We start from the raw sequence: 46,211 nt of genomic DNA on the forward strand, positions 1-46,211 counted from the left end.
GCAACCACATTACAGTTAAGCGCTATCTGTTGCCCAAGGCAGTATGAGCAGCGGTTAACTTATGCGATACTAGCTCAGTTGGTAGAGCGCAACCTTGCCAAGGTTGAGGTCATCGGTTCGAACCCGATGTATCGCTCCAGCTTTCTTCTAAAAAAGCTAATAAGTACTTTAAACCTCTGTGTTTAAAGGCGACCACAAAGGTCACGCTCTTTCTTTAATGCTGCGAAGCATAATCCCCCCAAAAAAGCAAATAATCCTCCATCATGGTGGATATTTTTTTGTCTTAAATTTTTCTTAGCAACTGGAATGCTAGTAAATATCAGGTCTTTGAAGCAGACACTTGAGGTTTTTCACATCTATAAACAGACTTATCCACAAAATGTTAGGTGTGGATAACTTGGTTGATAAAGTTGTTTCAGGCTTAATTCTTTACCTATCCCTAAAAGATCTTTCTTGTTTTCAATATATTAGATGAATTGCAGCGTTCGTAACTTGTTGTTTTTTATCAAGTTGGATGCCTATCTTGGATTTAATAAAAGATCGTTAACTTGTTGTTTTTTGATCTTAATCATTTATCGGTACTGTGTTTAACTTTGCTCGGGTGTCGGAAGTTTACGAGAGTTCTGAATTTTTTCCACATTGTTAGAATTGAGAACAAGGTCAAACATTGTTCTAAAATTATGTGTAACGAGTTGTCTTAAATGTTGGACTGTTAGTGGGGGCTCGCTTGCCATATATTGGTATATAAAGCGTTAAGCGTCTCTTGGTAGTCCTTTCTCTACTATACGTATCAGTCTGTGCTTTTTGGTGGAGATTTTGCTGTTACTTTTTTGCACACAGCTATTTTTCTGCGTAGAGCTATCTTCTTGCACACTGCTAGCTTTGGGTAACTGCTGTAGTTGTTTATTCAAAGCCCACTCAATATGCACATCAAGCATTTCGTTTTTGCCTTGATGAGACTCCAGGGTTTCAATAATGCGTTGTTGAAATGGTGCATTGCCCATCGCAACAAAGATATTGCGTAACCACTGGGTGTGGCCGATACGTCTGATTGCTGAGCCTTCCATTTTCTTTAGGAAGGTTGCTTCGTCCCAACTTGAAAGTGAAACCAGATCGGCTTCTTGGAAATCTTCTCTGCGGTGAAAGTCTGTTTGCTCTGTGAGTTCGGCATGACGATTCCACGGGCAAACTAACTGACAATCATCGCAACCGTAGATACGGTTACCAATGGCATCTCTATACTCTTCAGGGATCACACCATCATATTCAATGGTTAAGTACGAAATACATTTGCGCGCATCAACCACGCCATCAGCAATAATGGCACCCGTTGGGCAAGAAGTGATACATGCGGTGCATTTGCCGCACTCATCAACACTGGGTTCATCCGTGGGAAGAGGGATGTTAACCAACAGCTCCCCTAGAAAGAACCAAGAGCCAGCGTCTTTATCAAGAATTAATGAGTGTTTACCTGTCCAGCCCAACCCTGCTTTTTGAGCGAGTGGTCTTTCCAAAATGGGCGCTGAATCGACGAAAGGGCGTGAGTCTAAACCCTCGACCTCTTTTTCAATTCTTTGTCCTAGCTTTTTCAACTGGTTACGGAACAATTTGTGATAGTCGCGGCCTAAAGAATAGCGGCTGATGTAGCCTTGAGTGGTATCGCTTAGGTTAGAGGCGAACTGAGCTTCTGGTGGTAGGTAGTTCATTCGAGCGCTGATCACTCGAATTGTGCCTGGGTGAAGTTCATCAGGACGTGCACGCATCATCCCATGTCGAGCCATCCAATCCATTTCGCCGTGGTTGCCTGCATCTAGCCATGCTTGAAGAGGGGCTTCGTGTTCACTTAAATCAACATCGCAGATGCCAACTTTTTGAAAGCCCAGCTCTTTTCCCCAGATTTTAATTTTTTCAGCAAGATGGTCTAGATTCATGGCTTATTTCTTATTTTCTCTGTTTTACAATTAGAGATAAGGCTAATTAAAATTAGGTTCGGCAAAAATGGGGGCGGATCTTAACGGATCTTAGTGGTGTTGACCAGAACAGACGCGTTTTGATCAGTATTTTTCATAGAACTTACACTTGAGTGCTTGTCTCCCAAAAGCATCACGGTTTACTATTCTTGTTCTTTTGATTTTTATATAGTCAACGATCGATTTTTAGAGAACGTATTCATGAGCACTAAACAATTTACTTTGAAAGATGAACAAGCAACGATTCAACTAGGAACGGAGCTTTCTAATCTTTGCTCACAGCAGACAACGATTTATCTGCATGGTGATCTTGGCGCAGGTAAAACGACGTTTAGTCGCGGCTTTGTAAAAGCACTTGGTCATCAAGGAAATGTAAAAAGCCCAACGTATACTCTAGTTGAACCTTATCAACTTGCAGATTGGCAGGTGTATCATTTTGATCTTTACCGCCTAGCCGATCCTGAAGAACTCGAGTTTATGGGAATTCGTGACTATTTTACGCCGGATGCTATCTGTTTGGTTGAGTGGCCTGAGAAAGGTTATGGGATGCTACCAGAAGCCGATTTGGATATTGATATTCGTTACCAAGACGATCACCGTGTTGTTTCTTTAACCGCTAATAGTGAATACGGACAGCGCTTACTTAGTCAGTTGGAGTTATGTTGATTTCTAAACGCCTTATTTCAACAGTGGCCATGATGGCTGCTGTTTTTTCTATACTGTTTTCTTCACTTGTTTCTGCAAACTCACTGAAAAGTTTAAGGGTTTGGCCTTCTCCAGAAGAAACTCGTGTGGTTATCGACTTAAAATCAGAAGCGGACTTTAGCTATTTCACCCTGAGTAGCCCGAGTCGCTTAGTGGTTGATTTAAAAAATACCAGTCTTGCGACTAAGTTACCGGTCGAGGTGAAAGACAGCCCTGTTCTATCTAAGATTCGTAAGAGCTCACCGCCAGACAAAAACACCTATCGCTTGGTTTTTGAGTTAAAGAAGTCGTCTAAAGCAGAATTATTCAAACTGAGCCCGACCCCAGGTGGTCAGTATGGACACCGTTTGGTGATCGACTTACCTCATGGTGCGGCAAGTAAAGCGACATCGACACCGAGTAAGCCAACGGTAAGTAAGAACATTAATCAGGTTAAGCGCCAGAAAGATATTCTAATTGTGATTGATCCTGGCCACGGTGGTGAAGACCCAGGTTCGATTGGTCCTACGCGTAAATACGAAAAAGACGCGACTCTGAGTATTTCTAAGAAGTTAGCAGCTCAACTGAATGCGGTCCCGGGGATCAAAACTCGTATGACTCGTAATGCTGATTACTTTGTGAACCTGAATCGACGTGTTGCGATTGCTCGAGAGAATGAAGCTCACCTGTTGATCTCTATTCACGCCGACGCCTTTACGACGCCTCAACCAAGAGGTGGTTCAGTGTTTGTATTGAACACTCGACGCGCAAATACAGAGATCTCTCGTTGGATTGAGAATAAAGAGAAACAGTCTGAATTGCTTGGTGGTAGCGGTGCAGCGTTCACAAGCAATATTGATGATAAGAACGTAAACCAAACCCTGCTTGATTTGCAGTTTAGCCACTCTCAAAAAGAGGGCTACAAACTGGCAACGGCAATTCTGTCTGAAATGGGTAAGGTTGCGAAACTGCACAATAGCAAGCCGATTAACACCAGCTTAGCCGTATTACGTTCACCACAGATCCCATCAGTACTGGTAGAGACAGGTTTTATTTCGAATCCGACGGAAGAGAAGCTTCTTTTCCAACGTTCGCACCAAGATAAATTGGCACGAGCAGTGACTAAAGCGGTGGTTAAGTATTTGAAGGCTAACCCGCCTGAAGGGATTATCTTGTCTAACGCAACGTCATCAACGGGCAGCGTGAGCCAACATAAAGTCTCTCGTGGTGAGTCTTTGTCTGTGATTGCGAGCAAGTATGGTACGTCGACACAGACGTTGATGAAGTTCAACAATCTGAAATCGAGCAGCCTAGCAATTGGTCAAGTACTTAAGATTCCAGGCAGTGCTTCAACTTCATCATCAAGCAGTGCGGTTCAAACTAAGACCATCACTCACACGGTTAAGTCTGGAGAGTACCTAGGTAAGATCGCCAGCCGCTATAAAGTGTCGGTGGCTGATATTAAACGTGAGAACCGTTTGAAATCAGAGACGGTGAGAGTAGGCCAAAAGTTACGTATTACGGTTGAAGTTAAAGATGTTCCTCTGCGCAAACACAAAGTTGCAAGAGGTGATTACCTTGGCAAGATAGCTTCGAAATACGGCGTGAGCGTCAACAGCATTCGCCAAGCGAATAAGTTAAAATCTGACAGCCTGGCTATCGGCCAAGTGTTGATTATTCCTCACAAGTAGTCTTGGGAATGCTAAACAGCTTCAGGTATATCAATGATAAAAAATAAGAACTAGTGCAAACGTAGCAGCGTTTCCATCAATGGCAGTAAGGTAGCTATAAATATGACGATCAAAATACTGCCAGCTCGGTTAGCTAACCAAATCGCAGCGGGTGAGGTGGTAGAAAGACCCGCTTCTGTTGTAAAAGAGTTGGTTGAGAACAGTTTGGATTCTGGTGCGACACGTATCGATATTGATATCGAGAAAGGTGGCGCCAAGATGATCCGCGTTCGTGACAATGGTAAAGGCATCGTAAAAGATGAGCTTGCCTTGGCACTGAGTCGTCATGCTACCTCCAAAATCCACACTCTTGATGACCTAGAGGCGATCGTCAGCCTCGGTTTCCGTGGTGAAGCGCTGGCGAGTATTAGCTCGGTTGCGCGCTTGACCATGACTTCACGCCCTGCCACTCAAGATCAAGCTTGGGCAGCACACAGTGAAGGTCGTGATATGCAGGTAAAACTGCAGCCAGCAGCACACCCAATTGGTACTTCGGTTGAGGTGTTGGATCTGTTCTTCAATACGCCAGCACGCCGCAAATTCTTACGCACCGAGAAGACTGAATTCACCCATATTGATGAGTTGCTTAAACGCATCGCATTGAGTCGTTTTGATGTGACGATCAACCTTCGTCATAACGGCAAGATGATTCGTCAGTACCGCGCTGCAAAAACACAAGTTCAAGCAGAAAAGCGCATCGCTGCGGTATGTGGCAATCCTTTTGTTCGTCATATGCTTAAGATCGAACTTGAGCATCAAGGCCTAAAACTTCATGGCTGGATCACCACGCCAGAAGGAGCAAGACAACAAAGCGACCTGCAATACTGCTATGTGAATGGTCGTATGATGCGTGACAAGCTGATCAATCATGCGATTCGTCAAAGCTACGAAACCAGCCTGCGTCCAGACCAATTCGCGACGTATGTGTTGTTCATTGAACTCGACCCACATCAGGTGGACGTGAATGTCCACCCTGCAAAACATGAAGTGCGTTTTCATCAAGCGCGCCTTGTGCATGACTTTATTTACCAAGCATTGAGTGATGGTTTAGCACAGAGCAAGCAGATCGATGCTGCACCAATCAATCAGTCGGCTTTTCATCAGTCAGAAGTGATTCATCATCAGCAAGATAGTACGAGCTCTGCAGTTGATGGTGTTGCAAGTTTCGCTGAGCCAGAAAGCGTAATGCCTAGCAGTTCGGATCAAACCCAAGTTTCGGATAGGGTGCGACACGCTATTGAGCAAACGCCTGCCTACCCGAGAAAAGCAGAATCAGAGCACGCTTTTGATAAGCCTCAACACAGCGTTAATGATGGTGGGCGACACTATGTTTCATCAATTAGCCCAAGCTCATCAACCAGTCCAAGTTCATTAGCTGGCCGAAGCTCGGCTACTAGTGACAGCAGTTTTACCGGTTCCTCTCGCCAAGAGTGGATAGAGTCTCGACCTGTTCCGAGAAAAGAGAAAGAGCCACACCAACATCATGGTGAACCCGCGCCATCTAAGCGAGAAGTGAAAGCCTATAAAGAGCTTCTGAAAACGCCAGATTTTGATGAGCAAGTTGTACAGCCTTCACTTTCTCAAGAGCATGCGGCACCAGTAGAAACCAGAGACAACTTAGAAAATAAAGAAAATAAAGAAGCTAAGCCTGCTCAACAGAATCCTGTTCATTTAAAGCCAAGAGCACCTGTAACGGACTTGGGCAAAGCGGTCTCGATTGTGGAACGTCAGTATCTGGTAATGGGCAATAAGAACGGCAGTGTGCTGGTTTCCTTGGCTAAGGCTGAGTTATTGCGTGTTGTTGGTCAGCTTGATACTCGAGGTGGTGCGTTAAAAAGCCAACCACTATTGGTGCCTTTATCGATTAAGCTGGGTAGTGAACTTGTCGAAGTTGCTAAGGCGCTGAGTCAAACTCTGGCATTACTGGGGATTGAGCTTAAGGCGCGAAACAGCGAGGCGGTAATGGTGATGGGCGTGCCTTCTCCTTTAAGGCAGCAAAACTTACAAATTTTGATCCCAGATCTGTTATCTTACGCGGCTTCATTAAACGCTCAGATTGTTGATAAACACTCGGCTAATGTTTCTAACGACCTATTGCCATCATTGGTCAACTGGATCGGGATTCAAACCGCACAAGTAAAAAGCGACTACACTTTATCTGAAGCGGTTCAACTAGTTGGGGAACTAGAACAACTTTGGCATGGTCTACTTCCATTAGATGATCCAGAGTTTGTTAATCCTATCGACTTTTCAGCGACTATAGCCGCGTTTACGGTTTAATTTTTTCGCGACGACCTTTGTCTTTTTAGCTGAATACGTCGCGACACAAAGCCCTTTGCTAAAAAGCGCTAAAACAGAGAAGCAAATACAAAATATCATGACTGAAAAATTACCTTTAGCGTTGTTTTTAATGGGCCCAACGGCGTCAGGAAAAACAGATTTAGCTATCCGCTTACGTCAGAAATACCCTGTAGAGATCATCAGCGTCGATTCGGCATTGATCTACAAAGACATGGATATTGGTACCGCTAAACCGGATGCGGAAGAGCTTGAGCTCGCGCCTCATCGCTTGATTGATATTTTGGATCCAAGCGAAGCGTATTCTGCGGCAGATTTTCGTCGTGATGCGATCAATGAAATGAATAAGATTGTAGCGGAAGGCAAAATCCCGCTACTTGTTGGTGGCACAATGCTGTACTACAAAGCATTGTTGGAAGGTTTATCGCCATTACCAGCAGCGGATCAAGAGATTCGTAAGAAGATTGAAGCGGAATCTATTGAACAGGGTTGGCAGGCATTGCACGATCAATTAAGAGAGATAGATCCCGTATCCGCTGAAAGAATACACCCAAATGATCCACAAAGGCTTTCAAGGGCATTGGAAGTTTACCGAATTTCGGGTAAAACATTAACAGAGCTAACTCAAACGAAAGGCGATAGCCTGCCATTTCGTGTAAAACAATTTGCAATAGCTCCCAAGGAAAGGACTGAACTCCATCGCCGCATTGAGCTGCGTTTCGAGAAGATGATAGAAGCTGGGTTTGAAGATGAAATGAAGGCGTTGTACGCCAGAGAAGATCTTCACCCTGAACTGCCATCGATCCGATGCGTTGGTTATAGGCAGATGTGGGATTATTTAGACGGTAATTGTGATTTAGACGAAGCGGTTTTCCGTGGTGTCTGTGCAACCCGTCAGTTGGCCAAGCGACAAATCACCTGGTTGCGCAGTTGGGATGATTTAACTTGGTTAGATAGCGAAAACATTGATCAAGCGTTAGAAACTCTTTCAGATGCAATAGCATCTGATTAGTATTGCTGTGTATAATGTGATCGCTTTTGCGTGAATATACTCTGGAAAGGATCCGTTATTGAGGCTTTTAAAAATCACAGCCTTTCAATAACAACGGAGTTTTTTTATTCATTTAGCTCAGATGCAAAGGCCGCACCTTTTTGTGCACCACTAGCTAAATAATTACAACAAAATACAAATAAGGAAAATAAAATGGCTAAGGGGCAATCGCTACAAGACCCATTCCTAAATGCACTCCGTCGTGAGCGCATTCCAGTCTCTATCTATCTTGTTAACGGCATTAAGCTGCAAGGTCAGATCGAGTCTTTCGATCAATTCGTGATCTTATTGAAGAACACAGTAAACCAAATGGTTTACAAGCATGCGATTTCTACTGTGGTACCTGCTCGCGCAGTTAGTCACCACAGCGGCGAGCAACGCACGCCATCTGATCGTCCAGAGAAGACTGAAGATTAATCGTTCAATTTGTACAGCTTGCGCTGTAATAAGGAGTTGGTTGCTTGTTTGACCGTTATGAATCCGGCGAGCGAGCCGTACTTGTTCATATCAACTTCACGCAAGAGGGAGAATGGGAAGATCTAAGCGAATGTGAAATGCTGGTCTCCTCAGCGGGGGTAGAAACGCTACAAGTGATTACTGGTAGCCGACAATCCCCACTCCCTAAATACTACGTTGGAGAAGGTAAAGCCCTAGAAATCGCACAAGCTGTTCAGCTGACCGGTGCTGAAATTGTGATTTTTAACCACTCCCTCTCTCCTGCCCAAGAGCGCAACCTCGAGCAATTGTGTAAATGTCGTGTGATTGATCGCACGGGTTTGATCTTAGATATTTTTGCACAACGTGCGCGAACTCATGAAGGTAAGCTACAAGTTGAGCTCGCTCAGCTTCGTCATATCTCTACTCGACTGATTCGTGGTTGGACTCACCTTGAAAGGCAGAAAGGTGGTATTGGTCTTCGTGGTCCAGGTGAAACTCAACTGGAAACCGATCGACGTTTGTTGCGTGACCGTATAAAGGCAATACTACGTCGTTTAGCGAAAGTCGCTAAGCAGCGTGAACAAGGACGACGTGCTCGTAATCGAGCTGAAATCCCAACAATTTCTTTGGTTGGTTATACCAACGCAGGGAAATCAACACTTTTCAATCGCATCACAAGTGCTGGTGTTTATGCGGCAGACCAACTGTTTGCAACCCTAGACCCAACACTACGTAAGATTGATTTGGCAGATGTCGGGCCTGCAATTCTCGCAGATACCGTAGGTTTTATCCGTCATCTACCACACGACTTGGTCGCTGCGTTCAAGGCAACATTACAAGAGACGCAGGAAGCTGACATTTTGTTACATGTTGTTGATGCCAGTGATGACCGTTTTCGTGAGAACATTCAGGCTGTTCATGAAGTATTAGAAGAAATCGATGCTCATGAAGTGCCAACCCTTGTAGTCATGAACAAAATTGACTGCATGGAAGACCAAAAACCTCGAATTGAAAGAGACGAAGAGGGCGCACCTCGCGCTGTTTGGGTTTCTGCAATGGAAGGAGAAGGTATTGAACTGCTGTTTGAAGCTTTAACTGAGCGTTTAGCTAGCCAGATGGTTCAATTCCGGTTGTGTATTCCACATCAACATCAGGGCCGTATTCGCAGCTTATTCTTCGAGATGAAATGTATTCAACAGGAAGAGTATGATGAAAATGGTAACTTGTTGATAGATATCCGAATGCAACAAATAGATTGGTCTAAACTTGAAAAAAGAGAAGGGGCGCTCTTAGGTGACTTTATCGTTACCAAAGAGACTGCTACAGTATAACGTCATATCAAATGATGGAGCTTTCTAATGGCGTGGAATGAGCCTGGAAATAACAACAACGGCGATAATAACGGCCGCGATAATGACCCTTGGGGTAATAAAAATAATCGCGGCGGCCGAGATCAAGGACCGCCAGATCTAGACGAAGTGTTTAATAAACTAAGTCAAAAGTTAGGTGGCAAGTTTGGTAAAAAGGGTGGCAACGGTAACGGGCCATCTATTGGTGGTGGCGGTGCAATTGGCTTTGGTGTCATTGCCGTTATTGCTATTGCTATCTGGTTCTTCGCTGGTTTCTACACCGTTGGCGAAGCAGAAAGAGCAGTAGTACTTCGACTGGGTCAGTTCGACCGTATCGAAGAACCTGGTCTTAACTGGCACCCACGCTTCATCGATGAAATCAGTGATGAGCAACTAGTAAACGTTCAAGCGATTCGTTCTCTACGTGCTGCTGGCACGATGCTAACGAAAGATGAAAACGTTGTGACCGTTGAAATGGGTGTTCAATACCGTGTTTCTGACCCATACAAGTACTTGTATCGTGTAACGAATGCAGACGACAGTTTACGTCAAGCAACCGATTCCGCGCTTCGTGCGGTAATTGGTGACTCACTAATGGATAGTATCCTGACAAGTGGTCGTCAGCAGATTCGTCAAAGCACTCAAGAAACGTTGAACCGTATTATTGATAGCTACGATATGGGTATTCTGATTGTTGATGTGAACTTCCAGTCAGCACGTCCACCTGAGCAAGTGAAAGATGCATTTGATGATGCTATCGCGGCTCGTGAGGATGAAGAGCGTTTCGAGCGTGAAGCTGAAGCTTACCGAAATGACATTCTTCCAAAAGCAACAGGTCGTGCTGAGCGTTTGAAGAAAGAAGCGGTGGGTTACTCAGAGCGCACAGTTAATGGTGCTCTAGGTCAAGTTGCTCAATTCGAGAAACTGCTACCTGAATACCAAGCTGCTCCTGAAGTAACACGTAACCGTATGTACCTAGATACAATGGAAAAAGTGTACTCAAGCACATCGAAAGTCCTGATTGATTCTGAATCAAGCGGTAACTTGCTATACCTACCAATTGATAAGCTAGGCGCACAAGGTGGTTCTCAGTCGGGCTCTCGCCCTGCAAAAGCATCATCAACTTACGATCAAATTGAGTTAGAAACTCAAGCGGATCCAAAGCCTAGCACTCAAACTCGTTCAGACAGTTCACGCCAAGGGAGATACTAATAATGCGTAAATTAATGATCCCTGTATTAGTTGTGACGATTGCCCTTCTATTGATGTCAGTGTTTGTGATTCAAGAAGGTGAGCGTGGCATGGTAATTCGTTTTGGTCGAGTTCTCGATGACAACGGCGTATCACGAATCTATGAACCAGGTCTGCACTTTAAACTACCGATGTTTGATCGCGTAAAAGTACTTGATGCTCGTATTCAAACGATGGATGGCCGTTCTGACCGTTTCGTAACATCAGAGAAAAAAGACGTTCTAATTGATACTTACGCAAAATGGCGTATTGCTGATTTTGGACGTTTCTATCTGAGTACCGGTGGCGGTAATATCATGACGGCAGAAGCACTTCTTGAGCGTAAAGTGACAGATGTTCTTCGTTCTGAAATTGGTTCTCGTGAAATTAAGCAGATCGTGTCAGGCCCTCGCAACAAGGACATCCTGCCAGACTCTGCTGATAGCGAAGTCGTCACAACGGTAGCGGCTGCAGAAGCACTAGAAGTTGATGGCGAACGCGATAAGATCATGGAAAACGTTTTGTCTGGAACGGCAGAAAGTGCGATGGCTGATTTAGGTGTTGAAGTTGTTGATTTTCGTATGAAGAAGATTAACCTTCCTGACGAAATCAGTGAATCTATCTACCGCCGTATGCGTGCAGAACGTGAATCGGTTGCTCGTAGACACCGTTCTCAAGGTCGTGAGAAAGCGGAAGTTATCCGTGCTCAAGCTGAGCTAGAAGTGGCAACAGTTCTTGCTGAAGCTGACCGTACAGCTCGAATCACTCGTGGTGATGCGGATGCAGAAGCAGCGAAGATCTACTCTGATGCGTTCAGCAAAGATCCTGAGTTCTACGGCTTCATGCGTTCATTGCAAGCTTATGAGACATCATTTAGCGATAAGAGCGACATTCTAGTACTGGATCCGAAGACTGACTTCTTCCAATACATGAATCAAGCAAGCGGCGCTCCAGCAAAATAAGCTGATGCGTTAGCGAATGCTTAGCTTAATAAGCAAAATACGTTAAAACTTAAAAGGCTCCCATTGTGGGAGCCTTTTTGTTTTCTATGACTTCTTTCAGGAGGAGACATGTTTGTGGATTCACTATTGGGGCACGAGGGAAGGCGCTTAACAGCGTTCTACTTATAGAAACCTAGCGGTAGGTCATGAAAGCGATAACCGCTCCAGCCACCACAAGACAGCCTCCAATGCGGCGCAGTTGCGTGTCTGGTTGCTCGCTCAGTTGCGCGACCATGTTTCTCCAGCCATTGGGTGCAATCAAGGGGCCGAGCCCTTCCACAATAAGTACGAGCCCAATAGCGAGCCAAATTGATTGAGACATGGTTCTGCCTTTTGTCTGTAAAAAAGCAATGATATCAGTATCTTTACACATCTGCCCCCAGTTATGGCTGGTTTATTTTTGTACAGCGTTAACGTTTATGAACAAAAAGTGACTGCAAGAAGTGTGATTCAGTGCTAGAATCCATTTTTAATTAGCAACAGAAATTGGAAAGATGGGAAATAACGTAGTCGTTCTAGGCACCCAATGGGGTGATGAAGGTAAAGGTAAAATCGTTGACCTTTTAACTGAAGATGCAAAATACGTGGTTCGCTACCAAGGCGGTCACAATGCAGGTCACACACTTGTAATTGACGGTGAAAAAACCGTTCTTCACTTAATTCCATCAGGCATCCTACGTAATAACGTTAAATGTGTTATTGGTAACGGTGTAGTATTATCGCCTGACGCACTTCTAAAAGAAATGAAGCCTCTTGAAGATCGCGGTATTCCAGTACGTGAACGTCTTTTCATCTCTGAAGCTTGTCCTCTAATTCTTCCGTACCACATTGCAATCGACAACGCGCGTGAAATCGCTCGTGGCGCTAAAGCTATCGGTACAACGGGTCGTGGTATCGGTCCTGCTTACGAAGATAAAGTTGCTCGTCGCGGTCTACGCGTTGGCGACCTTTTCGATAAAGAAGCATTTGCTGAGAAGCTAAAAGAAGTGATGGAATTCCACAACTTCCAACTAGAGCACTTCTACAAAGCTGAAACAGTAAGCTACGAAGAAGTTCTTGAGCAAGCGATGAGCTACGCAGACATGTTAACTGCGATGGTTATCGACGTAACTGACGAACTAGACGCAGCACGTAAGCGCGGCGACAAGATCATGTTCGAAGGTGCTCAAGGTACGCTACTAGATATCGACCACGGTACTTACCCATACGTGACGTCTTCTAACACGACTGCTGGTGGTGTTGCTGCAGGTTCTGGTTTCGGTCCTCGTCACATCGGTTACATCCTTGGTATTACTAAGGCTTACTGTACTCGTGTTGGTTCAGGTCCATTCCCTACTGAGCTATACGATGGCCTTGAGAAGCAAGACCCAGTTGGTAAACACCTAGGCGATGTTGGTCACGAGTTTGGCGCAACAACTGGTCGTCTACGTCGTACTGGTTGGTTTGATGCTGTTGCTATGCGTCGTGCAATCCAAATCAACTCTCTATCTGGTATGTGTCTAACTAAACTAGACGTTCTAGATGGCCTAGAAGAACTAAAAATTTGTACTGGTTACAAGATGAAAGATGGTTCTATCCTAGAAGTTTCTCCAATGGCTGCTGAGTCATTCGAAGAAGCGACGCCAATCTACGAAACAATGCCTGGTTGGTCTGAAAACACATTTGGTGCTAAATCTATCGACGCGCTTCCACAAGCTGCTCTAGATTACATCAAGCGTATCGAAGACCTAACTGGCGTTCCAATTGATATCGTATCAACTGGCCCAGATCGTAACGAAACTATCATCAAGGTTCACCCATACGGCGCATAATGCCTGCTGAGTGATTACCAGGCACGAACAGTGCTTTGATAATAAAATAGTTTTCTAAAAGCCGACTTTATTAAGTCGGCTTTTTAATACCTGCAATTTAGCCGTTCACTCTTTGATGGTGATCTTTTAAGCGTCATCAGGCAAAATATTGCCCATTAGCGGCAAGTTTTGTCTAAAGCCGTCGGGGTTATTGCCGATACAGATATCATGGAAAGTGAAGTTCACCCTGTTTTGTGCGTGTAGAAATCCTCTGCACCCCTCAATAGATAACTTTAGCGACAGATAATAGAGTGCAGGTATGAAGCTACGAATTGTGGCAGCTTCATTAATAATGGCGCTGAGCTCACCCTTGAGTCATGCTAATTTGGCTGATGTGGGAGAGCCCGTTCCAATATATACAGAAGCTGAACTGATTAATTTAATCGAAAATAATCAACATCTAGAGCGAGTGAAAGCTGATAAGTGCCAGTTAGTTGAAGATATCGTTGCTCGTGCAACGCGTATTAGCTTGCCTTCTTATGAGTTTTTATACGGTGATATGTTGGCTTGGGGTGTGTGTGTTCCACAAGATGTAGAGCTTGGCCTTTACTATATGGAAAACGCGGCACATCAAGGTTTACCCGCTGCATTAGAGCAGTTAGGTCGTTATTACTCTCGTGGTACTTTGGTACAACAAGATCAAGAGCGTGCGATTCCGTATCTACGTGAAGCAGCCTCGATGGGTAACTTAAGTGCGAGCATTCACTTAGCGGAACTCTTGTTACGTGACTACGGTAGCCCATTGGATTATGAAGATGCTTACCGTTGGTTGTATAATTCGGTAACCGCAGACCAAAGACAACACAGACGTATCACTGTGCTTCGTAGCGGCCTGGAACAGAGAATGCCAGACAATATTATTGCTCGAGCAAAACGTCGAGACGTGTTCTGGTAATACCGAGCAAGAAGCCTGTAATGATCCCTGCACTCATTGTTACAGGAAACAAGACTTAAAAAGCCCCGCCTAATTTAGTTAGTGCGGGGCTTTTTACGTTTAGGAGGTCATGCTATTCGATTGCGAGTTTATTGAACAACCTCACCAGACTCAATTACCGTTTCACGAACAACCTTAGTGAAATCGAGTGCTTCTTGGCGGATCTTATCTTCGTCTACCGTTAGCATGTCGCGATCTTGCATGATGATCTTGCCATCAACGATGGAATGACGAACATTGCCTGAGTTAGCTGAGTACACCAGTGCTGAGTATGGGTTGTAGACCGGAACCATGTTTGGCGCCTTAGTATCGATCACTATGATGTCAGCCAGTTTGCCTGCTTCAAGAGAGCCGATCTTATCTTCCATGTGCAGCGCTTTTGCTGCGCCCATGGTCGCCATGTCGATCACTTTGATCGGCGGCATCGCAGCACGATCTTTGTTAACTAACTTGTGAACCTTAGCGACTTGGTTGAACTCATCAATGGTGCTCAGTGTGTTACCAGACATTGGGCCATCAGTACCTAAACCGATACGCACGTTCTCGTCATACATCTTAAGGGCAGGTGATACACCTTTTGCTGACTTGATGTTAGCACTCATGTTATGAGCTACACCCATATCCGATTTCTTCACCAGTTCGATATCATGATCGTCAACAAGGATCATGTGTGCACCCACCAAGTTCTTGTTGAGTGCGCCAATGCTGTCCATGTATTGAACCGGGGACAATCCATCAGAACGCTCTGCGATTTTCTCTTCTTCACGGTGTGATTCTGCAAGGTGAATCATTACTGGAACATCTAACTCTAGGGAGAGCTTAGATATTTTCTGCAGGATCTCTGTGGTGTTGGTGTAAGGCGCATGCGGTGCAAACGCTGGTGTGATTCGCGGGTGATCTTTGTATTCTTCAATGAAGTTCAACGCGTACTTAATGCCTTCTTCGGCGTTGGCCGCATCGGCTACAGGGAACTTAATCACCGTTTCACCTAGGATGGCACGCATACCGATCTTATCGACGGTTTTTGCGACTTCATCTTCGAAGTAGTACATGTCGGCGTAAGTGGTCACACCGCCTTTCACCATTTCAACGTTACCTAGGTTGGCACCAATGCGTACCATGTCTCGCGATACTAGCTTCTTCTCTAGCGGAAAGATGTAACGGTGCAGGCGATCTGGCACATCATCGGCTAACGAACGGAAAACTGTCATTGATACATGAGTATGGGTATTGATGAGACCTGGCATAACGATATCGCCATCAACGTCTAACACTTGCTTAGCTTGGTACTGCTTCTCTAGTGAAGCATCACCAACCGCAATGATTTTGTTGTCTTTGACCACAACAGTACCGCTTTCATAAACCGTTTTGTCTTGGTTCATGGTTAGAACCATCGCATCGGTAATCATCAGGTCAGCCTTTTCCATTGCCGAACTTGCGAATGGGAACAGCGCTAGGCTCGCCATAGCTGAAGCCAATAAAGTGCGTTTTAGTTTCATATCATACCCAGAACAGGAGTTGGTAAAGTGCGTGGATAATAGTGTATTTCATTCATGGCGCAAACGTTTGTTTTATCGTTTGCTTGAAATTTTGATGATAATCCACGTCTATGAAGCGATGTTTCACAAAGTGAAGATATGTATCAATCTGAGGTTATTTGAGTGTTTTCTAAAGCATATCTGTAGCTTACCCCTAGCATCAGATATACTAGGGGTATATACCTTCCTTGCTTAAGCAGGCCCGCCTATGTCAAAAAACACACCAACGTCAGAAAATACGACAGCGACAACCACTGTTGATCCTTTTGCCGACCGAGAGTCGAAAAATTACGATAACCCAGTACCAAGCCGAGAGTTCATTATTTCGTTTCTAACAGACGCGAATATTCCGATGAACCGCAACGATCTATTCGAAGCTTTGGGTCTTGCTGGAGAGGAACAATATGAAGGGCTGCGTCGTCGTTTGCGTGCAATGGAGCGTGATGGACAGCTTATCTTTACTCGTCGTCAGTGCTACGCATTGCCTGAGAAGATGGAACTGATCAAAGGCTATGTGATTGGTCATAAAGACGGTCATGGTTGGGTTCGCCCAGACGGCAGTGTGGGTAAAGACAATGATATCGTGCTGCCGCATCATCAGATGAAAACCATCATGCACGGTGATTACGTATTGGTTCAGCCTACTGACAACAGTAAACGTGGTCGTCGTGAAGGTCGTTTGGTTCGTGTTCTTGAAGAGCGCAAAACGCCACTTGTTGGTCGCTTCTTCCTAGAATATGGCCATTCTTACGTGGTTGCTGATGATTCGCGTATTAGTCACGACATCCAGATCCCTACTGAGCATAAAGGCGGTGCTCGAATGGGTAATGTGGTTGTGATTGAAATTACGGATCGTGGTGGTCGTTCTCGTAACATGATGGGTAAAGTGACCGAAGTTCTTGGTGAAAACATGGCGCCGGGTATGGAAACGCAGATCGCGATCCGTACTCACCAGATCCCACAAGAGTGGCCTGAAGCGGTAGATAAGCAAATCGAAAACCTAGGTGAGCATGTTCCTGAAGAAGCAAAAGAAGGACGTGTAGACCTGCGTAAACTGCCATTGGTTACCATTGATGGTGAAGATGCGCGTGACTTCGATGATGCGGTTTACTGTGAAGCGAAGAAAGGCGGCGGCTGGCGTCTATGGGTAGCGATTGCTGACGTAAGTTACTACGTTCGCCCAGATACAGCGCTAGACAAAGAAGCGATTAACCGTGGTAACTCGGTATACTTCCCGTCACAAGTCGTGCCAATGCTGCCAGAAGTGCTTTCAAATGGTTTGTGTTCATTGAACCCTCAGGTAGACCGTTTATGTATGGTGTGTGAGATGACTATCTCAGACAAAGGTAAACTGTCAGGCTACAAGCACTACGAAGCGGTAATGAATTCTCATGCTCGTCTTACTTATAACAAAGTAGGCGCGATCTTAGATGGCAATGAAGAATTACGTGAGCGTTACGAACCTGAAGTACCACATCTTGAAGAGCTTCATAAGATGTATAAGGTGCTTAAGAAAACGCGTGACGAACGTGGTGCGATTGAATTTGAAACGGTAGAAACTAAGTTTATCTTCAATGCGGATCGTAAGATCGACCGTATTGAGCCAGTAATTCGTAACGATGCACACAAGATCATCGAAGAGTGTATGATTCTTGCGAATATCGCATCGGCATCTTACGTAGAAAAAGCGAAAGAGCCTGCGCTGTACCGTGTTCACGAAACTCCGGGCGAAGAGCGCTTAATGGGCTTCAAGAGCTTTTTAAGTGAATTAGGTTTAACACTGGAAGGTGGTCTGTCGCCATCACCAGTAGACTATGCACAACTGATGCAACAGATTAATGAACGTGAAGATCGTGAATTAATCCAAACTATGCTGCTACGCTCAATGAAGCAAGCGGTATACAACGCGGATAACGCGGGTCACTTTGGTTTAGCTCTTAAACGCTATGCTCACTTTACCTCGCCAATTCGTCGTTACCCAGATTTGCTATTGCACCGTGCGATTAAGTACCTTATTGCGAAAGAAGAAGGTCGTAACAGCGAACGTTGGACGCCAACTGGTGGTTACCACTACACTTTCGATGATATGGACTTCTACGGCGAGCAGTGTTCAATGACTGAACGTCGTGCTGATGACGCAACGCGTGAAGTAAACGACTGGTTGAAGTGTGAATACATGCAAGACCATGTCGGTGAGGTGATGGATGGTGTGATTGCCAACGTGACTGGTTTTGGCTTCTTTGTTCGTCTAACTGAACTGCACATTGATGGCTTGGTGCACATCTCAGCGCTAGCGAATGATTACTACCAATTTGATGCTGTTGGTCAGCGTCTAGTGGGTGAAAGCTCAGGTAATATCTACCGCTTGGGTGATTCGGTTAAAGTGAAGGTTTCTGCGGTTAATTTAGAAACTCGCCAAATCGACTTTGACTTAGAAGACACTGATCGTCAGCCGCGTGGCAAAGGCAAAACAGCCAAGAAGCGTGCAGCCGAAGCGATGAAAAAGGCGAAAAGCAAGAAGCGCTCAGCAGTGAAGAGTAATAAGCCAGGTGTATCAGCGAAGCCTATGGTTGAGCCAACTAAGCGACCTGACGGAAGCAGCGAAGGCCCTGCTAAGAAGAAAAAGCCAGCGAATAAAACCGGTGCTGCTAAAGCTCGCGCTAAGAAAAAGCGTGCTGCAAGCCGTAAGCCAAAGGCTGATAACTCTTAAGACTGATAGATCTTAAGGCTAAATAAGGCGCTCTGCTAATCAGGTTTAGCGCCTAACTGATTTAATTTAATGCGAGAGTATCAGGCGTAAGACGCTACTCTCGAAATGAACAACACAGAGAGGGATGCATCGGCATTGATGTCATTCTTCTCTGAGCAATAAGAGTAACTTGAGACAATGAGTAACGAATTTATTTACGGTATTCACGCGGTGAAAGCCGTACTAGAAAAAGATCCTGCACGTTTTATCGAAGCGTATGTATTGAAAGGTCGCCAAGACGAGCGTCTTCTTCCATTACTGAACCAACTGCAACAGTTTGGTGTGTCGATTCAACAGATGGGTCGTAAGCCGTTGGATGAAAAAGCACAAGGTGCGAATCACCAAGGTCTTATTGCTAAGGTGAAGCCTGCTAAGCAGCTTAATGAAACTCACCTAGACGATATCCTAGCGCAGCACGAACAGCCTTTGCTGTTAGTTCTAGACGGCGTAACAGACCCTCATAACCTAGGCGCTTGTCTACGTAACGCGGATGCCGCAGGTGTCGCTGCTGTTATCGTACCTAAAGATCGCTCTTCGCCGTTAACAGCAACGGTAAGCAAGGTTGCATGTGGCGCAGCTGAAACGGTTCCTCTCGTGCGCGTAACCAACCTAGCTCGCACAATGCGTGCACTGCAAGAGCAGGGCGTATGGTTTGTGGGTACGGCAGGTGAAGCAACGCATGATATCTATCAAGCGAAGCTAACGGGTCCTCTTGCGGTAGTTATGGGTGCAGAAGGTGACGGTATGCGTCGTTTAACTCGTGAAACTTGCGATGATCTGATTAAGATTCCAATGGCAGGTAGCGTATCGAGCTTAAATGTTTCTGTGGCGTCGGGTATTTGCCTGTTCGAAGCGGTAAGACAGCGTTTAGCTCAGTAATGCGTTAACGCTGCTTTAAGTCTATGAATTTATTAGCGCTCACCACTTGCTGGTGGGCGTTTCTTTTTAGGCTGTTATAGCAAAATCCATCGGTTTGTCGGATGGCTAGATGGCGACAGAAAAACTGTTTCATTATTCACCAAATAGCGCTTGCCAATACCGGGTTCTTTCTATAACATTTGCCGTCCTTAAAACTCGGTCATTTATCTTTAGTTCCTTGCTTCCTCTGGACGACCGGGCCACTCGTGGAAGCTAATAATCCGTAAGGAGCAACCAAATGCGTCATTACGAAATCGTATTCATGGTTCACCCTGATCAAAGCGAGCAAGTTGCTGGCATGATCGAGCGTTACACTGGTTCTATCACTGAAGCTGGCGGTACTATCCACCGTCTAGAAGACTGGGGTCGTCGTCAAATGGCTTACCCAATCAACAAGCTTCACAAAGCTCACTACGTTCTTATGAACGTTGAAGCTGGTCAAGAAGTGATTGACGAGCTAGAAACTGCTTTCCGTTTCAACGATGCAGTTCTACGTAACATGATCATGCGCACTAAAGGCGCTGTGACTGAGCAATCTATTATGCTTAAGCAAAAAGAAGAGCGTGCAGAGCGTGCTCCTCGTCGCGAAGAGCGTACAGAAGCTAAACCAGAAGCAGCTGCTGAGTAATTCTTTTTTGGCTTAACGCCTTAAAAAATTCTCAACTTGTTTTAGGTCATTGATAGTTATTTCGATAATTGTGAAAGACCGCTTTACTAAATTTAAGATCAGGAGATAGCCCATGGCTCGTTTCTTCCGTCGTCGTAAATTCTGCCGTTTCACTGCAGAAGGCGTACAAGAGATTGACTACAAAGACGTAGCAACTCTTAAAAACTACATCACTGAAGCTGGTAAAATCGTACCTAGCCGTATCACTGGTACAAGCGCTAAGTACCAGCGTCAACTAGCTCGCGCTATCAAGCGTTCTCGTTACCTAGCTCTACTACCGTACACTGACAAGCATCAGTAATCGGTAATAGTTAATAATAGTTTAAGAGGACTAAGATAATGCAAGTTATTCTACTTGATAAGATCGGTAACCTAGGTGGCCTTGGCGACCAAGTAAACGTTAAATCTGGTTACGCTCGTAACTTCCTTATCCCACAGGGTAAAGCAGTTATGGCAACTAAAGACAACGTTGCTATGTTCGAAACTCGTCGTGCTGAACTAGAAGCTAAAGTTGCTGAGCAACTAGCTGCTGCTGAAGCTCGTGCAGAGAGCGTTAACACTCTAGAAGGCGTTACAATCGCTTCTAAAGCTGGTGACGAAGGTAAACTATTCGGTTCTATCGGTACTCGTGACATCGCTGACGCTATTACAGCGGCAGGTGTTGCAGTAGCTAAGAGCGAAGTACGCCTACCTGAAGGCGCTCTACGTAACATCGGCGAATTCGAAGTAAGCATCCAACTTCACTCTGAAGTTTTTGCTACTGCGAAAATCGCTATCGTTGCAGCTGAGTAATTTCAGTACCAAGACGAATTCTTTCTTTTGAAAGTTTTAAAACACCAGCTTCCGCTGGTGTTTTTTTATGTCTGGAATATAGGAAAGTACAAGGAAGGGCTACAGTAGGTAAAAAGCTTACGGTGATCCATAAGCTGTTATTGCTGAACAAGTTGTTCTCAAGGTTAGAGGTGGCCTAAGATTAGAACTGGAAGAGCAAGTTGATCGATAGAACAGAGTCTTGTTTGCTTAAGCCTTCAGGCACTTTATCGTGGTACTGGCGAGAGTGAGCGATCTTCAGCGCGATATTGTCAGTAATATCGTTGATGGCTTCTAACTCAGTATCAAACTTTAGGTTACTGTGACCAGAGACAAGCGTCACGTCTGCCTTGAGCAGCAAATTCTTCAACACCTGCCATGACGTATTCACGTTGCCACGGAAAATTGCCTCTTCAACAATCTCTGGGAAGATGATGTCATCATCATCAATCTCATCAAGGTTCGGTTCTTGGTAACGAAAACCTGGTCCCACTTCGACTTCCAACACAAACTCTTCGGTATTCGAAAACTGGTAACCCAGACCACTCGAAATTGTGTAGTCCTTAAAGTAAGCACTGTATCTCGAGTCGACTCCTTTGAAACTGCCGTAAAGGTAGGTTTTAGGGCTTAACTTGTAGTCACTCTGAGCTGAGTAAGTCGATTGCCTTTTATCTTCTTCGCCATCTTTGTAGAGGTTGTAGTATTTCCATTCACCACTGGTTCTATGACGGCCAGCCGTGTACTCACCGTTAAGGCGTGCGTTAAGCGCTCGTGAATCAGAGTTACCAGTATGCGACTGATATCCAAATTCGACTTCCGTTTTTAGCGGGCTCGGCAGTTCTGTATCACTTGTATCACTCGGTGCGATATCCAACTCTTTTTCTTCAGGTGTCGGTGCAACGACGATCGGCTCAGCAGTAGGTTCTGAAACTACTATAGAGTCGAGGATTGCATCAACAGAGTCTTTAGCATCATCAGCTAAGGCCATCGGAGCGCTCAGGAGACCAGTGCTTAGAAGACCAGTGCTCAGAGCCAATAATTTGGACACGCATACCTCTAGTTATACAGTGAGTGAATGGCAGGATCGTAATGCTACCCTTGGTTAATTCCGTCAGCAATAGGTAAATTCTTCCTGAAGAATAAAACAAACTCATAGGATCGGATTACAAACGGATGTTCTTGGGTATAATGAACGATCATTATTAGTTATTGAGTGTAGTCATAGTGGATACCAAAAGTCAGAAATCAGCCAACGATCAGGTGGACGCCATCAAGGTCCCGCCACATTCATTAGAAGCTGAGCAATCTGTTATTGGCGGTTTGTTATTAGATAACGAACGCTGGGATACAGTTGCCGAAAAGGTTGTGGCCAAAGACTTTTATAGCCGTCCTCACCGTCTGATCTTTGAAGCGGTAAAGGATATCCTTGAAGAAAGTTCTCCTCTGGATCTTATTACACTCTCTGAACATTTAGAGCTGCGTGAGCAACTTGAAGAAGTGGGTGGCTTTGCTTACCTTGCTGACTTAGCGAAAAACACACCAAGTGCCGCAAACATCAATGCGTATGCGGATATCGTAGCGCAACGTGCACTTGTTCGTAGCCTGATTGGTGTCGCGAATGAGATTGCTGATTCTGGTTATGACCCTCAAGGTCGTACATCGGAAGAGCTGGTTGATCTTGCTGAAAGTAAAGTCTTCGCGATTGCCGAAGGCCGTGCAAGTGAAAACGAAGGTCCACAAAACGTTGATAGCATTCTAGAGAAGACGCTAGAACGTATCGAGATCCTATACAAAACGCCGCAAGATGGTGTGACAGGTGTCGATACTGGCTTCAACGACCTCAACAAGAAAACAGCAGGTCTACAAGGCTCTGACTTAATTATTGTTGCTGCTCGTCCATCGATGGGTAAAACCACATTTGCGATGAACTTGTGTGAAAACGCGGCGATGAAGCAAGACAAACCGGTTTTAATCTTCTCGCTAGAGATGCCAGCCGAACAGCTGATGATGCGTATGCTTGCGTCACTTTCTCGCGTAGACCAAACCAAGATTCGTACTGGTCAGCTAGATGATGAAGATTGGGCTCGTATCTCGTCGAGTATGGGTATTCTGATGGATAAGAAGAATATGTATATCGATGACAGCTCGGGTCTAACGCCAACAGAAGTGCGTTCTCGTGCTCGACGTATCGCTCGTGAACACGATGGTATCTCTATGATCATGATAGATTACCTTCAATTAATGCGTGTACCTTCGTTATCTGATAACCGTACTCTTGAAATCGCCGAGATTTCTCGCTCATTGAAAGCGTTAGCAAAAGAGCTCAACGTTCCGGTTGTGGCACTTTCTCAGCTTAACCGTTCCCTAGAGCAACGTGCTGATAAGCGCCCAGTAAACTCGGATTTGCGTGAATCAGGTTCGATTGAGCAAGATGCCGATTTGATCATGTTCATCTATCGTGATGAGGTTTATAACCCAGATAGTTCCTTGAAAGGCATTGCTGAGATCATCCTTGGTAAGCAACGTAACGGTCCGATCGGTTCTGTTCGTCTTACGTTCCAAGGCCAACACTCCCGATTTGATAACTATGCAGGCCCTGCATTTGATGATGAGTAATCGCTAATGACTTACATGAAAGCGGCGACGGCGAGCATTGACTTAAACGCGCTCGAACATAACCTGAACCAGATAAAGTCGAAGGCTCCTCAGTGCAAGGTCATGTCTGTTGTGAAAGCCAATGGCTACGGACACGGCTTACTGCATATAGCCAAGCATTCAAAAAGCTCTGATGCTTTTGGTGTGGCGCGTATTGAAGAAGCGTTACAACTTCGTGCTGGTGGCATTGTTAAACCTATTTTGTTGCTGGAAGGATTTTACTCTTCGTGCGATTTGCCAATCTTGGTGACCAATAACATTCAAACGGTGGTGCATTGTGAAGAGCAATTAAGCGCGCTAGAGAATACGGATTTGGAAACACCCGTTGTGGTATGGCTAAAAGTCGACAGTGGTATGCACCGATTAGGTGTTCGCCCTGAGCAATACCAAAACTTTGTTGAGCGTTTGCATCAATGTGCGAATGTTGCCAAACCTCTACGTTACATGAGCCACTTCGGTTGTGCTGATGAACTGGATAGAGCAACCACCGTTGAACAGACAGAGCTTTTCTTGTCGCTTACTGAAGGTTGTGAAGGGGAGCGTTCACTTGCTGCCTCTGCGGGTTTACTCGCTTGGCCAGACAGCCACCTTGATTGGGTTCGTCCGGGAATCATATCTTACGGTGTCTCTCCGTTTGTTGATAAATCAGCGCAAGAGCTTGGATTTTTGCCTGTGATGACCCTGACCTCACACCTAATTGCCGTTCGCGATGTGAAAGCCGGTGAAAGTGTGGGTTATGGCGGAAACTGGACCAGTGAACGTGATACCAAGGTTGGTGTTATCGCGATTGGTTACGGTGATGGTTATCCTCGTACTGCACCTAACGGTACTCCAGTGTTCGTTAACGGTCGAAAAGTACCGATCGCAGGACGTGTGTCAATGGACATGCTAACGGTTGATCTAGGCCCTGATGCGGCAGATAAAGTGGGTGATGAAGCGACTCTGTGGGGTAAAGATTTACCTTCAGAAGAAGTGGCTGAACATATCGGCACTATCGCTTACGAGTTAGTCACTAAGCTGACTTCGCGTGTTGCGATGGAATATGTGAAGTAATCATGGATCTTGATAAGTAAATTATGTTCAAGCGAACGACTCGAAGCTGGCTAATGTCTGCAATGACATTACTCGGTGTCAGCTTTTCTTCTTCCGCTGTGAGTGAAGAAAAAGATTCAGCCTTTGTTCCTTTCTACTTCAGCACCGAAACCATGGGTAACACCTTTGGGGTTGCGGGTGTCGCAAAGGGTGTTTGGCAACCTCAAGCCGCTCTGTTTGGTATGGCACTCTATTCAGACAAAGACAGTTACGTCGGTTTTCTATCGGCTTTTAACTATGCCTTGTCTGAGAACGTATTGTTTAGCACTCAGATGTATCAAGCGCGCTTCAACGACAACCCGTATTACATTGGTTCTCAAGGCGATAATGATTCATCTATCGATGACAAAACCATTGCTGATGGCTTAGAGCAAAACTATCAGTTTGAGTTTAAGTATTTGCTACCTTGGGGCAACGTTGCAGAACACGGTTTACTCGGTGCTTTTCAGCCAATCAAAGATGTGAGCTTTGCTTCGCCAATCGAATCGGGTGTCAGTTCGATTCTATTTACGCCTTTTTATACTGCTCGTGAGTTGGAAGGTTTAAATAATACCGAGGAGGCAACAGGCTTTAGTTTGGCGTTTGATTGGGATAACCGTGATAGCACACGCAACCCGACCAGAGGTTCTCACACTAACCTTGAGTTCACCACTGGCGCAGAGAGTTGGTCTAACGATGACTTGTGGCTTAAGTGGACCTTCCAAAATAGCCAGTACTTTGCTTTAGGTCCTTTAGGGGACTTATTCGATCAACAAGTTGTGGCACTCGATTTCTATACTGCTGATACACCAACCTGGGATAACTGTTCTGGGCAGGATTGTGCTCGTCCACCGGAAACAGAACAAGCTCGACTTGGTGGCTTGTATCGTTTACGAGGTTATACCGGAGGTCGTTATCACGGTCGCTCTGCAGTTCATTATTCTGCTGAGTACCGAGTACTTCCTGACTGGCAACCACTTGGCGATATCCCACTGATAAACTACTACGATTTGCCTTGGTGGCAATGGGTAGCGTTTGCTGAATTAGGGCGCGTTGCCGATGAGTACGACATCAAAACACTGCACTCGGACATGAAATGGAGCTTAGGTGGCGCGGTGCGTTTCCAAGTGGAAGGCATTGTTGTACGTGCTGAGTTGGCGCGAGGTGGTGACGAAGGGGCCTTTAGGGTTATGATAAACCAGCCCTTCTAAACCTTTTGGCCTACAGTAGGCCAAATACTATTTTTATAAGAGTGGTCGTGGAAACACACCACTCTTTTTTATTAACAAGATATTGTTTTTATTAAGGAGATCTTGTTTTCAAGCAGTCTACTCACCTTGCATCGTAGCAATCACAGTTCGGCTTCCACCACAATCTCGGTGCTCTCCTAAGTAAATACCCTGCCATGTTCCTAAAGCTAAACGACCATTGCTAATTGGTATTGTCACACTGGTGCCAAGTGTCGATGCTTTAATGTGGGCAGGCATGTCATCATCACCTTCATAGGTGTGTCTGTAGTAGGGCGCTCGCTCTGGGACAAACTTATTAAAGTGCGACTCCATATCGGTACGGACGGTAGGATCAGCGTTCTCGTTTAGCGTGAGGCTGGCAGAGGTATGTTGGATAAAAAGATGTAATAAACCAACAGATAGAGAATTGATATCGTGTATCTGTTGTTCAATTTCATCAGTAATGAGATGAAATCCACGCTTTCGTGCATTTAGGTGTATAGTCTTCTGAATCCACATACGCCATCCTTTATAATGTATTTGGAAAAAAAGTGGTTTAACGCTATCTTTTGAACTTGAATTTATCAGCTATCGCTCACATTTAATTATGTTAGAGCTAGAGTCTGTACCGATTCTTCTGTCAGGAAATCTAATCCTGATTTATCTCAAGGTACAGCTCTTCATATGCGGCATAATACTTCGTGAAAAAAAATTACAAAGAATCTTTCAGTGGTGACGCGGTTTGGTCATCACAGAAAAATATAAACTTTCGCCTAATCGGGGGTTCTATTCATCACCCAGGTGACGTTTAGAATAAAACCTACAGTAACATCGGGATAGATACCATGTTGAAAAATATCAACCCAACGCAAACACAAGCGTGGAAAGCTCTAACGGCACATTTTGAGTCTGCTCAAGATATGGATATGAAAGAGCTGTTTGCTCAAGATGCAAAGCGTTTCGAGAGCTTTTCTACTCGTTTCGGTTCTGACATCTTAGTGGATTACTCTAAGAACCTTATCGATGCTGAAACTATGCAGCACCTATTTGCTCTTGCGAACGAGACTGAAGTTAAGTCTGCAATCGAAGCAATGTTCGGTGGTGATGCAATCAACAAGACTGAAGGTCGTTCAGTACTTCACACTGCTCTACGTAACCGTAGCGACAAGCCAGTAATGGTTGACGGCAAAGACGTAATGCCAGCAGTTAACGCTGTACTAGCAAAAATGGAACTGTTCACACACCGCATCGTTTCTGGTGAGTGGAAAGGTTACACAGGTAAAGAGATCACTGATGTTGTAAACATCGGTATCGGCGGTTCGGATCTTGGTCCATACATGGTGACTGAAGCACTAACGCCATACAAAACTCGCCTAAACATGCACTTCGTTTCTAACGTAGATGGCACTCACATCGTTGAGACACTTAAGCCTCTTAACCCAGAAACAACGCTATTCTTAGTGGCATCTAAAACATTCACGACTCAAGAAACAATGACTAACGCGCACTCTGCACGTGATTGGTTCTTGGCTGAAGCGGGTGACAACGCACACGTAGCTAAACACTTCGCAGCACTATCAACTAACGCAACTGCGGTCGCTGAGTTTGGTATTGATACTGACAACATGTTCGAATTCTGGGACTGGGTTGGTGGTCGTTACTCACTATGGTCTGCAATCGGTCTTTCTATCTCACTATCTGTTGGCTTCGATAACTTCGTTGAGCTACTAGAAGGTGCTCACGAGATGGATAACCACTTTGCTTCAACTGAGTTTGAAAGCAACATTCCAGTAATCCTTGCGCTTATCGGTATTTGGTATAACAACTTCCACGGCGCTGAGTCAGAAGCAATTCTACCTTACGATCAATATATGCACCGTTTTGCGGCTTACTTCCAACAAGGCAACATGGAATCGAATGGTAAATTTGTTGACCGTGACGGCAATCCAGTAGAATACCAAACTGGTCCTATCATCTGGGGTGAACCAGGTACAAACGGTCAGCACGCTTTCTACCAACTGATTCACCAAGGCACTAAGCTGATCCCATCAGACTTTATTGCTCCTGCTATCAGCCACAACCCAGCATCTGATCACCACCAGAAGTTGATGTCTAATTTCTTTGCTCAAACTGAAGCACTAGCATTCGGTAAGACAAAAGAGACAGTGGAAGCTGAATTCCTAGCGGCTGGCAAAACAGCTGAAGAAGTGGCTGAGCTTGTACCTTTCAAAGTATTTGAAGGTAACCGTCCAACGAACTCTATTCTTGTTAAGCAAATCAACCCTCGCTCTTTAGGTAACCTAATCGCGATGTACGAGCACAAGATCTTCGTTCAAGGCGTTATCTGGAACATCTTCAGCTTCGACCAATGGGGTGTAGAACTTGGTAAGCAACTAGCAAACCAAATTCTTCCAGAGCTTGCTGACGATGCTCAAGTAACGTCTCACGACAGCTCAACTAACGGTCTAATCAACGCATTTAAAGCGCTTAAAGCTTAATTGAGTTGATAGCACCAAAAAAACGCCAACCTTCGGGTTGGCGCTTTTGTATCTGTATAGCAAGCATTGGTTAAATCGCAGGTAATAAAAAAGGCTGGCATGATGCCAACCTTCTTTGAGTTGATACTCAGTACTGCTAGAAATAAACAGCTGTTATTCGAAACAGATCTCGATGAAAGCATTACCCCATTGAGATGAGAAAGGCATGATGATGATTGCCCCATCACACTTGTGACGAATCGTATGACCTTTACCGGAAACCACGATTGGTGTTGCCATATCGAAGTCAAAACCGCTTTCCGCAAGAATACGTTTCGCACCGCCAGTCACCATGTTAGTGATTTCACCCACCATATCGGTCACTTCTTCGTTGAGGCCGTTTGGTCGTTCACCAAGCATGTTTTCCATGATTTCGAGAGCGAGACCTTCATCAAAGGTGATCGACATAGAGCCACGAGATTGTGTACCCACCATACCAATTAGGCCGGATACATCACCACGAGCGATTTCATCTTTCTTAACTCTCGGTTTTTGTGGCTTCAATTCTAGAGAAGCCATCGTTTTTAATACGTTCATCAAAGAAGCTAAAAACGGGTTTACAAATTCAGCGCGCATAATGTTCTTCTATAATCTTATTCTTTCATCTCGGAGGAGCAAGATTGGCAAATGCCATGCGATTCAATGACATGATTCGTCAATTGAAAGCCATGCTTCTCAGCGTTACTGGCGAGTAGGGTGACAAGCGCATCGTCCTGCAGTTCTATCACAGTGCCACATTTATCGCAGATCAGTAGTTGGGAGAAATGTTTGTTTGCATTGCAAGAACAGCAACATATGAAGCTATTGGTTGATTCAACTCGGTGAATGAAACCTTGTTCCAACAAGAAATCCAAAGCACGATAAACTGTAGGAGGCTTGGCTTGCGGTTCACTGACTTTCAACTGCTCTAATAATTCATAAGCACTGGAGGCTTTTTTATTAGAGAAAATGAGCTCAAACACTCGCTTTCTCTGAGGTGTTAATCTAACGCCTCGAGATGCGCATATCCCTTCAACTTGCTCTATTAATGTGTGGTCCAAATTTTTCACCATTCAATCGGACATCCCTATTCAAACCCTATTTCTAGGTTACTACGTTTTGGGAGCCAATGATTTCTATTAAAGTCAGGTACAGAGCGTATTGTGACCCACGACTTTGAATAAGACAAGGTAACTCAAAATGACAGTGTGACTCAAGGCATAACTGATTAATGAGGTTGAATTAGAGATCTGGTGAATAGGTTTATAAAAAAGTATGAGGTAAAGTTGATATGACATCTTCATTTGAGTTCAATTTAGCTCAATTAATTTTTCTTACAATAATGTGCTGTTTTAAATCACATTTCTTATCGCATACTGTTCCTTATTCGCTAAAATCGATGCCTAATATAGACTAGAAGAAGACTATTGACCCCTCCTGTCAACATGAGCTTGTCATGGTGTATTGGAGTTTTAGTCTTTAATTTCAAATGCTTGGAGTTAAGCTGTGGAGCAGGTAAACAAAGAATCATTTCTGAAACTGTTGTCCATCTATAATCAAAGAGAAAAACGTTATCAACAACGTTTGGATGACTTTAAGGCCATGAGGGATAAGCTTGAAGAAGTGGAAGAACCAAGAGTTAAAAAAAATGAGCTATACATCAAACTGGCTATAGCCGCAGCTATTATTTTAGTCATCGCCTTTATCTTTATTTAAGTCGTCAAATTGGAAGGGAATAAAATGAAAAAGCATTTTGACGCTTTGGCTAAAGCTTCATTAGAAAGTAGTCATCTTAACCTTGGTGAATGGTATGAAAGCTATGGTTTAGCACTGCACTTATTCAAGTCTGATAGCAAAATTTACACAAAGGCGATGAAAAAGCGAGACGGTCATAAAAAGCACATTGCAAAATATATTGAACCTAAGTTACTCACCACGGAAGGAGTAACTGAGGAGTTTAAAAAAATAATGCGTTGGAAGACCTTTGTTGAACGATGTGACGCATATTACGAACCTATTGCAAAGCCTCAAGATCGCGTGCATCACTTGTCTGCAGTATTGGAGGCTTTGTCCGATGAAGATGTTCCACGAGCTTTAATCGAAATCGATAATTTGCCGGTTGACTACTTGATCAACGATACTTTTTGGGGCGAGGTCATTCTCTTTATCGTTGCCGCAAGATCAGGAGATCAAGAGCAGGCCCGATCAATAACGCAAGAACTGTACAACATGGCGCAGAGCGATCACAACACAGCGTTACTTAGCCATTTGTTACCAGCTTTATGTAAGAAATATTTAGATGAAGAGTATTATCCATGGCAAATGAAGGCTCGTGTAGTGAACTGGAATGGAGAAACTTATCATTGTGTTCCGGTATTAATACACAACTTTGATGCTTTTGGTGGTCAAGAGTACATAAACCATACTCCTGTCAGACAACGTGCTCGCGTTGAAAGAAAACATAGCGTGGATTACGTGTATTCTACAGACCGTTATGGAAACCGAGGTCAAAGCATCGCGAGTGCGACTGCTAATGTTGGAATCGCCGTAGCGAGTGCGACAGGTAAAGTTATCGGCCATACTTTGCTTTTGGGCGCCGCAGGGGCGATATATCTAGCGTTAGCCGGTAAGATTCGAGTAAATCACTACAATAATTCCAATCATAAGATAGTCTTAAATCGTAAGACCGAGATGCCTGTCAATTCGTGTGGTTATATCGTGACTAAACAGAACAGTACTATTGAACCATGGCAGGATGAAGAGGGGAGCGAAAGCATAGACAATAGCTTTTCGTTTTTGAACTTCACAGATGGTTTGGCTTATCCATGTCGAAAGGGGTATGACATCCCAGATGAACAAGGGCTTATTCAATTATTATTTGATGAAATAATGTAATCATGATTTGTATTTATGAGTTTTTGAGCCTTTGCTTTCAATCAAATTAAACCATTAAATACGTCCACTCCAACAACATATCAACAATCGAAATCAATGGTTGGAGTCATCATATATTAGCACTTTGCGGTCTCCGTGCTTGGAGGCCGACTTTGTCGTGCTCAGCGTGTGAAACCCAGTTATGTCACATATAAGCTACCAACGGATAAGGATCTCATGTTTTCACCACCTTCACGTGTAACCACGCTTTCAAGAGGGCTGCTTGTCACTACTATTGCTCTTATTCAGGGATGTTCATCTACAGATAAAGTAACACCACCACAACCAACCTTGGAGCGAGGGCTTGGATTACCTGCAGATGCAAAACTAATCTCGAATCATAACTCAGCAGAGGGGCGAGAAATGTTTCGTGATATGCAGTTGGCGTTAAAATCGCGCAATCTTTATCAAACCATGGGAGGGGATATCTCTTACATCAAAGGACAGTGCCCTATTGATGTTATCGCCCACCGTGGCAGCTCTAATTATGCTGAAAACTCTCGTAATGCGATTCAAATGGCGGCGGTAAGTGGTTTTGATGGAGCAGAAATTGATGTGATGCTGACGCGTGATAAAGATTGGGTTGTACATCACGACATAGAAACAGGAAGAGCAACCGCTCGTAGTGATGGTAAGCGATATCGCGTGAGTCGTATGAAGAGTAGTGAGTGGAACTCTCTGAGTGGAAGGAGCCCTGACGGAACATTAGATGGGTATCGTCCCGCTTATTTCAATGAAGCCGTGAATGATTGGTACCATTACGCAACGATTGAACAACCCCTTAATATTGAAATAAAAACATCAGATGGCTCCATGGAAGATTTGTTTAAACTCGACGAAATGGCCAGACAAAGTCTCCCCTATAGAAACTATTTTTATTCATCAATGGATATGGACGTTCTGAAAAAAATGCGGGAAATCAATTCAAGTGTTTATCTTGGGTATGCATGGGAGCCTCATTCGGCGTCGGTTGCTCAGTTTAAGCGGGATGCAAAACGAGGCATGGGTTCTGATGATTATTATCAGGAAAATCAAAAGAATATCGATCGCGCTTTTGCAATGGAAAGTCGTTATCGTAAGCACAAGCCAAAACATTCAGCGAAAACGGTGAAACGAATACTTGGTCCCAATAGTGGCTTACATGTTGATATAAGAAGTTACCAACAATACGCCACAATTTATAGCCGTGCGAAAGCGCAAGGCATGAAGGTGGTGACTTATACGATTAACGGAACGGATTACCACCAAGATCAATTGGTCTCGTTAGCTAAGGCAGGTCGACCTCTGCCAGATGAGGCGATCATGGATACCAGTAAGTTCTCTATTTGTCAGCAGCTTGCTCCACAGCTTGTCGTTCAATCAAATGGCTACCAACCCACAACGTTAGCAGGCGAAACCGTTGCTGGCCTACCCAATGACGCTGATTTTCACCGACTCTATGAACAAATAGATTACCTCAAAGATGGCCATTACATCACTAACCGAGGTCTCATTAGGAGTGTGTCATATTCCAAGCCTGCTAGCGTGAAAGGTGTGAAAAAAAGAACGCAAACAACGCAGAGCGCGAAGCCAGCAGTGCTGTTTGATATTCAAGATGAAGATTTAAATTTAAGTAACGATGCGATCAGCATTTCGATGCCGACAGAAAAATGATGTTTGATGAGAACAGGGATAGACAAATTATGGAAGCGTTAAGATGAAACCAGTTCCTAGCCAGGACGTAATAACCACAAATAATAAGAAGCCGAAATGGTTGGCTGTTTTGTTGTTTTTTTGTTCACTTCTTTATCTTTTTCCTGAAGTCGCTTTCAACGCCAAGTTGGTTGAAATTGCGGGTGGAATCGATGTTAGTGATGTTCAATTACATAAAACGGAGCTATTTGGCCGAACCATCTCAGGGATCGGGGTGACTTTAATTGTTGCGGATTTTCTACTTAAAGGATGGCTGACCACGACGAAGTTTCGCGCTATTTCATCGTTGGTCGTGATTACAGCTTTGGTTTGGCCAACGGTTTTTTTTGGTCAAAAGGCGGTAATAGATAAATGGTTGATTGAACCGAGTAGTGCAAAGCAGAGACAGGAGGCTTTCTTTTCCTCTGTACTGCGATCTAGTTTAGCGATGAATGCGATTAATATCGAAGGGATCCCTTATAACTCAGAGGCGAGTACCGAGTCGTCAGAAATGACTTTTCTCGCTTTGATCGGTGGGTTGGTTTACAGCAATGATGCATTCTTAAGTCATATTGATGATAAGAAAGTTCAAATTTTGGATCGTTATATTCAAAATCGAGCAAACGCCAATTTCGATGAGCACTATGCGAACTATAAAGTATTACGGAGTGAAGTTCAGCAATCGTGGCATCAATATCAAAAACATGTTGGGGCGTATAATCAGACGGTAGAGTCTCGCCATCAAAAGGCCAATCAAGCGTGGGAAGAGGTCGAGTCGACCGTCGCGACGGGGTATCGTGATTATCAACAGGCGAGTAAGGCCTATTTAACGAGAGCAGAGGCGAGAGCACAAAGAGTTGCACAACCTATTTTTGACCTATTTGATGATAAAGAACGCTGTTATAAACGCAAAGGAAGCTCAAGAGCCAATTGTATCAGCCGCATTGAAGATCGCTATGAACGCTTATTAAAAGATAACTCGATTCCCCACCAACCGATGGATTATTGGTTAGAGAAAACCTTTCGACGAACGAAAGGTGAAACATCTTGGGGGGAAGCATTCGGTTCTCTAGGCTTATCAGTTATCCAAGCCGGTATTGAGCAGGCGACAGGGCAAGCTGGAGAAGCCATTCAAGATAAAACGTATACCAATAGTGTCGCTCATTACACACCACGAATACTGGCAGTGTGGCAAAAACAGTTCTTAAAAGAGACCGGTTATCCTATGGGAATCGACTCTATGTCGGAGTTTCGCTCCCACTCTACAACAGCAAGTAAGGTTCGTACTCAAGTTCATCGAAAGGGGATCCATTTAGACTCCAATTGGCAAATAAACCAAATTAGCGTGTTTAAAAATGCAGTCAGAAACAAAGTTATGAAGGACACCAAAGCTCGTTGGCATGCCGAGGCAAAGCAGCGGGGTTACGACATTGAACCGAACTTATCTTGGAATGATTTTCAAAAAGTAGCCGAAGTTCAGCAACAAATAAAGAATCGTATGGGCGAACGTTATTACGTCGAGCCCATGATGGCGACGTGGAATAATAAGCAATTTTACCAACAGGTTATTGTTCCAAATGTGAGGCGTGAGAGAGATTATTGGCTAGGTTATATTGAGGCGTCACGCGCTCAGTTTGCTGATGATGGCCCTTATGCTGAACAAGGCAAAGCGGCATTGCGTTCTATCATTGTGCCGCCAATATCAATGGGACTATCGCTATTTCTCGTTGTCCTAACGGTGTTTAAGCTGCCAGGAAAATTTATCGTGTTGATGAATTACCATAAACCACGGCCAGCACCGAACTTGAAGAGCAAGGCTCTGAATATAGGCAGCTCGTTTATCGTCATATTCGTTATTCTTGTTGTGCCTGTGAATGTATTTTCATCCAAGTACACTCAAACGGACTCAACGATTGGCTTTTTCTTAGAGCAAGTCAGTGACACACTATCTCCGTCGGCTTCTTATGCCGTTCGTTGGGTGATACATACTCAACCGTTGATTCATCCACTTGGCGCTCAAATAGACAAAAGTATGCGTATTACTGATGGGTTTTCTACCTCTTTGGAGCATTCGGTAGCGGAGTTGGATGGTGTTTTTGCTCGTTATTTAACTCAGCGTGCTGAGAGCGAACCGGTGAGTTCAGCTAAAAACAATAATGAAGCCCAAACGGAGTTTCCTATGTACATCAATTCAAATGCACAGAACCAACCGGGTTTTAAGGTTCGAATAATGAATATTAAGCCTAGGTACCAAGCCGGTATGCGATTGCCAGAGGGTAATTATGATGTTGAGGTCCGTGCCAATGGATACCAACCAAAGCGTTTATGGGTAAAGCACAGTAAAGGAAAAGCCTCTCACCGAATCGAACTTGAAAAGTTGGTTATTTAAGTCCGCGTCATAGAAAGTGAACAGAAGAAAATGATCTGCTCCTTCCACTAAAAAGGGTTTAGCGTTACTTGGCGCGGGAGCTGCTTTGGTAGCTGCTCACCCTGAACTTATCACCGCGAGTGTATCTGCAGACGGTGTTCAATTCGGTGGCATTATTGGCGCAAGTGCTCCAATAGTATTTGGCCTATGGGAAACCCTACGCAATGAGTTCAAGTAATGGCAGAGTATCAAACAATCATTGTTGCCGTTGTCAGTGCTTTATCTAGTGGTGTAGGTGTGGGCGTTGCGCTTAAAACGGATGTGAAGTGGCTGCGCTTAATGATGGAAAAGATGGATGAGCGTTTGACTCGACTTGAAAGTAAAAGCCCTAATTCATAGGGCTCTACTTATTCAATAGTGTTGCTCTACTGCTTTAGTTATTTCTGCTCGTCTAACACGAATGTACCTCTAATCCTGATTAGCTAAATACTCATTCACATGTCGTTAATGGTTGTTTTCACGACCTAAAACAATCAATTTCACATTAACACTCGAAACATTAGTGCGTTATTGCCTAATCGAACCATATCTATGTATTATGGGATTACTCTCATAATTCAGATTTAGGAAAATATGAAAAAATATCGTTCTTCGATGGTATTCGTACCCGGTGGTATGCCAGAACTTACTTATATTGAGCGTGTTGAAAGTAGCATAAGAGATTCACTCGAATCCGCTCAGGACAATTTATGTAAACTAGTAACTCTTACTGGTCAAACAAAGTCAGGAAAGACAGTGTTATCTCAACGAGTTTACCCTGAACTAGAAGATAATAATGTTTGGATCAATGGTGGGTCAGTCGAAGATGAAGACGATGTTTGGGAACAAATACTTAGTGCATTAGATGGATGGACTAGCTTTGAAATAACAGAAAGCAACGGTTCTTCGAATAAACTGAAAGGAACTGGTAAAGGAAAAGGTAGCGTTGGTTTTGCATCGGTAGATGCATCAATTGGTGCCGAAACATCCGCAAACTCTTCAACTGCAACTAAGTCATCACTTGCTATGTCCTCTAAAAGTGCTGCATTAAAAGCTTTGAAAGCTTCTGGTGCTAATTTAATCATTGATGATTTTCATTATTTTGCACGAGACTTACAGGGCAAGTTTGTACGAGCTGTCAAGCCTTTAGTATTTCATGGTGTCGCAGTGATTTTAATTGCCATACCTCACAGACGCTACGATGCTATAAAAGTAGAGCGAGAGATAACAGGGCGGATTGAAAATATTACAATGCCCTACTGGGAAGAAGATGAGCTTAAGCAAATTCCACTAACTGGCTTCCCATTACTTAACGTCGAAGTTTCAGATAGTGTTGTCAATAGGTTAACCATTGAATCTATGGGTAGCCCTCATTTGATGCAAGAGTTCTGTCGACAGTTGTGTAAGGTCAACAAAATTGAAGAGACACGCCCGAATACAGTTCACATTTACGAGTTCGATGATTCAATTTTTCAGCAAGTTGGTGAGTCTACAGGTAAGATTATTTTTGACAAACTATCTACGGGACCACGCCAGCGTTCTGATAGAATCCAACGTACCCTGACTAACGGGGAGAAAGTTGATATCTATAAAGTTGTCTTATTAGCGTTGGCGAGACTCAAGCCAGCGATGCAAACGGTTACTTACGAAGAACTTAGGACTGCTGTCCGAGAAATTCTTACAGATTCTGTTCCTCAGGCGCACGAGGTGACTCGAGTACTTGAAAAAATGAGTGAAATAGCTTCTTCAGATGAAGCATCAACTCCTGTTATTGACTGGGAAAAAGAAGAGCAAAAACTTCATATCACGGACCCATTCTTTGCCTTCTATTTAAAGTGGGGCGCTCCACAGGTTTAAGTAGAAATAGGGCTTCTTATGAAGCCCTTTTTTCAACGTTTGATTCTTGATATCTCGCGTATGGTTCAATGTCACGTTCTAGAGTACGCAATGTAAACACTCATTATTGAGTCTTATGATGCAACTTATGCGGAAACAATTGAGTATAAACCTGCCACAAAATGTTCAAGTTTCGGTGACCTGTCACTTGAGCTACTTCTTCAATTGAGTAGCCCTTTTCAAATAGTCGACTTGCTCCCTCTCTTCGTAGGTCGTGATACCTCAAATCCTCAATACCTAACTCGTTTCTCACTCTTTGAAAGCCTGCGCTAACACTTCGTGAGTTGTATGGGAAAATAAGCTCACCTTTGTTTGGTTGCTTTAGTGCGATCTCAAATGACTCACCAAGTAGCGGGACAATCATGTGATTACCTTCTTTCTTTCTTGGGTCTTTTCTATCTCTAACGAGCATCCTCTTATGCTCTTGGTTTAGGTCTTCCCAACGCAGCTTGCAGACTTCACCAATTCGCATACAAGTAAGAATACTGAACTCAAGAATGTCAGTGAATGGAATTCGAGTTGTGCCGTTTGGCCGGAAAGACTCGCGTTGTTCTAATCCAAGCTTTAATAGTTTCAGTTCTTCAGAAGTTGGGCGACGTGTTCGCTTCTGACTCTTACCAACTAACCCCATATCAATCAGAACTGGGACGGCTTCATCAAATATCTGGTGATTGGTGTCGATGTTGAAGACAGGCTTAGACTTTTTCATTACAGAACGTAGGTAAGCAATATCATGATAAATCGTTGCGGGTTTGGCTCCTGCGCCTCTTCTGTTTTTACAGTGCTCGATTAAGTCGCTAGTTAGTAGCTGATTACTCTCAACTTGGGCGATGTCGCAATCCCTAAGCATTTTAATAACGTAGCGTTTTGTGCGGCCTGTATTGTCCCAGAGATCACGCTCAGCCATGAACAAATCGAGGAGTACCGAAAGGGGGACTGTTTTTGGCTGATTGAGTACCCCTTGAGCTTCGAGTTCAGCTACCCTTTTTTTACCGAAAACTTTAGCGAGTGCTTTCTTTTTTAGAGTTTTGCTTTCCCTGTGTATAATGCGCGAATTCTTTTTAACGATGATTGTTACCTTGAACCTTGGTTCACCGCTTTTTAGCTTTCTGGTCTCGATGGTATAACTTGCCATTGTCCAACTCCTAAAGGGGTACTTGAGGGGTACTACAGGAAGTAATTCCGTTTAATTCTAGGTAATTCACTGTATGTTTGTACAGTATTAATTGGGGCTGAATCATGACAAACACTAATAAAACCAGTAAATACGCTAGTAACCGACTTTCTGTTGCACCCATGCTCGATTGGACTGACCGCCACTGTCGTTACTTTCACCGTTTGCTTTCTCAGCAGACTCTTCTGTACACGGAAATGGTAACAACGGGCGCGATCTTACATGGTAAGGGCGACTTCCTAGAATATAACGAGCAAGAACATCCTCTTGCACTTCAACTCGGTGGTTCAAACCCGGTTGATCTTGCGGCTTGTGCCAAGCTTGCTGGTGAGCGTGGTTACGATGAAGTGAATCTTAACGTAGGTTGCCCTTCAGACCGAGTTCAGAATGGTCGATTTGGTGCATGCTTGATGGCTGAGCCCGAGTTGGTGGCAGATTGTGTTTCAGCGATGAAAGAAGTCACTGATATTCCAATTACCGTGAAAACGCGTATCGGTATCGATGACCAAGACTCTTATGAGTTTCTAACTAAGTTTGTTTCGACGGTTTCTGAAAAAGGTGGCTGTGAGCAATTTACTATTCACGCGCGTAAAGCGTGGTTGAGTGGCCTTAGCCCGAAAGAGAACCGTGAGATCCCACCGCTAGATTATGATCGTGCATACCAAATCAAGAAAGATTTCTCTGATCTGGTGATTGCCGTGAATGGTGGCATTACTACTCTTGAGCAAACTAAGGAGCACTTGCAACACCTTGATGGTGTGATGATTGGTCGTGAGGCTTACCATAGCCCATTTATTTTGGCTGAAGTTGATCAACAGATCTTTGGTTTAGACACACCAATTAAGAAGCGCTCACAGGTTGTCGAAGAGATGTACCCGTACATCGAGCGTGAACTTTCAAATGGCGCAAGCTTAGGTCACATATCTCGTCACATGCTTGGTTTGTTTCAAAGCATGCCTGGTGCAAGACAATGGCGTCGCTACATCAGTGAAAACGCACATAAGAAAGGTGCAGGTATTGAAGTGATGCAAACAGCATTGGCTAAGATCCCTAAAGAGCTAAATGTTTAAGCTCCCTCTAAGTTAAAAACTTAAGGTTAAATTCGCCACTAGAGGTTAAATTTACCACTATAAGTTTCCGAAAAGCCACGCATGAAGATGTGTGGCTTTTTATTTATCTGATAAATAAGGATTTTATAGGGTTGGCATACTTGGTATGGAAGCTGCAATGTTAGAAAGTAGGAAAGATAGGTCATTAACTCATTAGGGAGACCATTATGTTTGAATTAATATTTGTTCTTATTTTCGTTGCGACTCTACTTGTCACTGGTATTACGTTTATGACGGTATTGGCTGCAACCGGAGTGGCGTTATTAGTCATGTTGGTCTTAGGTATGATGGGCGTCGTGTTTAAGTTACTGCCTTGGTTGATCGTGATTGCAATCGGTGTGTGGTTTTTCAAAAATTTTGTACACAGTTCTAACCAGAGACGTTACTAAGGTCATGGTGTCGTCAAATCTTTGATCGTCATCGGTTTATCGTTTGAGAATTTAAGATGTGTGATAGAATTTTCCCCAATAATCTATGAATGTGCATACAATTAGCACAACGATATGGAATTGGAGCTATCTCAAATGAATAAAATGCCATTAATTGCTTTAGTGGGAATGCTATCTTTAAGCTCGGCAGTGTCTGCTGAAGAAGAGTTTTCTTACACGGCTAAAGTCGGTGCCGATATGTGGTGGGGAAGTACAAAGCTAAACGAAGTTAGACAAGATGATGACTCTAACTCACCTTCGTTGTATTTCGCATTTGAGCATAATGCCCCGATGCTACCAAACGCTAGCTTTCGCTATACTTCTGTTGATGCAGATTCATTGGCTTTCGATAAGTACGATTACACCTTCTATTACACGTTGTTAGATCACAAGCTGATGAACTTCGATGCGGGTGTGACGTTTACTCAATACTCAAACTCGAATTACATTGAACCAAAAGCAACAGGTGCGAAAACATCGACGTTTGATGAGTTCACGTGGAGCTTCTACGGTAACGCAGAGATCAATGTGCCGGACACTAACTTCGATATCATTGGTACGATGGAGTTCGGTGATAGCAGTGGTATTAAGAGCACTGACTTGATGGCGGGTGTTCAGTACCGAATTCCAGTATCAGAATCTGAAATTGCCCTGCGTGGTGGTTACCGTGTTATCGATTTAGATTCGGATGAGTTCTTTAGCTCAGAACTAGGTAAGAGCTTTGTTATGGTCGATGGCTGGTTTGCTGGTGCTGAAGTGCGCTTCTAGGCCATATAAAGCAAATTTAGAGCGAATTTTAAGAACGCCACTTTATTAAGTGGCGTTTTTTATATCTATTGGTTACTTGAGTATATATCTTTCTGGAATTAGTTAGCACATTCATCACTTTCGACCATCCTTAATACAGAGAGCCAATTTGCGTCTATTCTTATAAGGTCTATGTAGTGAGGTCAAAGCAAGGGATGGAATATGACACTCAATGAATTACGAAATTTATATAGAGAAAACCTGTTAGTTGAAGCCATCATAGAGCCCTCAATTCAAGAAGGGTCTTGGGTTGTGGAGTTTCGTCATATGGGGGGGGGCTTTGTTCTGCTTACTGATGTTCATGGTGAAGAATGTCATTACGCGGATTTAGACTTGGCATCTAAGTCGGCAATGGCGGTTGGCTTTCAGCAAGTACGCATTGAAAACCAGTAAGACAATTTACGTTTCAATCGGTTTTTACTTCCAAAAAGTTATAAAACATACTTTTCTATTCTTTCTTGTTATTAAAAGGAGTGGTTAATCTATCGTCACGCAATGATTAGGGATGTCGTGACCATGTCTTTAAATAAGAAAGAGTCTTCACAAAATAATAATGCACAGTCTGGGGCTAATGAGTTACCTGGGCTAGCAGCACCACTTAATGACCAACAATTGGGTCATCTTCAGCAAACTGTTTCTGAACTGTCTTCACAGCAACTGGCATGGGTCAGTGGTTACCTTTGGGGAGTGAGCCAAGCTCAGCCTGTCGGTGCTGCTGCGCCAATCGCTCAAGCGGCCGCTGCAGTAGCGGCTAAGCCAGCGGGTAAGCTCAGCATTATCTTCGCTTCTCAAACCGGTAATGCTAAAGGCGTCGCTGAATCGCTAGAGGCAGAAGCAAAAGCCTTAGGTATTGCTGTCGAGCTTTTCGATGCAAGTGATTATAAAGGTAAGAACCTAGCCAAAGAGACACACGTCATTTTTGTGGCTTCAACCAATGGTGAGGGCGAAGCCCCTGATAACGCTATTGAGTTGCATGAATTCCTACAATCGAAGAAAGCGCCAAAATTATCAAACCTACAATACGGTGTGATTGGTTTAGGTGACTCAAGCTATGAGTTCTTCTGCCAAACGGCTAAAGACTTCGATAGCTTCCTCGCTAAGCTTGGTGCTAAATCGTTTGTCGACCGTCTTGATTGTGATGTTGATTACGAAGAATCAGCAACGGAATGGCGCGCTAAAGCATTAGAGCAAGTAAAAGAGACGCTATCGACAGGCACTGAAGCCGATGTGGTTCAATTACCAGTCGGTCAAGCGGCCGCCGGTCATTCGCAATACACCAAACAAAACCCATACACCGCGACACTATTAACCAGCCAAAAGATCACCGGTCGTGATTCGGGCAAAGATGTTCGTCATATCGAGATTGATCTTGATGAGTCGGGCATTACCTACCAACCCGGCGATGCGCTAGGCGTATGGTATGAAAACAGTTCAGAACTCGCAAATCAGATTCTTTCTAAGGTTGGGTTATCGGGTATCGAAAGTGTCGATGTCGATGGTGAGAATCTATCTATCCATAGTGCGCTAGTGAGTAAATTTGAGATTACCACTTCAAACCCTCAACTTGTGACTAAGTTTGCTGAGTTATCGGGCAGCAAGAAGTTAATCAAGCTGGTGGAAGATAAAGACAAGCTTCGTGAATACGCGGGTAATACTCAAGTTGTCGATGTTTTAGCTGAGAAGAAAACTAAGCTATCGGCTGATGAGTTAATTGGCCTGTTACGTAAGCTGACACCGCGTCTCTATTCTATTGCATCAAGCCAAGCAGAAGTAGATGAAGAAGTTCACTTGACGGTTGGTTTGGTTGAATACCAAAAAGGCGAAGAGTCTCGTTTAGGCGGAGCTTCTAGCTTCTTAGCTCAACGTCTTGAAGAGGGTGGTGAAGTGAAGGTGTTTGTTGAGAACAACAATAACTTCAAATTACCACAAGACGACAATACACCAATCATCATGGTCGGCCCGGGTACCGGTATCGCACCGTTCCGCAGTTTTGTTCAAGAGCGTGAAAACAATGATGCTGAAGGAAAAAGCTGGTTGTTCTTTGGTGACCGTACCTTTACTCAAGATTTCTTATACCAAGTTGAATGGCAAAAGTACCTCAAGTCTGGCGCGCTAACTAAGCTCGATGTTGCCTTTAGCCGTGACCAAAAAGAAAAGGTTTATGTTCAGGACCGTTTAATCGAACAAGCAGAGCAGGTGTGGCAATGGCTGCAAGAGGGCGCGTACCTCTATGTCTGTGGCGATGCGACTCGAATGGCTAAAGATGTTCATGAAGCGTTAGTTTCGATAGCGGAAAAGCATGGCAACCAGAGCCGCGAGCAAGCTGAACAATATATTAATGATTTACGTAAAGCGAAACGTTACCAAAGGGATGTGTACTAATGAGCAAGCAAGTAATAGAGCAAGAAGTGCTAGGTCAAGTACTTGGACCTTTGGCTGACAATGAGCGTCTTAAGCGTGAAAGTAATAACCTACGCGGTACGATTGAACAAGATCTCCAAGACCGCATAACAGGTGGCTTTACTGCTGATAACTTTCAGTTGATTCGTTTCCACGGTATGTATCAACAAGACGACCGTGATATTCGTAACGAACGTACCAAACAAAAGCTCGAACCGTTACATAACGTCATGCTTCGTGCTCGTATGCCTGGTGGCATCATTACCCCTAAGCAGTGGTTGGCGATTGATAAGTTCGCAGACGAAAGTACCTCTTACGGTTCAATTCGTCTAACAACTCGTCAAACGTTTCAGTTCCACGGTGTCTTGAAGCCGAACATTAAGTTGATGCACCAAACGCTAAATAGCATTGGCATTGATTCAATTGCGACAGCGGGTGATGTAAACCGAAATGTTCTATGTACGACAAACCCGGTTGAATCTGAACTTCATCAAGAAGCTTACGAGTGGGCGAAAAAGATCAGTGAACATCTATTACCGAAGACTCGTGCTTATGCAGAAATCTGGTTAGATGGTGAAAAACTAGAAACAACGGATGAAGAACCTATCCTTGGTAGCAACTACCTACCGCGTAAGTTCAAGACGACGGTTGTCATTCCTCCGCAAAATGATGTGGACGTCCATGCTAACGATCTTAACTTTGTTGCTATTGCTGAAGACGGAAAGCTGGTGGGCTTTAATGTGTTAGTCGGTGGCGGTCTTGCTATGACACATGGTGATACCTCTACTTATGCACGTAAAGCTGACGACTTTGGTTTTGTGCCATTAGATAAAACGTTAGATGTAGCAGCGGCGGTGGTAACGACTCAGCGTGACTGGGGTAACCGTTCAAACCGTAAGAATGCAAAAACCAAATACACACTAGACCGTGTTGGTATTGATGTATTCAAAGCAGAAGTAGAAAAGCGTGCAGGCGTAGAATTTTCTGAAAGCCGTCCTTATGAGTTTACTGGCCGTGGTGATCGCATTGGTTGGGCGGAAGGCATTGATGGTAAGCACCACTTGGCGTTATTCATCGAGAATGGTCGTTTACTTGATTTTCCGGGTAAAGCTCTGAAAACAGGTGTTGCTGAAATAGCGAAGATCCACAAAGGTGACTTCCGCATGACTGCAAACCAAAACCTAATTGTTGCGGGTGTGTCGACGAGTCAAAAGGCCAAGGTTGAAAAACTGGCGCGTCAATATGGCTTGATGGATGATGCTGTTTCAGAGCAACGTAAAAACTCAATGGCGTGTGTGGCTTTCCCAACATGTCCTTTAGCAATGGCAGAAGCTGAGCGCTTTCTTCCTGAGTTTGTAACGGATGTTGAAGACATTCTGAAAAAACATGGATTACCAGAAGAAGATAACATCATCCTTCGAATCACAGGTTGTCCAAACGGTTGTGGTCGTGCAATGTTGGCTGAGCTTGGTTTAGTCGGCAAGGCTCCGGGGCGTTACAACATGCACTTAGGTGGCAACAAAGCCGGAACTCGTATCCCTAAGATGTATAAAGAGAACATCACTTCAGCTCAGATCTTAGAAGAGATTGATTCGCTGGTGGGACGTTGGGCTACGGAACGTAACGACAATGAAGGGTTCGGTGATTTTACAATCCGAGCTGGCATCATCGAAGAGGTGATAATTTCAAAGAGGGATCTGCATGCATAATTCTGTCGCTTCAAAACTGAAGTTAGCAGAGCTACTCGCATTGACTAAGACGGAGCAAATACTTCGTCTTGGACAAATCAACGCAGAGTTAGAGCAGCTAACCGCATTAGAAAGAGTTAAGTGGGCTTTAGATAATTTAGAAGGGACACATGTTGTGTCTTCTAGTTTCGGAATCCAAGCAGCATTGATGTTGCACCTAGTGACCCAAGCAAAACCAGATATTCCGGTTATTTTGACTGACACAGGGTATCTATTTCCGGAGACCTATCGCTTTATTGATGAGTTAAGTCAGAAGTTGACTCTAAACCTTCAAGTCTTTCGCGCCCAACAGAGCCCTAATTGGCAAGAAGCGCAATATGGAAAACTTTGGGATCAAGGTATAGAAGGGATAGAGAAGTACAACAAGCTTAATAAAGTTGAACCGATGAGAAGAGCGTTGGATGAGCTCGAGGCTGGGACATGGTTTTCCGGTTTAAGAAGAGAGCAATCTCAATCGCGTGCAAATTTGCCAATCTTATCTATCCAAAATGGTGTGTTTAAATTTTTGCCGGTAATCGATTGGACGAATAAAGATGTTCACTATTACCTAGAAGAGCATGGTCTCGGTTATCACCCGCTTCGAGAGCAGGGTTACCTTTCTGTTGGAGATACACATACAACTAAGAAGTGGGAACCGGGTATGACTGAAGAGGAAACTCGTTTTAATGGGTTGAAACGCGAATGTGGTCTCCATGAAGATGATGGAGAGCAATATGGTTCTGGGATTTAGACTCGTTGCCATTTAAAAAGCTGCCATGAGGCAGCTTTTTTGTTTTCTAGGATGAAAATCAGAGCAATTGTGGATAAGTCTGTGGTTATTTTGTAAGTACTCTGTAGTTAAACTTGCACAAATAAGGCTTTGAGTATTTATTCGCCATGTAATCGTTATTTTTGCATCTTTCTTTAATAAACACTTGCCAATGTGATGAACATCTCTATAATGCCGCCT

At 44.1% G+C, this 46,211-nt stretch carries 42 protein-coding genes and 1 tRNA gene; 34 read left to right on the plus strand and 9 right to left on the minus strand.

Going from position 1 to position 46,211, the window contains the following annotated elements; translation table 11 throughout:
- Nucleotides 1-63 precede the first annotated feature (63 nt).
- Nucleotides 64-139, plus strand: a tRNA-Gly gene (locus tag AB4323_RS19855).
- A 613-nt stretch (nt 140-752) separates the two neighbouring features.
- On the opposite strand, the gene queG is transcribed toward AB4323_RS19855, so the two are convergent.
- The gene (gene queG, locus AB4323_RS19860) at nt 753-1,931 is read right to left on the minus strand and encodes a tRNA epoxyqueuosine(34) reductase QueG (RefSeq protein WP_102428648.1); all 1,179 of its coding nucleotides are present in this window, start codon (nt 1,929-1,931) and stop codon (nt 753-755) included.
- Nucleotides 1,932-2,171: 240 nt separating this feature from the next.
- On the opposite strand from queG, the gene tsaE reads away from it, so the two are divergent.
- The 8 genes from tsaE to hflC all read left to right on the plus strand — a co-directional run bounded on the left by tsaE (nt 2,172) and on the right by hflC (nt 11,712).
- A complete protein-coding gene (gene tsaE / locus AB4323_RS19865; protein ID WP_017059923.1) occupies nt 2,172-2,636 on the plus strand; it encodes a tRNA (adenosine(37)-N6)-threonylcarbamoyltransferase complex ATPase subunit type 1 TsaE in 465 nt (154 codons plus the stop codon).
- A complete protein-coding gene (locus AB4323_RS19870; protein ID WP_372059026.1) occupies nt 2,630-4,345 on the plus strand; it encodes an N-acetylmuramoyl-L-alanine amidase in 1,716 nt (571 codons plus the stop codon). Before tsaE ends, AB4323_RS19870 begins: the two co-directional genes overlap by 7 nt.
- A 102-nt stretch (nt 4,346-4,447) precedes the next feature.
- Nucleotides 4,448-6,664: a DNA mismatch repair endonuclease MutL gene (gene mutL, locus AB4323_RS19875; RefSeq protein WP_102428650.1), complete on the plus strand. Its 2,217-nt coding sequence runs from the start codon at nt 4,448-4,450 to the stop codon at nt 6,662-6,664.
- Between the two features lie 97 nt (nt 6,665-6,761).
- The gene (gene miaA, locus AB4323_RS19880; RefSeq protein WP_372089619.1) at nt 6,762-7,694 is read left to right on the plus strand and encodes a tRNA (adenosine(37)-N6)-dimethylallyltransferase MiaA; all 933 of its coding nucleotides are present in this window, start codon (nt 6,762-6,764) and stop codon (nt 7,692-7,694) included.
- 192 nt (nt 7,695-7,886) lie between these two features.
- Nucleotides 7,887-8,150 carry an RNA chaperone Hfq gene (hfq, locus tag AB4323_RS19885; RefSeq protein WP_017059927.1) on the plus strand — a complete coding sequence of 88 codons (264 nt, stop codon included), beginning with the start codon at nt 7,887-7,889 and terminating at the stop codon, nt 8,148-8,150.
- 44 nt (nt 8,151-8,194) lie between these two features.
- Nucleotides 8,195-9,502 carry a ribosome rescue GTPase HflX gene (gene hflX, locus AB4323_RS19890; RefSeq protein WP_017059928.1) on the plus strand — a complete coding sequence of 436 codons (1,308 nt, stop codon included), beginning with the start codon at nt 8,195-8,197 and terminating at the stop codon, nt 9,500-9,502.
- A gap of 27 nt (nt 9,503-9,529) precedes the next feature.
- Nucleotides 9,530-10,732, plus strand: coding sequence for an FtsH protease activity modulator HflK (gene hflK, locus AB4323_RS19895; RefSeq protein ID WP_017063176.1), 1,203 nt, complete (start codon nt 9,530-9,532; stop codon nt 10,730-10,732).
- Between the two features lie 2 nt (nt 10,733-10,734).
- Nucleotides 10,735-11,712, plus strand: coding sequence for a protease modulator HflC (gene hflC / locus AB4323_RS19900; protein WP_017059930.1), 978 nt, complete (start codon nt 10,735-10,737; stop codon nt 11,710-11,712).
- A gap of 172 nt (nt 11,713-11,884) precedes the next feature.
- Here the strand turns inward: hflC and AB4323_RS19905 are convergent, their stop codons facing one another.
- Nucleotides 11,885-12,073 carry a DUF2065 domain-containing protein gene (locus AB4323_RS19905; protein WP_010434105.1) on the minus strand — a complete coding sequence of 63 codons (189 nt, stop codon included), beginning with the start codon at nt 12,071-12,073 and terminating at the stop codon, nt 11,885-11,887.
- 172 nt (nt 12,074-12,245) lie between these two features.
- Between AB4323_RS19905 and AB4323_RS19910 the strand changes: the two genes are divergently transcribed.
- Together AB4323_RS19910 and motX are read left to right on the plus strand one after the other, a co-directional pair.
- On the plus strand, nt 12,246-13,562 hold the full coding sequence (locus AB4323_RS19910; RefSeq protein WP_010434108.1) for an adenylosuccinate synthase: 1,317 nt from the start codon (nt 12,246-12,248) through the stop codon (nt 13,560-13,562).
- A 298-nt stretch (nt 13,563-13,860) separates the two neighbouring features.
- Nucleotides 13,861-14,496 (plus strand): flagellar protein MotX, encoded by a 636-nt coding sequence (motX, locus tag AB4323_RS19915; RefSeq protein ID WP_017063177.1) that lies wholly within the window; start codon nt 13,861-13,863, stop codon nt 14,494-14,496.
- A gap of 128 nt (nt 14,497-14,624) precedes the next feature.
- Here motX and AB4323_RS19920 read toward each other — a convergent pair whose 3' ends face one another.
- Nucleotides 14,625-16,034: an amidohydrolase gene (locus tag AB4323_RS19920; protein ID WP_017063178.1), complete on the minus strand. Its 1,410-nt coding sequence runs from the start codon at nt 16,032-16,034 to the stop codon at nt 14,625-14,627.
- A 247-nt stretch (nt 16,035-16,281) separates the two neighbouring features.
- On the opposite strand from AB4323_RS19920, the gene rnr reads away from it, so the two are divergent.
- From rnr to rplI, 5 genes are all read left to right on the plus strand, one after another.
- The gene (gene rnr, locus AB4323_RS19925; RefSeq protein ID WP_017063179.1) at nt 16,282-18,783 is read left to right on the plus strand and encodes a ribonuclease R; all 2,502 of its coding nucleotides are present in this window, start codon (nt 16,282-16,284) and stop codon (nt 18,781-18,783) included.
- 177 nt (nt 18,784-18,960) lie between these two features.
- Nucleotides 18,961-19,701 (plus strand): 23S rRNA (guanosine(2251)-2'-O)-methyltransferase RlmB, encoded by a 741-nt coding sequence (rlmB, locus tag AB4323_RS19930; protein WP_017063180.1) that lies wholly within the window; start codon nt 18,961-18,963, stop codon nt 19,699-19,701.
- 277 nt (nt 19,702-19,978) lie between these two features.
- Nucleotides 19,979-20,368, plus strand: coding sequence for a 30S ribosomal protein S6 (gene rpsF, locus AB4323_RS19935; protein ID WP_004741278.1), 390 nt, complete (start codon nt 19,979-19,981; stop codon nt 20,366-20,368).
- Nucleotides 20,369-20,480: 112 nt separating this feature from the next.
- Entirely contained in the window at nt 20,481-20,708 is a 228-nt protein-coding gene (gene rpsR, locus AB4323_RS19940; RefSeq protein WP_000090472.1) for a 30S ribosomal protein S18, read from the plus strand.
- A gap of 38 nt (nt 20,709-20,746) precedes the next feature.
- Entirely contained in the window at nt 20,747-21,199 is a 453-nt protein-coding gene (rplI, locus tag AB4323_RS19945) for a 50S ribosomal protein L9 (RefSeq protein ID WP_010434182.1), read from the plus strand.
- A gap of 181 nt (nt 21,200-21,380) precedes the next feature.
- Here rplI and AB4323_RS19950 read toward each other — a convergent pair whose 3' ends face one another.
- Nucleotides 21,381-22,265, minus strand: a complete 885-nt coding sequence (locus AB4323_RS19950; protein WP_372153178.1) for a DUF481 domain-containing protein — start codon at nt 22,263-22,265, stop codon at nt 21,381-21,383.
- 176 nt (nt 22,266-22,441) lie between these two features.
- Between AB4323_RS19950 and AB4323_RS19955 the strand changes: the two genes are divergently transcribed.
- From AB4323_RS19955 to AB4323_RS19965, 3 genes are read left to right on the plus strand one after another with little or no spacing between them, the layout of a single operon-like run.
- Nucleotides 22,442-23,833 carry a replicative DNA helicase gene (locus AB4323_RS19955; RefSeq protein WP_016767560.1) on the plus strand — a complete coding sequence of 464 codons (1,392 nt, stop codon included), beginning with the start codon at nt 22,442-22,444 and terminating at the stop codon, nt 23,831-23,833.
- A gap of 6 nt (nt 23,834-23,839) precedes the next feature.
- Nucleotides 23,840-24,925 (plus strand): alanine racemase, encoded by a 1,086-nt coding sequence (gene alr / locus AB4323_RS19960; RefSeq protein ID WP_065584772.1) that lies wholly within the window; start codon nt 23,840-23,842, stop codon nt 24,923-24,925.
- A 23-nt stretch (nt 24,926-24,948) separates the two neighbouring features.
- Nucleotides 24,949-26,154 carry a BamA/TamA family outer membrane protein gene (locus AB4323_RS19965; protein ID WP_372153180.1) on the plus strand — a complete coding sequence of 402 codons (1,206 nt, stop codon included), beginning with the start codon at nt 24,949-24,951 and terminating at the stop codon, nt 26,152-26,154.
- A 117-nt stretch (nt 26,155-26,271) separates the two neighbouring features.
- On the opposite strand, the gene AB4323_RS19970 is transcribed toward AB4323_RS19965, so the two are convergent.
- Nucleotides 26,272-26,691 (minus strand): secondary thiamine-phosphate synthase enzyme YjbQ, encoded by a 420-nt coding sequence (locus AB4323_RS19970; RefSeq protein ID WP_017059938.1) that lies wholly within the window; start codon nt 26,689-26,691, stop codon nt 26,272-26,274.
- Nucleotides 26,692-27,017: 326 nt separating this feature from the next.
- On the opposite strand from AB4323_RS19970, the gene pgi reads away from it, so the two are divergent.
- Entirely contained in the window at nt 27,018-28,670 is a 1,653-nt protein-coding gene (gene pgi, locus AB4323_RS19975) for a glucose-6-phosphate isomerase (protein WP_017071572.1), read from the plus strand.
- A gap of 153 nt (nt 28,671-28,823) precedes the next feature.
- On the opposite strand, the gene AB4323_RS19980 is transcribed toward pgi, so the two are convergent.
- Together AB4323_RS19980 and zur are read right to left on the minus strand one after the other, a co-directional pair.
- Complete coding sequence (locus tag AB4323_RS19980) at nt 28,824-29,285, minus strand: chemotaxis protein CheX (protein WP_017059940.1); 462 nt, start codon at nt 29,283-29,285, stop codon at nt 28,824-28,826.
- Nucleotides 29,286-29,302: 17 nt separating this feature from the next.
- On the minus strand, nt 29,303-29,761 hold the full coding sequence (gene zur / locus AB4323_RS19985; protein ID WP_017078243.1) for a zinc uptake transcriptional repressor Zur: 459 nt from the start codon (nt 29,759-29,761) through the stop codon (nt 29,303-29,305).
- A 433-nt stretch (nt 29,762-30,194) separates the two neighbouring features.
- Here zur and AB4323_RS19990 point away from each other — a divergent pair, with 433 nt between their 5' ends.
- The 7 genes from AB4323_RS19990 to AB4323_RS20020 all read left to right on the plus strand — a co-directional run bounded on the left by AB4323_RS19990 (nt 30,195) and on the right by AB4323_RS20020 (nt 37,557).
- Nucleotides 30,195-30,404: a hypothetical protein gene (locus AB4323_RS19990; protein ID WP_017059942.1), complete on the plus strand. Its 210-nt coding sequence runs from the start codon at nt 30,195-30,197 to the stop codon at nt 30,402-30,404.
- A gap of 24 nt (nt 30,405-30,428) precedes the next feature.
- Complete coding sequence (locus AB4323_RS19995; protein ID WP_372153182.1) at nt 30,429-31,583, plus strand: hypothetical protein; 1,155 nt, start codon at nt 30,429-30,431, stop codon at nt 31,581-31,583.
- 216 nt (nt 31,584-31,799) lie between these two features.
- Nucleotides 31,800-33,275 carry a glycerophosphodiester phosphodiesterase gene (locus tag AB4323_RS20000; RefSeq protein WP_372101203.1) on the plus strand — a complete coding sequence of 492 codons (1,476 nt, stop codon included), beginning with the start codon at nt 31,800-31,802 and terminating at the stop codon, nt 33,273-33,275.
- A gap of 43 nt (nt 33,276-33,318) precedes the next feature.
- Entirely contained in the window at nt 33,319-35,682 is a 2,364-nt protein-coding gene (locus AB4323_RS20005; protein ID WP_372153184.1) for a hypothetical protein, read from the plus strand.
- 85 nt (nt 35,683-35,767) lie between these two features.
- Nucleotides 35,768-35,899: a hypothetical protein gene (locus tag AB4323_RS20010; RefSeq protein ID WP_372148486.1), complete on the plus strand. Its 132-nt coding sequence runs from the start codon at nt 35,768-35,770 to the stop codon at nt 35,897-35,899.
- The gene (locus tag AB4323_RS20015) at nt 35,899-36,060 is read left to right on the plus strand and encodes a hypothetical protein (protein WP_372153186.1); all 162 of its coding nucleotides are present in this window, start codon (nt 35,899-35,901) and stop codon (nt 36,058-36,060) included. Before AB4323_RS20010 ends, AB4323_RS20015 begins: the two co-directional genes overlap by 1 nt.
- A 234-nt stretch (nt 36,061-36,294) precedes the next feature.
- A complete protein-coding gene (locus AB4323_RS20020) occupies nt 36,295-37,557 on the plus strand; it encodes a hypothetical protein (protein WP_372153188.1) in 1,263 nt (420 codons plus the stop codon).
- Nucleotides 37,558-37,660: 103 nt separating this feature from the next.
- Here AB4323_RS20020 and AB4323_RS20025 read toward each other — a convergent pair whose 3' ends face one another.
- A complete protein-coding gene (locus tag AB4323_RS20025; RefSeq protein ID WP_372153190.1) occupies nt 37,661-38,731 on the minus strand; it encodes a tyrosine-type recombinase/integrase in 1,071 nt (356 codons plus the stop codon).
- Between the two features lie 104 nt (nt 38,732-38,835).
- Here AB4323_RS20025 and dusA point away from each other — a divergent pair, with 104 nt between their 5' ends.
- From dusA to AB4323_RS20060, 7 genes are all read left to right on the plus strand, one after another.
- Nucleotides 38,836-39,840, plus strand: a complete 1,005-nt coding sequence (dusA, locus tag AB4323_RS20030) for a tRNA dihydrouridine(20/20a) synthase DusA (protein ID WP_019822275.1) — start codon at nt 38,836-38,838, stop codon at nt 39,838-39,840.
- Between the two features lie 206 nt (nt 39,841-40,046).
- The gene (pspG, locus tag AB4323_RS20035) at nt 40,047-40,268 is read left to right on the plus strand and encodes an envelope stress response protein PspG (protein WP_017059950.1); all 222 of its coding nucleotides are present in this window, start codon (nt 40,047-40,049) and stop codon (nt 40,266-40,268) included.
- A gap of 135 nt (nt 40,269-40,403) precedes the next feature.
- Nucleotides 40,404-41,075 (plus strand): TIGR04219 family outer membrane beta-barrel protein, encoded by a 672-nt coding sequence (locus AB4323_RS20040; protein ID WP_017059951.1) that lies wholly within the window; start codon nt 40,404-40,406, stop codon nt 41,073-41,075.
- Nucleotides 41,076-41,276: 201 nt separating this feature from the next.
- Nucleotides 41,277-41,507 (plus strand): hypothetical protein, encoded by a 231-nt coding sequence (locus AB4323_RS20045; RefSeq protein ID WP_004735813.1) that lies wholly within the window; start codon nt 41,277-41,279, stop codon nt 41,505-41,507.
- A 123-nt stretch (nt 41,508-41,630) separates the two neighbouring features.
- A complete protein-coding gene (locus AB4323_RS20050) occupies nt 41,631-43,496 on the plus strand; it encodes an assimilatory sulfite reductase (NADPH) flavoprotein subunit (protein WP_136981990.1) in 1,866 nt (621 codons plus the stop codon).
- Nucleotides 43,496-45,223, plus strand: a complete 1,728-nt coding sequence (cysI, locus tag AB4323_RS20055) for an assimilatory sulfite reductase (NADPH) hemoprotein subunit (RefSeq protein ID WP_102394624.1) — start codon at nt 43,496-43,498, stop codon at nt 45,221-45,223. The genes AB4323_RS20050 and cysI overlap by 1 nt, the downstream gene beginning before the upstream one ends.
- Nucleotides 45,216-45,992 (plus strand): phosphoadenylyl-sulfate reductase, encoded by a 777-nt coding sequence (locus AB4323_RS20060; protein ID WP_017059954.1) that lies wholly within the window; start codon nt 45,216-45,218, stop codon nt 45,990-45,992. The genes cysI and AB4323_RS20060 overlap by 8 nt, the downstream gene beginning before the upstream one ends.
- 12 nt (nt 45,993-46,004) lie before the next feature.
- Here AB4323_RS20060 and AB4323_RS20065 read toward each other — a convergent pair.
- The coding region (locus AB4323_RS20065; protein ID WP_206361182.1) for a hypothetical protein at nt 46,005-46,211 on the minus strand (207 nt) is incomplete at its 5' end.

This window comes from Vibrio sp. 10N.261.52.C11 (genome assembly GCF_041471405.1).
In the GTDB taxonomy this organism is placed as follows: Bacteria; Pseudomonadota; Gammaproteobacteria; order Enterobacterales; family Vibrionaceae; genus Vibrio; species Vibrio crassostreae_C.

Coding starts and splice junctions, on each gene's coding strand:
- queG (WP_102428648.1), bottom strand. CDS start 1,931: ATGAATCTAGACCATCTTGCTGAAAAAATTAAAATCTGGGGAAAAGAG.
- tsaE (WP_017059923.1), top strand. CDS start 2,172: ATGAGCACTAAACAATTTACTTTGAAAGATGAACAAGCAACGATTCAA.
- AB4323_RS19870 (WP_372059026.1), top strand. CDS start 2,630: ATGTTGATTTCTAAACGCCTTATTTCAACAGTGGCCATGATGGCTGCT.
- mutL (WP_102428650.1), top strand. CDS start 4,448: ATGACGATCAAAATACTGCCAGCTCGGTTAGCTAACCAAATCGCAGCG.
- miaA (WP_372089619.1), top strand. CDS start 6,762: ATGACTGAAAAATTACCTTTAGCGTTGTTTTTAATGGGCCCAACGGCG.
- hfq (WP_017059927.1), top strand. CDS start 7,887: ATGGCTAAGGGGCAATCGCTACAAGACCCATTCCTAAATGCACTCCGT.
- hflK (WP_017063176.1), top strand. CDS start 9,530: ATGGCGTGGAATGAGCCTGGAAATAACAACAACGGCGATAATAACGGC.
- hflC (WP_017059930.1), top strand. CDS start 10,735: ATGCGTAAATTAATGATCCCTGTATTAGTTGTGACGATTGCCCTTCTA.
- AB4323_RS19905 (WP_010434105.1), bottom strand. CDS start 12,073: ATGTCTCAATCAATTTGGCTCGCTATTGGGCTCGTACTTATTGTGGAA.
- AB4323_RS19910 (WP_010434108.1), top strand. CDS start 12,246: ATGGGAAATAACGTAGTCGTTCTAGGCACCCAATGGGGTGATGAAGGT.
- motX (WP_017063177.1), top strand. CDS start 13,861: ATGAAGCTACGAATTGTGGCAGCTTCATTAATAATGGCGCTGAGCTCA.
- AB4323_RS19920 (WP_017063178.1), bottom strand. CDS start 16,034: ATGAAACTAAAACGCACTTTATTGGCTTCAGCTATGGCGAGCCTAGCG.
- rnr (WP_017063179.1), top strand. CDS start 16,282: ATGTCAAAAAACACACCAACGTCAGAAAATACGACAGCGACAACCACT.
- rlmB (WP_017063180.1), top strand. CDS start 18,961: ATGAGTAACGAATTTATTTACGGTATTCACGCGGTGAAAGCCGTACTA.
- rpsF (WP_004741278.1), top strand. CDS start 19,979: ATGCGTCATTACGAAATCGTATTCATGGTTCACCCTGATCAAAGCGAG.
- rpsR (WP_000090472.1), top strand. CDS start 20,481: ATGGCTCGTTTCTTCCGTCGTCGTAAATTCTGCCGTTTCACTGCAGAA.
- rplI (WP_010434182.1), top strand. CDS start 20,747: ATGCAAGTTATTCTACTTGATAAGATCGGTAACCTAGGTGGCCTTGGC.
- alr (WP_065584772.1), top strand. CDS start 23,840: ATGACTTACATGAAAGCGGCGACGGCGAGCATTGACTTAAACGCGCTC.
- AB4323_RS19965 (WP_372153180.1), top strand. CDS start 24,949: ATGTTCAAGCGAACGACTCGAAGCTGGCTAATGTCTGCAATGACATTA.
- AB4323_RS19970 (WP_017059938.1), bottom strand. CDS start 26,691: ATGTGGATTCAGAAGACTATACACCTAAATGCACGAAAGCGTGGATTT.
- pgi (WP_017071572.1), top strand. CDS start 27,018: ATGTTGAAAAATATCAACCCAACGCAAACACAAGCGTGGAAAGCTCTA.
- AB4323_RS19980 (WP_017059940.1), bottom strand. CDS start 29,285: ATGCGCGCTGAATTTGTAAACCCGTTTTTAGCTTCTTTGATGAACGTA.
- zur (WP_017078243.1), bottom strand. CDS start 29,761: ATGGTGAAAAATTTGGACCACACATTAATAGAGCAAGTTGAAGGGATA.
- AB4323_RS19995 (WP_372153182.1), top strand. CDS start 30,429: ATGAAAAAGCATTTTGACGCTTTGGCTAAAGCTTCATTAGAAAGTAGT.
- AB4323_RS20000 (WP_372101203.1), top strand. CDS start 31,800: ATGTTTTCACCACCTTCACGTGTAACCACGCTTTCAAGAGGGCTGCTT.
- AB4323_RS20005 (WP_372153184.1), top strand. CDS start 33,319: ATGAAACCAGTTCCTAGCCAGGACGTAATAACCACAAATAATAAGAAG.
- AB4323_RS20015 (WP_372153186.1), top strand. CDS start 35,899: ATGGCAGAGTATCAAACAATCATTGTTGCCGTTGTCAGTGCTTTATCT.
- AB4323_RS20020 (WP_372153188.1), top strand. CDS start 36,295: ATGAAAAAATATCGTTCTTCGATGGTATTCGTACCCGGTGGTATGCCA.
- AB4323_RS20025 (WP_372153190.1), bottom strand. CDS start 38,731: ATGGCAAGTTATACCATCGAGACCAGAAAGCTAAAAAGCGGTGAACCA.
- dusA (WP_019822275.1), top strand. CDS start 38,836: ATGACAAACACTAATAAAACCAGTAAATACGCTAGTAACCGACTTTCT.
- pspG (WP_017059950.1), top strand. CDS start 40,047: ATGTTTGAATTAATATTTGTTCTTATTTTCGTTGCGACTCTACTTGTC.
- AB4323_RS20040 (WP_017059951.1), top strand. CDS start 40,404: ATGAATAAAATGCCATTAATTGCTTTAGTGGGAATGCTATCTTTAAGC.
- AB4323_RS20045 (WP_004735813.1), top strand. CDS start 41,277: ATGACACTCAATGAATTACGAAATTTATATAGAGAAAACCTGTTAGTT.
- AB4323_RS20050 (WP_136981990.1), top strand. CDS start 41,631: ATGTCTTTAAATAAGAAAGAGTCTTCACAAAATAATAATGCACAGTCT.
- cysI (WP_102394624.1), top strand. CDS start 43,496: ATGAGCAAGCAAGTAATAGAGCAAGAAGTGCTAGGTCAAGTACTTGGA.
- AB4323_RS20060 (WP_017059954.1), top strand. CDS start 45,216: ATGCATAATTCTGTCGCTTCAAAACTGAAGTTAGCAGAGCTACTCGCA.